Raw genomic sequence first — 57,604 nt, 5'->3', positions numbered from 1 at the left:
CGGAGGCCGTGACGGTGATGTCGTGGCTGGTGGCGGTCTCGAAGTCGAGCAGCGCGGCATCGGCGACGGTGACGACGCCGGTCGCGGCATCGATGGCGAAGCGGCCGCCGGCGTCGTCGCTGAGCGCAAAGGTGACGGTGCCACCATGAATGTCGCTGGCGGTCGCGGTGATGCCGACCGGGGCGCCATTGGCGGCGGCTTCCGAGACCGTGTTGGCGGCGGCATTGGCGTCGACCGGCTGGCTCGGCGCCACGTCGGTGACCGCGATGCTGAAGGTCTGGCTGGTGAAGGCGCCGCTGGGATCGGCCGCAGTGACGGTGATGCTGTGGCTGGTGGCGGTCTCGAAGTCGAGCAGCGCGGCATTGGCGACGGTGACGACGCCGGTCGCGGCATCGATGGCGAAGCGGCCGCCGGCGTCGTCGCTCAGCGCAAAGGTGACGGTGCCGCCATGGACGTCGGTCGCAGATGCGGTGATGCCGACCAGGTCGCCGTTGGCGGCGCCCTCCGAGACCGTGTTGGCGGCGGCATTGCCGTCGACAGGCGTCGAGGGCGCGACGTCGGTGACGGCAATGCTGAAGCTCTGCGAGCTCGTCAGCGTGCCGTCGGAGGCCGTGACGGTGATGCTGTGGCTGGTCGCGGTCTCGAAGTCGAGCAGCGAGGCATCGGCGACGCTCACGACGCCGGTCGCGGCATCGATGGCGAAGCGGCCGCCGGCGTCGTCGCTCAGCGCAAAGGTGACGGTGCCACCATGAATGTCGCTGGCGGTCGCGGTGATCCCGACCAGATCGCCATTGGCGGCGGCTTCCGAGACCGTGTTGGCGGCGGCGTTGCCATCGACCGGGGTCGAGGGCGCCACGTCAGTGACGGCAATGGTGAAGCTCTGCGAGCTCGTCAGCGTGCCGTCGGAGGCCGTGACGGTGATGTCGTGGCTGGTGGCGGTCTCGAAGTCGAGCAGCGCGGCATCGGCGACGGTGACGACGCCGGTCGCGGCATCGATGGCGAAGCGGCCGCCGGCGTCGTCGCTGAGCGCGAAGGTGACGGCGCCGCCGTGAACGTCGCTGGCGGTCGCGGTGATCCCGACCAGGTCGCCATTGGCGGCGGCTTCCGACACCGTGTTGGCGGCGGCGTTGCCATCCACCGGGGTCGAGGGCGCCACGTCGGTGACCGCGATGCTGAAGCTCTGGCTGGTGAAGGCACCGCTGGGATCGGCGGCGGTGACGGTGATGTCGTGGCTGGTGGCGGTCTCGAAGTCGAGCTTGCTGGAATCGGCCACGGTCACGACGCCGGTCGCGGCATCGATGGCGAAGCGCCCGCCGGCGTCGTCGCTCAGCGCAAAGGTGACGGTGCCACCATGAATGTCGCTGGCGGTCGCGGTGATGCCGACCGGGGCGCCATTGGCGGCGCCCTCCGAGACCGTATTGGCGGCGGCATTGCCGTCGACCGGGGTCGAGGGCGCCACGTCGGTGACCGCGATGCTGAAGCTCTGGCTGGTGAAGGCGCCGCTGGGATCGGCCGCCGTGACGGTGATGTCGTGGCTGGTGGCGGTCTCGAAGTCGAGCTTGCTGGAATCGGCCACGGTCACGACGCCGGTCGCGGCATCGATGGCGAAGCGGCCGCCGGCATCGTCGCTCAGCGCAAAGGTGACGGTGCCGCCATGGACGTCGGTGGCAGATGCGGTGATGCCGACCAGGGCGCCGTTGGCGGCGCCTTCCGACACCGTGTTGGTCGCGGCATTGCCGTCCACCGGCTGGCTCGGCGCGACGTCGGTGACGGCGATGCTGAAGCTCTGGCTGGTGAAGGCGCCGCTGGCGTCGGCCGCGGTGACGGTGATGCTGTGGCTGGTCGCGGTCTCGAAGTCGAGCAGCGCAGCATCGGCGACGGTCACGACGCCGGTCGCGGCATCGATCGCGAAGCGGCCGCCGGCGTCGTCGCTGAGCGCGAAGGTGACGGTGCCGCCATGGACGTCGGTGGCGGTCGCGGTGATGCCGACCAGGTCGCCATTGGCGGCGCCCTCCGAGACCGTATTGGCGGCGGCATTGCCGTCGACCGGGGTCGAGGGCGCCACGTCGGCGACCGCGATGCTGAAGCTCTGCGAGCTCACAAGCGTGCCGTCGGAGGCCTGGGCCGTCACCGTGTAGGCGTGGCCTGGCGCGCTCTCGTAATCGATCTTGCTCGCATCGGCGACGGTGATTACGCCGGTGGTGGAATTGATAGTGAAGCCACCGCCCGAGGTGTCGCCAGTCAGTGAATACGTCACGCCCGGCCCGTCGACGTCGGTCGAGGACACCGTGATCCCGACCGTCGCGCCGTTGGCGGCGCCTTCCGACACCGTGTTGGTCGCCGCATTAATGTCTGTGGGCACCGAGGGCGCATCGTTGGCGCCGTTGATGGTGATGTTGATCTGGTGCGTCGTACCGTCGGCGGTCGTCACCGTGATCAGATCATGCAGCGACGTGCTCGACGTGTTGAGCGCCTGGACGGTGGCGTTGTCGTTGTCGAGCGTGTAGCTCCAGACACCGGCAGAGCTGATGGTAAAATGACCGTAAGACGTCGCCGCGTTGCTCTGCGCCGCGATCGCCGTCGAGCTGTCAACGTCGGCGACCACTAAAGTTCCCGATGCCGTCGGCGTGCCAGGTGTTGCGTTGTTCAGCCCGCCGGCCTCAACCACCGTGCCGGTATCCGCGCCAGTGAATGTCGCGGCGTCGTTGGCGCCGTTGATGGTGATATTCATCTGGTGCGTCGTACCGTCGGCGGTCGTCACCGTGATCAGATCATGCAGCGACGTGCTCGACGTGTTGAGCGCCTGGACGGTGGCGTTGTCGTTGTCGAGCGTGTAGCTCCAGACACCGGCAGAGCTGATGGTAAAATGACCGTAAGACGTCGCCGCGTTGCTCTGCGCCGCGATCGCCGTCGAGCTGTCAACGTCGGCGACCACTAAAGTTCCCGATGCCGTCGGCGTGCCAGGTGTTGCGTTGTTCAGCCCGCCGGCCTCAACCACCGTGCCGGTATCCGCGCCAGTGAATGTCGCGGCGTCGTTGGCGCCGTTGATGGTGATATTGATCTGGTGCGTCGTACCGTCGGCCGTCGTCACCGTGATCAGATCATGCAGCGGCGAGCTCGATGTATTGAGCGCCTGGACGGTGGCATTGTTATTGTCGAGCGTGTAGCTCCAGACTCCGGCCGAGCTGATGGTAAAATGACCGTAAGACGTCGCCGCGTTGCTCTGCGCCGCAATCGCCGTCGAGCTGTCAACGTCGGCGACCACTAAAGTTCCCGATGCCGTCGGCGTGCCAGGCGTTGCGTTGTTCACACCCCCGGCTTCCGTTACTGATCCGGTATCGGCGCCGGTAAAAGTCGCGGCGTCGTTGGCGCCGTTGATGGTGATATTGATCTGGTGCGTTGTACCGTCGGCGGTCGTCACCGTGATCAGATCATGCAGCGGCGTACTCGACGTGTTGAGCGCCTGGACGGTGGCATTGTTATTGTCGAGCGTGTAGCTCCAGACTCCGGCCGAACTAATGGTGAAATGACCGTAAGACGTCGCCGCGTTGCTCTGCGGCGCGATCGCCGTCGAGCTGTCAACGTCGGCGACCACCAAGGTTCCCGATGCCGTCGGCGTGCCAGGCGTTGCGTTGTTTACACCCCCGGCTTCCGTTACTGATCCGGTATCAGCGCCGGTAAATGTCGCGGCGTCGTTGGCTCCTGCGAACGTTATGGTCGCCGTCGCCCAGCTGAGGGTCCCATTTCCCATCTGGATGGCATAGGTGAACGTATCTGTCAGGGTCCCGCCTGCCTGCAGGGCATTGAGTTGCGCCTTGAACGCCAAGCTCAACGTGGTTGCGTCATAGCCGACCTTTCCGTCAGAAGTGATCCAGATTTTGGCACCGTTGAGGCTAAAATCGCCGCCCGTGCCGACGGCTTCGGTGCGCGAGGTATCCTGACTCAAGAGGTCCGTTGGACTGGTGCCACCCGCACTGACGCCATTGTCGATCGAGAACAGCGTCTTGGAATTACCGCCGAGATCGTTCGCCATAACGTTGAAATAGACGACCTGGAGGTTGTCCTCCGTTAGCGCGACGGATGCTGTTCCGTTCGAGGTCACCAGACCCGCGGTGAATACGTCGTCTTTCGCTTGTGGCGTATTGCCGAATGAAGTGGTGCTGCCGCCGCCGGTTGTCTGAGTAGCCATGTCTTCGACCTCGGAAATCGCAAAGTATGAATGCTACTTGGAAGCAAGCCGAACCCAGTTGAGCAACGTTTCGGATTCGGTCGACCTTGAAGCGGATGCCTTGCTGGCTATCCAGAATTGATCACCGGATCCGCCATAACCGGCGGACCCGTCGCGCGCGTCACGTCGATCGGAATATCCGATGGTCGAGCTGAGTTCGAAATTCTGAAGTGAGATTCAAATTCATACCGGCCGGGGGGCAATAAAGACTTCGGGTTCGAAAGAACGCGACTCACAGCTCACTCCTCAACTTTGCCGACGCAGAGCGGATGCGATCGCCCGGGAAGTGCAACTCACAAGCCAACGCCGACCATCAGCGCGCGATCAGCGCAAAGGTGCTGCCACTCACAATCCTTGGCCTTGTGTGAAAGAGACCCCACCTGCTTCAGTCCTGCCCGTGTCCTCCGCGCTCACTAACTTTTTCCTGCATTCTCTAGTGACGCTTGAAGCCAAGCTGTCCCCGGCCGATTGATGCGGATCCTGCTCGAGCCTTGATCTGCAATCTGCTGCAAACTCACGTCGGGCGCTCGCGCTCTTTGGGGGTAACTATGATTGGCGGAGAAAACCGCATCCTCCCCTTTCAGGGTAAGCGCTTTTTCCCGTAAGACTACGGACGCGCTTTCGGCCGGCGTCTTCGTTCACGCCTCATCTCCTCGCGACCAGTCCCGCCCAACCCAGATGCTGTGTAGTCGATCGGCCTTCGGCATCATTCGCGGTCGGACCGGGTCGTTTGCTCGGCCGGCCGGTACATTCGCAAACAAAGTCTGTCTTAACCGAGTGCTGAGGCAGATGACGGCAGCCGACCCAGCCGAACCAGCGCCGGACGAATGTGATTCTCATTTAGGCCGTTCATCACGACATGCAGCGAGCCGGCGCTCTCCTGGTCGGGATTCCATTCGTGGAGGAGATTGAAGACCCTGCCTAGTCAAGGTGGGCGATCCGCCGAGCGCTGCGCCGACGGGGTGCGTCCGACGAGCGACCAGCTCTAATCGCTACATAATGTATCGAGCCAGCACTGTCGGCGCGATGTTGCATTGAAGATGCGTCAGAACAAGCGATGTGCTGTCAGCGGCTGACGCGCCACCGCGCGATCCGGCACTGTTTCCGATAGTGCCGAGGGGGCATAAACCAATGATTGTGAGAAAACCGCTGAAGACGATCCGCGCGCTTCTTCGCCGTGCTTTGGCCCGCGCCGCAGCTTACGCTGGGCACACCCGCGCGTTTGTGGCAGAATCAGAGCTTGGGACAGTACCTCCTCGCCCAGCATTGGGTCACTTGGAGGCTTCCGGTTGAACCCATCGTTTTCGGTTCGACGCGCATGGACAACAGATTCCAAGTGCTGTGGGAGGACGATGCCTGCATCTTTTGCCGGGCTTTGTGTCCGGATTCCGATGCCAGCTGCAGAGCTGTATTGGCGGTTCTTCCCAAGGCGAAGCACGCTTCGTCCGGCATCCTCGATCGACTCGCTCACGAATTCGAGTTGAAGGACCAGCTGGATGGCGCGTGGGCAATGCGGCCGCTCCGGCTGGAGTACCACGGCGGTCACCCTGTTCTGCTGCTTGAGTATCCTGGCGGCCAGCCACTCGAGCAGTTGCTTGGTGCGCCCATGGACATCGAGCGTTTTTTGCGACTGGCAATCGACATCGCGAGAGCCTTGAACAAGGTGCATCAGCGCGGTCTCGTTCACAAGGACGTGAAACCGGCGCATATTCTGGTAAACTGCGGCGACGGACGAATCCGATTCACCGGCTTCGGTATCGCCTCGCGCCTGGTCCGGGAACGATCCGCGCCCGGGCCGCCCGAGTTCATCGTGGGTACGCTCCCCTACATGGCGCCCGAACAGACCGGGTGGATGAACCGCTCGATCGATTTCCGTAGTGACCTCTACTCGCTTGGTGTGACGCTCTATCAAATGCTGACTGGCTCGTGGCCATTCACCGCGGCACATTCGATGGAGTGGGTACATTGCCATATTGCGAGAAAGCCGGCACCGCCCAGCGAGCGCGTGAGCACTGTACCGACGGCAATCTCAGCCGTAGTACTCAAGCTGCTCGCCAAGTCCGCCGAGGAACGTTATCAGAGCGCGGCCGGCCTCGAGCATGATCTACGCCGCTGCCTGCGTGAATGGGAAGCCGGATGTCGGGTCGAAGACTTTGCACTCGGGCAATATGACAGGCCCGACCGACTGCTGATCCCCGAAAAGCTCTACGGAAGAGACCGCGAGATCGAAATCTTGCTGGGCGCGTTCGACCGCATGATGAAGAGCGGCACGCCGGAAGTGGTGCTGGTTTCCGGCTATTCCGGCGTCGGCAAGTCCTCAGTGGTCAATGAGCTCCATCATCGGCTTGTGCCGTCGCACGGACTGTTCGCATCGGGCAAGTTCGACCAGTACAAACGCGATATTCCGTATTCGATGCTGGTCGAGGCTTTTCAGAGGCTCGTGACGTCCCTTCTGAGCAAGAACGACGTCGAACTCGCGAACTGGCGCCAAGCCTTTCAGGATGCACTGGGCGCAAATGGGCGACTTGCAGTCGACCTGATTCCTGAATTGCGGCTGATCCTCGGAGAGCAGCCGCCCGTTCCTGATCTTCCGCCACCGCAGGCACAGAACCGCTTCCATCACGTACTCCGGCGCTTCATAGGGGTATTCGCGCGTTCCGAGCATCCGTTGGCACTTTTCCTCGACGATCTCCAGTGGGCCGACGCCGCCACGTTGGACCTGGTTGAGGATCTGTTGACCAGGGCTGATCTGCAATACCTAATGCTGATCGGCTCCTTTAGGGACAACGAGGTCACGGCCGCCCATCCGTTACGGCATAGGCTCGAGGCCATCAAGAACGCTGGTGCAAACGTACAGCAGATCATTCTGGCGCCGCTTGCCGGCGAACACATTTCGCACCTGATTTCTGATGCTCTAGGCTGCGATTTGCAGCGTGCCGCGCCGCTCGCGCATCTGATCCACGATAAAACGGCCGGCAATCCATTCTTCGTGAATCAGTTTCTCCAGGTACTCGCCGCAGAAGGCCTGGTCCGCTTTGATCATGACGCGGGGTGCTGGTGCTGGGATCTCGATCGCATTCACGCTAAGGGTCACACCGATAACGTCGTGGATTTGATGATCGCAAAGCTGGCCCAGCTGCCGGCTGACACACAGAACACACTGCAGCAGCTGGCCAGTCTTGGCAATTTCGTCGAAACCACGACACTCTCGATCGTCCTCGAGCGCTCCGAGCAGCAGGTTCATGCGGCGCTCTGGGAAGCGGTTCGCCAGGAATTGATCGAGCAACAGACCGGCGCCTACAGATTTGTCCACGACCGCGTGCTGGAGGCCAGCTATTCGCTCATCCCTGATCATCAACGTGCGGCGCTCCATCTGCGAATCGGGCGGCGGTTGCTGGCGCAGGTATTCGGGGAGAAACGGGAGAAGGCGATCTTCGCGATCGTCAATCAGCTCAACCGCGGCGCGGCCTTGATCACCTCGCGAGACGAACGCGTGCAGCTCGCGGAGCTCAATCTGACAGCCAGCCTGCGCGCGAGCGCGTCGGCGGCCTACGCGTCATCGCTCAATTACGCCGCATCCGGTGCGGCATTGTTACCGCACGACTGTTGGGAGCGCTTCCAGCCGCTTGCTTTTTCGCTCGAATTGCGGCGCGCCGAATGCGAGTTCGTGACCGGCGCTGTCGTCGAGGCGGAACAGCGCTTACAGGAGCTGACGAAACGAACCGCGAGTGCAATCGACCTTGCTGTCGTCGCACGCCGGCTGGTGGATTTGTATACGGCGCTCAGCAAGCCGGACCACGCGGTTGGCGCCGGTCTAAGCTGTCTGGAACAACTCGGGATTCGATGGCAGGCCCACCCAAGCGGTGATCACGTCCGACAGGAATACGAGCGCGTCCGATCTCGCCTCGAGGACCGAGCGATCGAGGAATTGTTGGATCTGCCGCTGATGACCGGCCCGCTTGCATTGGCCATCTTGGATCTTTTGACGGCCCTCATGCCGCCAGCATTCTTCACCGATGCGAACCTTCGCTCGCTAGTGGTCATCAAAGCGGTGGATTTCAGCCTCGAGTGGGGGAACAACGATGCTTCATGCGTTCCCTACGTCATGTTCGGCGCCATTGCCGGCGCGCGCTTCGGCGATTATGAGACGGGGCTTCGATTGAGCCGTATCGGCACTGAGCTGGTCGAGCGGCGCGGATTTTCGCTCGTTCAAGCGAGGACCTACCTGAACTATGGCAACCTTGTCCTTTCATGGACAAAGCCCCTCCACCGCGCGCGAGACGCGTTTCGACGCGCATTCGAGGCCGCGAGCAACAGTGGCGATATCACGTTCGCGGCCTTCAGTTGCGCCAGCCTGAATACGAATTTCCTCGCAACAGGCGATCCGCTTGCAGAAGCACAACGCGAAGCCGAGCACGGATTGCGATTGATCGAGAAGGCGAAATTTGCCCTGATCGGCGACATCATAACGCCGCAGCTTGGGTTGATCCGGATGCTGCGTGGGCTGACCCGGCGGTTCGGCGCTCTTCACGACAGTCAGTCCGACGAGCTTCGGTTCGAGCGGCGTTTGGCTGCCGATCCGGCACTCGCATTGCCTGAGAGCTGGTACTGGATCCGCAAGCTACAAGCATGCTTCTTTGCCGGCGACTATGTGTCGGCCGTTGCCGCCGCAACCAAGGCGCGGAGGCTGCCATGGTCACCACCTCAGCTGTTCGAAACGGCGGAATACGAGTTCTATGCAGCACTATCCCACGCTAAATGCTGGGATTTGGCGGCCCCCGAAGAACGGCAAGGGCACTTCGATGCGCTGACGGCCCACCAGAGACAGCTCGAACTGTGGTCGCAGAATTGCCCGGAGACTTTCGCGGATCGCGCTGTTCTCGCTGGCGCCGAAATCGCCCGTCTCCAAGGCAGAGAACTCGACGCGGAGCGTCTCTTTGAACAAGCTATCCGCTCCGCCCGCGACAACGGCTTCGTCCACCACGAGGCGCTCGCTTACGAATTGGCCGCGCGCTTTTACGGCACGCGTGGCTTCGAAGAGTTTGCTCGCGTCTATCTGCAAAGAGCGCGCGATTGCTATGTTCGTTGGGGGGCTGACGGCAAAGTACGGCAGCTTGAGGATATCCATCCGCACCTCAAGGAGGTGAGATCAGAGCCTGGCGCGATGAGCACCATCGGGGCGCCGGTCGAGCATCTCGACCTCGCCACCATCATCAAGGTGTCTGAAGCGGTATCAGGCGAGATGGTTTTGGAAAAGCTCATCGAAACGCTGATGCACACGGCCATTGAACAAGCAGGAGCTGAACGGGGTCTGTTGATCCTGTCGCACGAAAACGAACCGCGCATTGAGGCGGAAGCCACGATAACCGGCGAGAGAGTCTCTGTCGAACTGTGCGATGCAGCCGTGACCGAGGCTCTGCTTCCGGAATCCGTTCTCCATTACGTACTGCGGACCAGAGAGTGTGCTGTTCTCGAGGATGCCACGGTCCAGCCTCCTTTTGCCACGGACCCCTACGTTCATCAGCGCAAGGCTCGTTCCATCCTTTGCTTGCCCCTGATCAACCATGCGAAACTCATCGGCGTGCTCTACCTCGAGAATACACTGACGCCCCACGTTTTTGCAACGGCGCGAGTTGCGGTTCTGAAGTTGCTCGCCTCGCAGGCTGCAATCGCATTGGAAAATGCGACTCTGTATCGCGATCTCGGAGAACGCGAAGCGAAGATCCGCTGCCTTGTCGACGCCAACGTCATTGGGATCATCATCTGGGAGCTTGAAGGTCCAATTCTGGAGGCCAATGATGAGTTTCTGCGCATCGTGGGGTACGACCGCGAAGATCTCATCTCGGGCCGCCTGCGCTGGACTGACCTGACACCGCCCGAATGGCTCGACCGCCACGAGCGATTATGGATCCCGGAACTCAAGAAGATGGGTAGCGTTCAGCCGTTCGAGAAAGAGTATTTCCGTAAGGACGGAAGCCGCGTGCCGGTGTTGATCGGAATGGCCGCGTTCGACGATCAACGGGACCAAGGCGTCTCGTTTGTCGTCGACCTGACGGAGCGCAAACGGTCCGAGGAGGCTCTGCGAAAGAGCGAGGAGCGGTTTCGTACTCTCGTACAGTTCTCTTTCGACGTGTACTGGGAATCAGATGCGAACCATCGCTTCACCCGCCAGGAGTTCGCCGAGACCATTGTTGACGCGCCCGCGTCGGGCTCCGAACTTGGTAAGACGCGCTGGGAAGTGCCCTACTTGGAGCCCGACGACGAGTCTTGGCGCAAGCATCGGGAGACGCTCGATGCCCACCTACCGTTCCGTGATTTCGAGATCGCGCGCCCTACGCCCGACGGTCGCAAGCGCTACGTCTCCGTCTCCGGGATGCCGGTTTTCGACAAGTCCGGGCAGTTCATCGGTTATCGCGGCGTCGGTCGCCACATCACCGAACAGAAGCGGGCCACGGAGGCCCTGCGCGAGATGCAGAGGGAGTTGGCGCATGCCAACCGCCTCGCCACCATGGGCGAACTCACGGCCTCGATCGCCCACGAAGTGAGCCAGCCGATTGCCGCGGCATCCATGAATGCTGGTGCGGCCGCGCGGTTCCTTGACAGAGACCCGCCCGATCTCGAGAGGGTCAGGCAATCACTGGGCTGGGTCGTGAACGATACTGCTCTGGCCGGCGACATCATTCAGCGAATCCGCGATCTCATCAAAAAAGCACCGCCCCGTAAGGATAAGTTAGACATCAACGACGCCATCCGGGACGTGATTGAGCTTGCCCGCGGCGAAGCGATGAAGAACGGCGTTTCGGTGCAGACGGAACTTGCAGACAGCTTGCCGCTTGTCGAGGGCGATCGTGTCCAATTGCAGCAAGTGGTCCTTAATCTGATTGTCAATGCTGTCCAGGCGATGGGCACGGTCGCGGACGACGCCAGAAGGGTGCTCATCACGACCGGTCAGGCCGCGCCTGACCGTGTTCTTGTCGAAGTGCAGGACTCGGGACCGGGGTTGACGGTGGAAAATCCCGAATACGTCTTTACCCCCTTCTACACGACGAAGCCGGGCGGGCTCGGGGTGGGACTATCCATCTGCCGTTCGATTATCGAAGCTCATGCGGGGCGCTTGTGGGTGACCCCTAACCTGCCCCGGGGGGCGATTTTTCACTTCACGGTGCCGGCCCGCCCCGTGGACGCTGCGTGATTGATCGCCGGATTGCCGGTTCCAACTTCGTGCACCAGCTTTGTTCAAGATTCGGAGCCACCTTGCTCATCGAAAGCAGAAATTGGCCGATGTAGAGATCTTGGAGAGCAATCCCGGAGCTGTCGAAGACGGTGACATCGTCCCCCGCGGTCCTGCCCGAACAGCGGCCGTTAACCACCGCGCCGATTGCATTCAAAACGAGATCGCGGCTTTCGATCCTGTCGCGAATATGCTGGGATTCTCCGATCTCATTCTGCGGCGAGCGATGTCCGACGGCGGCGAGCAGAGCAAATTGTCCGTTTTGCTCGCCCTGATATCCTATTCTACGACGAGTTCGTGATTGGCCTGTGCCACCGGATCTACGCGCTGTATCGAATGGGTGAAGGTACGGAAACAAAGGAGAAGTCGCACAGCAATCTGCCCGCGAGGCCCTGGATTGAGAAAACGTCGCACGCGACCCATTTTGTTCTCGGCAACTCTTCCCAAAACCTGTTGAAGAAGAATGCTTTCGCGATGGTGGGCGCACCAGGGCTCGAACCTGGGACCCGCTGATTAAGAGTCAGCGACGGATAGAGAACAATCAATGACTTACTGGTCGCAGCACTGGGCTTATCCGACCGATAGTAGGCATTCGTCGCACGATCGCAACCTTGCCCGCGCGGCGAAACTCCGGAAGGCAGAGGCCAATGTTGCAGGATGAAGCCGGTTCTAAGCACATCGCGATGCGCTAATTGCACACCATAACGCGCCGGTATCGCCTGTAGACGTAGTAGCAGTCACTGCCCGAGGAATAGTCATAGCCCGAGCCGCCATAGGCGTAGCCGGCAGTGGCTCCGGCAGCATAGGCGCCTGCGGCATAGGCGGCGCGATGGCCGTAGCGGCCGTAGTCCCCGAAGCGGTTGTAGGTGACCGATGTGCCGCGAACCGCGCTCGCCACCGCCGGTCCGCCCCGCCCGGCCCCTGCGAGAGCACCGCGCGGTGCAGCTCCAGCACCGAGACGAGGCGCCGGGCCGCCGAGGCCGGCACGCGGCGCACCGCCAGGTTCCATCGGAGGACGAGCCGCGAAGGCCGGAGGACCTCCCGCTGCCAGCGGAGGCGGACCGGCGGCCGCCATCGGGGGAGGCCCGGCCATCGGGGGCGGCGGGGGGAACTGCGCGAACGCTGCATTGGAAGACAGGGTCATGATTGCGAGTGCTGCGGTAAGCGGCAGAATTGGAAGTATCTTGTGGGACATAGTCTTTTCTCCTGTTTAGATCTGTGTTTCGAGAACTGGCGCGGGCTTGGATACGGAGATCGCCTCCGTGGCTGGCGTGTCGTGCGCAGGCGCGGCGGGCTCGTGCGTGGATGAGTCGTCGTCGCGATCAGGGTGAATGCGGAACCAGGCCACATACAGTGCGGGCAGGAACAGCAGCGTCAGCAGGGTGCCGACGATGATGCCGCCCATCATCGCGTAGGCCATCGGCCCCCAGAATATCTCGCGCGCGATCGGAATCAGCGCGAGGCTTGCGGCGGCTGCCGTCAGCAGGATCGGCCGCATGCGATGCTCGGTCGCTTCCACCACCGCGTCCCAGGCCGGCCGCCCCTCCTTCCGGAGATCCTCGATCTGGACGATGAGGATCACGGAATTTCGAATCAGGATGCCGATCAGGGCGAGCACCCCGAGGATGGCGACGAAGCCAAGGGCGGCACCGCTCGGCAGCAGGGCCATGACGACGCCGATCACCGCGAGCGGCGCGACCGCGAACACCAGAAACAAGCGATGGAAACTCTGCAACTGGATCATCAGGACGGTGGCCATGACAAAGAGCATGAGCGGAACGACGGCAACGATCGGCGCCTGGCTCTTGGCGCTCTCCTCGACGGAGCCGCCGAGCTTCACCGAATAGCCGGCCGGGAGATCCTTGGAGAACTCCGCGACTTTCGGCGCGAGCTGGTCCACGATCGTCTTGGGCTGCACGTTGCCGACGATGCCTGCCTTCAACGTGATGGTGGGGATCCGCGCGCGCCGCCAGATCGTCGGCTGCTCGAGCTCGTAACGCAAATTAGCGACGGCACCGAGCGGCACCGATTGACCGCCGAGTCCGGTCAATTGCAGGTCGCGCAGCGTGTTGATGGAAGCACGTTCCGGCGCGGTTGCACGTCCGGTGACATTGACGAGATAGATGCTGTCGCGCACCTGGGTGATCGGCGTGCCCTCGAGCACGGAGTTCAAGGTGGTAGCGATGTCTTCCGAGGTGACGCCGAGCTGGCGCGCCTTGTCCTGGAGAACGTCGACCTTGACGACACGGGCCGGCTCCATCCAGTCGAACACGACATTGCCGAGATCGGGGTTGGTCCGCACGATGCCGGCGAGCTTCTGCGACAGATCTCGCACCTTCGCGGTGTCAGGCCCACTCAAGCGGTACTGCACAGGGCGCCCCACCGGGGGGCCGACCTCGAGCAGCTTGACGTAGGTATCGGTCCCGGGGAACGTCTTCTTCAGGTAGTCCTCGAACTGTGCCTTGACCTCATCGCGCGCCTTGATTCCGCCCTTGGTCACGATCACCTGCTGACCGAACCAGGTGTTGGCGGTTTGCACGTCGAAGGACAGGACGAAGCGCGGCGAGCCAGTGCCGACATAGGTCGACCAGTGATCGACCGAACCATTGCCCAGAAGCTGTTCTTGCTCGAACCGCGCCATCTGCGCATTGGTATCGGCAATGGAAGCGTTCTGCGGCAAATTCCAGTCGATCACGAGCTCAGCGCGATCCGAGGACGGAAAGAACTGCTGCTGCACGAACTGCAGGCCGAACAAGGCGAGCAGGAAGGCCGCAGCTGTCACCGATATGGTCATCCAGCGGTGATGCATGCAGAACAGAAGCAGACGCGCGAACAACTGCGCGACGCGCCCCTTCTGGTCATGATGGCCCTTGATTTTGGCGGGCAGGATGGCGACGCCGAGCAACGGCGTGAACAACACCGCCACGATCCAGGAGACGATCAGCGAGACGGCGATGACAACGAACAGCGTGAAGGTGAATTCGCCCGCACTGCTGCTATTGAGCCCGATGGGAATGAAGCCGGCGACGGTCACCAGCGTGCCCGTCAGCATGGGAAAGGCGGTCGAGGTGTAGACGTGGGTTGCCGCCTTTTCCAGGGGATCGCCGACCTCGAGCCGCGCCACCATCATTTCCACGGCGATCATGGCGTCATCGACCAGGAGCCCCAGCGCGATGATCAGGGCGCCAAGCGAAATTCGCTGCAGCGAAATGCCGGCATATGCCATCACGACGAACGTGATGGCGAGAACCAGGGGAATCGCGATTGCGACGACAAGTCCGGCGCGCATGCCAAGGCTGAGAAAGCTGATGCCGAGAACGATGATCACGGCCTCAAACAGCGCCTCGGTGAAGCCAGACACGGCGTGCTCGACAACGATGGGCTGATCGGCGACGAGGTGAACGCCGACGCCGATCGGCAAGTCGGCCATAATTCTCGACATCTCCTCCTTCAGCGCCTCGCCGAAGTGCAGCAGGTTGGCACCCGACTTCATGCCGATGGCGAGCGCAATCGCCGGCTCCCCGTTGTACCTGAACAAGGTCTTGGCCGGATCAGCATAGCCGCGCGTGATGGTCGCGACGTCGGTCAGAGGGAAGAAGCGATCGTTGATGCGCAGATTGACTGCCTTCAGGCTTGCTTCTGACGTAAATTGTCCATTCACCCGTACGCTGATCCGCTCGGGCCCCTCCTGAAATACGCCGGACGGGGCGACCGCATTCTGCCCCTGCAGCGAAGTCATGATGGAGTGGACGTCGAGACCGAGCGCCGCGATCTTGCGGGTGGAGAATTCGAGATAAATGACCTCGTCCTGTGCGCCCAGGATGTCGACCTTGCCGACATCGGGCACGGTCAGGACCTTTGCACGAATGTCCTCGACCTCATCACGCAGCTGACGTTGGCTCAAGCCGTCGCTGGTGAACGCATAGATGTTGCCGAACACGTCGCCGAAGCGATCGTTGAAGCCGGGCCCGACTACGCCTTGCGGGAAGTCGCCCTTGATATCCGCGATCATGTTGCGGACCCGGATCCAGGTCGGCTTGACGTCGGCAGCCTTGGTGCTGTCGCGCAGATAAACGAAGACAGTGGTCTGACCAGCAACCGTCACGCTCTTCGTGTAATCGAGCGATTCCAGCTCCTCGAGCTTCTTCTCGATCCGGTCGGTGACCTGACGTGTCATCTCTTCAGGCGAGGCGCCCGGCCACTGCGCCTGAATCACCATCGTTTTGATGGTGAAGTCGGGGTCTTCCTGCCGTCCCAGCTGAAGGTAGGCAAAAAGTCCTGCCGCCATGAAGGCGATCATGAAATACCAGACGAGCGAACGATGACTGAGCGCCCAGTCGGAAAGGTTGAACGACTTCATGGCCTATTATCCTGTTCGATGCGGACTTGCTGTCCTTGCTTGAGGCTGTGGATCCCGGCGGTTACGACGCGCGCGCCGGCAGCAAGTCCGCCGGTAACGTGCGCGCCGGTTGGGTCGGCGACGACATCGACCTTTTGCAGCGACACCGTGTTGGCGGGCTGATCGATGATCCAGACGAAGTTCGCGCCGTCCTTCGCGAGCACCGCCGAGGCGGGCAGGCGCAAATTCGGAGCTCGAGCCTTGTCAAGTTTCGCGGTGACGGTCGCGCCGAGGCGGAAGCCTTCAGGCGGATTGCTGAGCGCGATGCGGACGCGCCGCAAGCGCGTCATCGGATCGGCTTGCGGCGCGATCTCGCGAATGCTGCCTTGCACCTGAACGGCGGGCACGAGCTGTAGGCTAACCGTAAATGGCAGGCCGACCTCCAGCGCCAGCGGAAAGTCCTGTCCGATATCGACGACGGCTTCGCGAATATCGGGTCTGGCGATCGTCACCACGCTTTGGCCGGGAGATACCACCTGGCCGACTTCCGCCCCGACTGCGGTGACCACACCGGCGAAGTCAGCCTTGATCTGCGAATAGCCGAACTGCTCGATCGCCTTGGTCAGGTTTGCCTGTGCGTGCGCCACATTTGCTTCGGCGCCGGCCCGCGCCTGCTCGGCGTTGTCCAGCGTCTGCTTTGTGGTCGCCTCGGTGGTGATGAGCGTTCGCTGCCGCTCCTCCGTGGCTCTGACGGTCGCGAACTGGGCCTCGGCTTTGGCAAGCTCCCCTTTGGCCGAGCGAACCGCGAGCTCAAGGGCCGTCTGGTCAATGATGCCGACCGTCTGTCCTTCATTCACGAGATCGCCGACATAGACCGGGCGCGTGGTCAGGCGTCCCAGCACACGGAATCCGAGATTGGTTTTGTAGCGCGGCTCGACAACGCCCACCGCAACTGTATCGTCGGCGTGGTCCGTTTCGAGAAGCACCGATTGGACGGGCCGCGCGGGCTCCGGCGCCTTTGTTTCCTGCTGACATCCGGCAAGTGCGAGTGCGCATGCAAGCGGGGCAGCCACAATCATTGCGCGGTTGGTCATGAGCGGTCTCCTTCATAAGTCACGGGCTGGCCCACGCTCAAAAGTTTGCCGCCGTCGACGACGACGCGCTCGCCCGGCTCGAGACCTGCCTTGATCAACACTTCTCCGGCCTCGTAGCCACCGACAGTCACGGGCTTCAGCGAAGCTGTCCGCGTTGCCGGATCGACGGTCCAGACCGCGGGCTTGGTGCCCGCCGCCATCAATGCACGCCAGGGCAATGCGATTTGCCGCTGGGCCTTTACTTTCACGGATCCTGCGACCGGGCTTCCAAGCGTCATTGCGGCAGGCGGGTCCTTGATCGCTACTTTGACCCGGATGGTTGAACTCTTGGGGTCGACGGCCGGCGAAACCTCCCGCACGTGACCGCTTGCGGTCACGCCCGCATCGGAGACCAGCGCCAACGAAACGCTGCGGTCGTCGGCATTGCCGAGGAAAATGGATTCATAGATGTCAAAGACGGCGTCCCGCTCCCCATCCTGCGCCAGCGAAAATACCGGCTGCGCAGCCTGTACGACTTGACCGGTTTCAAGATTGCGTGCGGTGACGACGCCGTCCGCTTCCGCGCGCAGCGCGGTGTAGCCAAGAACGTCCTTTGCCGTTCCGAGCAGCGCTCCTGCCGCTTCGAGCGCGCCTTCCGCGGTCCGCAATCCTTCCTGCGCCTGGTCGTAGGCCGTGCGCGTGGTGAAGCCGCTTGCGATCAGCGACTTCTGCCGCTCGAAAGTCGCCTTCGCCACGCGCCGCTGGGATTCTGCGGCGAGGACGGCAGCGGTCGCAGCATCGACATCGGCCTCCTGCTCGGCGGGGTCGAGAAGGGCCAGCACTTCGCCCGCCTTGACGTGGGTCCCGACATCGATATAGCGCGCGATCACGCGTCCGCTGACACGGAACGAGAGATCGGCGCGGAAGCGGGGTTGCACCTCGCCAGTCAGGGTGATCGAAGCTTGCCGGTCCTTCGGCTGAACGACCTCCGTGCGCACGAACGCGGCGTGTGCGGCTGGAGCACCGGTGCGATCGTTGCAGCCGCCGAGCGCGGCTGCGACAAGCGCAAGCGCCAAGCCGGCGAGAGGTCTCAGCAAGCGCTCGGTTCGATCGATTTTGGCGGGGTTCGAATAGCGCGGTTTCATAACGCGTCCATGCGGTGAGAGGGTGACAGCAGCTCGCCCAAAACGTCCGGGCGTTTGCCAGGCGGGGCCTGTTCGTTCGGATGCGCTCGCAACAAGTCTGGATCCGTTACGATCGCGGCCGGTCGCCCGACCTGTTCCGGGAGGCCGGAGCCCGAGCCAGGCGTCACGGACGACCTCGCCCTCAGCGGGCGCGGCGACCTGATGCGGCGCGTCGCCATCGACCAGCTCGCCCGTTGCTCCCGCTCGCTCAAGTGAAACGAGAGAACGACGGATGTGAACTCGGCGGCGAAGCCGTGCTCGATCCGTCCCCCGAGCCCCTTGGCAAGGTCACTGCTGATCTGGAGCTCCCGATCCGGGGTCGCCCGCGCCGACCGCGAGCCGTTGTCCAGCACGACGCAGTTCGCCACCGCGCCGATGCGCGCCAGCTTGACTTTGATCTCGCCGGCTCGCCCATCGAAACACGCATGCTTCGCTGCGTTGACGATGAGGCCGTGGACGATCAGGCCAAGGCGCCAGCAACGCTCTGTTTGAAGCGGGAGAGAGTCGGTGGTGAGTGTCAGCCGGATCCCCATCCGATCCAGCAGGGACTGGCGCATGGCGCAGCCCAGTCTGCGAATGTAGGTTGCGGCATCGTTGAGGGCTTCGCCCTGGGGCATTGTGAGCGCCCGATGCAGCTCGGCATGTCCGTGCAATAGCTCGACCACACCGCTCAAGGCAGCCTTGGCTTCCGCCCCATCGGCCCGGAGGATCGCAACCGAGACCAGATCGATCGCCGAGGCGATCCCTTTATCGACCCTATGATGCAGTTCACGCAGCAGGACGCCGGCTTCTGGGTGGTGCGGGTCCGGGCTCAACATAGTCACTGTGATCTCCTGAAGTGGACCTGATGATCGGGGCCAACGTGCACTTTTGCGGGCCTCGACCATCCGGAAGGCCGTCGCAGGCCCTAAGAGGGTCCAGGCGACGGATAAATTAAACTATACCGTATATTTTCTTTTTATTGCCTTTTCTCACCGGGCATGTCAAGTGCGATCTGCGCGGGCACAGGCTCGTGATTGGGAGACCGACGGATGACGAAGAAAAACGCCCCGAAACGGGGCAGACCGCCCAAAGACCTCGCCGGTGACGTGCAGGTCCGTATCCTTGATGCAGCCCAGCAGCTCTTTCTCGAGAAGGGCTACCGTAGTGCCAGTATCGACGACATCGCCGAGCTGGCGCCGGCGAGCAAGCCAACCATCTATGCTCATTTCCCCGGGAAGGAGGCACTGTTCGCGGCGGTCGTGGCTCGCACCATCAGCGGGCTGACGGATTTCGATGGCTTCGAGCCCGAGGGCCGCAGCCTTCAGGACAAGCTCTCGAGCCTCGGCACCGCCGTCGTCGAGAAGGTCATCGAAGAATCGATGGGCATGGTCCGCGCCACGATCGCCGAAGCGCAGCGTTTCCCCGAGTTGAGCCGCAACGTCCACGATGCCGCGCGCGATCGCTCTGTGAACGCCGTTTCCCAACTCCTGAATGAAACGACGCAGAAGCTCGCACGCGCGCCAAAAGGTCCCTTCACCGGCAAGCGAAGCCTTGCCACCGCTCAGATCTTCCTGGATCTGATCCTGCTGCCGATGCTGTTTCGCTCGTTGGTGGGAGAAACACCCAAGGAGCTGAGACGGGAGCTGCCCTCTTTCGTGCGCGAACGGGTTGGCTTTTTCCTTGCGGCCTGCGAGGCAGACTGGACGCCGTGAGCCGGCAATCCGTCGAGCGCTAGGTTCGACAGGCGGACTTGTAACGCAAATCGGCCCCGATGCTGGTCACTTGAAACGACGCAGCGCTAATGGACGCTGCGTTGCTGAGCGCTCCCGCGCAAAACCTCATCATCTCGTTGAAGGTAGGCCGAAGGGCGGCCGCCTTGATGCGGGACGGATTGAGGTATGCGTCCATCGCATCGAGCAGGCAGCAGGCCAGCGCCATTGAACTCCCGGCTCGAAATTCGCCACCGGCCGGCCCGGCCGCGATGACCGACTGCACGACGCCACGAAGCCGATCCGCATGGGACAGGCTGGCCGGCCAGCTTGCTTGTCCTGCGGCGACCACCAGTTCGTGCAATCGGACATTGTTTGCCAGCCTGTCTTCATGGATCCGGGAGATCGCCCTGAAGACCGCATTCAGCCGCTCAAGGCCCGAGCGCCCGGTTCGAGCCGCACTTGCCGCCGCCGCCGACACCTCCTCGAGCAGCTCGGTCACGACGGCCTCTTCGAGCGCGCGGCGGGAGGGATAAAACCGATAGAGATTTGCAGGCGACATTGATGCGTCGCGAGCGACGTCGGCAACCGTGGTCTTCCGGTACCCGATCTCGCGGTACAAGCGGATTGCAGCCTGCACAATTCGTTCACGCGTGCACGCCGATCCAACCTGACGGGGAGTCTGCGCCTGCGGCATGTTCGGCCTCAACGCGAATGAATCGTGTGCATTTCACGCCGGCAGGCCTCGCCGAATTCACGCAACGGATCCATCTCCTCCAGGAAATCCGGCAGGTCGACGAACGACGTGTTCGGTGCAAGGTAGGTTTCGATGATCAGTCGGCCTGCCCGCTCCGCGGCGTGGACCACCTCATCGTCGGACAGAATCCGCATACGCCCGATAAGCGCATACAAATTCACCAACGCCGGGATCTCGGATTTGTCGCTGGTCAGCGCGTCCGCGTAAAGCCGGGACGCCTCCTCGATGAAGCATCGATACAGCTTTTCACGCTTGGAGACCGTGTGGGCATGATGACGCTCACGGACCCTGCGACGACGGGTCACCCATCCCGTCACGATTGTGGAAATGGCTCCGAAGGCCGAGCCCCCGAACGCAGCGAAGGCGGGGGCATAGATCGTGTTCATGCGGTCATTCCCCATCTTTTGCGCCGCGATAGCGGTGCGATCCGATGGTTCTCACCGAAGCAGCGGCCGCGGCGTTCTCGAACACGGCTCTGCAAGCATCGCTCAGGTCCGACTTTCTTTGCCTGAGACAGGCTTCCACATTGGTGGGGTCAGGGATGTAGCCCGCGCACAGACGAAATGCATCGGGCGCGCATGCCGCCCTCTGCTCTGCCGTGCCGCGGTCCTCCTGGGCGAGGGCAACCCCGCCGCCCAACGAAACGAACACCAAGATTGCGAGTATCAGCCGATTCTTGAACATGACGGATCCTTTCTGAAGTTGAGGCATCTGCATTCGAAAGGGGTTCCTGACCTCATTCGGAAGTCCCCCGTCGTCCGACCAGTACGAACACGCGCTTGTGAGTCTCTGCTCTTGACATGCTTCGCACTGTATATGAAATATACGGTGTAGTTTATTTCGGAGGACAAAGATGTCAAGCCTGTTCTTTGCGCTCACCCGCGAAAATCCCTGGCCGGGAATTGCCGTCGCGTCGCTCAATCTGGCCGTGGCCTTATCGCTCGTGGGCGTGAGCCTGCTGCTGGGTTTCGCGATTTCGGTGCTCGCTTGGGTGCATGCGCTCGCCAATCGCGCGCCGGCACCGATGCGGCATGCGGCCAACCGACGGGGCCGCGCATGACCCCGGCACTGCTGCTCGCTCGCGATTGCATCATCTATTGGGTCAACGTCTGGGTCGCGCCAGTCGAATGCGTGTTCGACATGATCGAATCGGAGCTGGTCCGCAGAGGCGTCGCGCTTGAGGGGCCGAGCCCCCTTCCCCGCCCGCCGTCTGAGGATCCCGGAATTCCGACATGCTCAACTTCATCGAAGTGTTCGACGTCATGCAGGTGGAACCGACCACCGGTGCTTCACTGTGGACCGGACTAACCGGCACGCGAACAGCCCTCAAGCGAGACGGCCACGCGATCGACCCGACGGCGATGGCCTATTGCCCGATCGAATGGCTCGACGAGCGCGGGTATCTCGATGTCGAACGCGCGCGCCGGCATCCGCGGCCCTGGGGCATCTGACAATGAGACGAGAACATTCCATGTCGCGGAGCCGAGTGTCGTGAGCAGGAAATCTGCGTTGTCGCGACACGCGAGCAGCATTGTCGAACCCGAGCTTCCCCTGGGGGCCTATTTTCTGTCGGTTGGAGGAGCCTTGCTCTTGCTGCTTCTGGCGGCCGATTGGGTGCTGCCCGCACCTGTGACGAGCCGGCTCACGGATTCGCATTCCGCGCTGCCGCCGATCCGCATCCATTCTGAGATGAGAGGGCCGGACGCGGTTGTCATCGATACCAATGTGTCGCTGGTCAATCCGGCGCCCGCGGAAAACGAGAGCGGTGCGGCTACATCGCCGATGCCACCTCCTGAGGTCGCCGATTCTGCTGCCGATGTCAGTGAGACCGGCTCAGCTTCATCCACGGACGCACGCCTGCGCGAAAGCCTGGCGCAGTTGCAGTCCGCCGTTCCTGATCGAGCAGACCCAGGCCGCAGGCCGCCAGAGATCACGGCCCGACGGCGCCTGCACGCTCAGAGACGGACCGCAAGGGGGCTGCGATCTGCCCGTCACCCGCATGTCGAAACATTGCGGGGAGATCCGCTCGATTGAGCGGAGCGCCCCGTCCCAGCTGCCGCCTCGGACGAGCGGCACCACCAGACAACTTTAGACAAGACGCCACAGGATCCACTCAATGCCGAAGAACCAGTTGCTTGCCCTTATCGTTTGGTCCGCCACACTCGCCGCCACCGGAGCCATGGCTGATGTCACCCGGACGCCTGCTGACATCGAAAGCCGCAGCCCAGCCGCGCAGGCAGACGTCGACGAAGCAGCGATGCACCGTGTGCTCGACCAATTCCGCACCACGCGGGTCCCACTCGGCCAGGCAATGGCGATTGCAGAGCGTCTGCATGACGGCTCGAGGACCGCAGACATCAGCTTCGAGATATCGGGTCAGCCGGTCTATCGCGTGCGTACGGTCAAGAATGAGCGGGTCTTTGAAAATGTCATTGATGCGCACACCGGAAGCATATCGCATGCGGAAATCGCATCGTCGCTCAAGGAGCTCGATCGAGTAGATCTCGCCAACATCATCGCCTTGAAGTGGGTCAAGCAGGAGCTGTCGGATGCGGTTCGGGTCGCCGAGCAAGCCGCAGCAGGACGCGCGCTCGCCGGTGGGCTGATCAAGCAGGACGGCAAGCTCAACTTCGTGGTCGTCGTCGCCACTGGCGACCGCTTGAAGGAAGTGATGCTCGAACCGCCCAAGGTCGGACAGCGGTCAACTCAGCACTGAGCGCGAGCGTGCTGATCCGGCGCTGAAGCACGATCTCGTGAGTTGCGTGACCGGCGCGTCGCATATATACACTAAACCGTATAGTTTCTTTTCTGGCTGCACGTATCCACCCCCTTCGCACAACGTCAGCCTCGATCATCACACACCCGAGAGCGAGCCAAGTCATGAACTTCCAGCCCCGAGCCCACCTGCCGGCCACCCAACGGCGGCTCCCCTTCGACTGCATCGCCCTGCTCTTGCAAGGCGGCGGCGCTCTGGGGGCCTACCAGGCGGGCGTCTATGAGGCGCTCGCCGAAGCCGGCATCCATCCTGATTGGGTTGCCGGCATTTCGATCGGCGCAATCAACGCCGCGATCATTGCGGGCAACCCGCCGGAGTCCCGTGTTGACCGGCTCCGCGATTTCTGGACGCAAGTGACTTCCACTGCGCCCTGGGATTGGTCTGGAAATCCACTTCTCGACAGGCGCAACGACAATGCGCGCAATGTCCTCAACCAGATGAGCGCCGGCCTTGCCGCGGCATGCGGCGCAAACGGATTTTTCTCGGCGCGCCCCCTCATGCCCTGGTTGCATTCCGGCGGAACGACCGAGGCGACCAGCTTTTACGACACAAGTGCGCTGAAGAGCACGCTCGAGCGTCTGGTCGACTTCGATCGCCTCAACGCGGGAACGACGCGCTTCAGTGCAGGTGCGGTCAACGTAAGAACGGGCAATTTCGTCTATTTCGACAACAGCACCCATACAATCCTGCCGGAGCACATCATGGCGAGCGGCGCGCTGCCGCCGGGCTTTCCCGCGGTGGAGATCGAGGGCGAGCACTACTGGGACGGCGGCCTGGTATCCAATACGCCGCTGCAATGGGTGATCGATTGGGGTGCGCCGCAGGACATGCTGGCGTTTCAGGTCGACCTCTGGAACGCGAAGGGTCAGCTTCCGGGCAATCTGCCCGAGGTCGTCACGCGTCAAAAGGAAATACAATATTCGAGCCGCACGCGCGCAAGCACCGACCAATTCAAGCGCGTGCAGCGCCTCCGCCGTGCGCTCACCGCCCTGTTGGGCCGGCTTCCGGAAGATCTGCAGGAACATGACGACGTGAAGCTCCTCAGCACCGCTGTCTCTCACAACGTCTACAACATCGTCCACCTGATCTATCGCGCACGCACTCACGAAGGGCACTCCAAGGACTACGAGTTCTCCCGGCTTTCGATGCAGGACCACTGGCGCGCCGGTTACCACGATGCACTCCGCACGCTGCGACATCCCGAGGTGCTCACGCGCCCCGCCAGCGCGGACGGCGTCTTCACATTCGACCTCGAGAACGATGGTCGCGAATAGGTCCGGCCGTCATCGGCCGCAGGGAGAACCAAATGCGTGAGAATGAAGTACGAAAGCGGGCCTTTGCAATGCCGCTGACCAGTCCGGCCTATCCGCCAGGACCGTATCGGTTTGTGGACCGCGAATATTTGATCATCACCTATCGCACCGATCCGGCAAAGCTGCGCGCCGTGGTGCCCGAGCCGCTGGAGCTCGATGCACGCGAAGCGCTCGTCAAATATGAATTCATCCGCATGCCGGATTCGAATGGCTTTGGCGACTACACGGAAAGCGGCCAGGTCATCCCGGTCTCCTTCCGCGGGCGCAGAGGCGGCTACAGCCATTGCATGTTCCTCAACGACGAAGGGCCGATTGCAGGCGGACGCGAGCTCTGGGGTTTTCCGAAAAAGCTGGCCCAGCCGACATTGCGAACCGAGATCGACACCCTGATCGGAACGCTGGACTACGGTCCCTTGCGGGTTGCGACGGGTACGATGGGCTACAAGCACCACGAAGCCGATCTTGGCCAGGTCAAGGCAGCGCTCAGCGAGCCTAACTTCCTGCTCAAGATCATCCCGCATGTCGACGGCAGCCCGCGCATCTGCGAGCTCGTCGAATACCACCTCGAGCAGATTGCGCTGAAGGGCGCCTGGACCGGGCCCGCGGCTCTCTCCCTGATGCCGCATGCCTTGGCGCCGGTGGCCGATCTCCCCGTCCTGGAGATCGTCTCGGCGATCCACATCCGTGCAGATCTCACGCTGGGTCTTGGCAGAGTGGCCCACGATTATCTGCAAGAACCAATCCGACGTGTGTTCCGGCCCTCAGAACGAAGTCTGGCCACCTGACGCAACCCCACGCAGCCGAGGCGCTCGCCAGCCGCGAAGCTTCAGCTATTGACGCAACACACAGAGCTAAGTGAATAAGATGAGTATTCTGAAGGGTAAGACAGCTGTCATAACCGGCTCGACCAGCGGCATCGGCCTCGCGTGCGCACGTGCTTTCGCAGAAGCCGGCGCCAACATCGTGCTCAACGGCATGGGTGCACCTGCTGATGTCGAGAAGGAGCGCTCCGCGATCGAGAGCGAATTTGGGGTCAAGACGATCTATTCGCCCGCGGACATGGCCAAACCGATCGAAATCGCCGAGCTGATCGCACTCGGCGCAGCAACCTTCGACAGTGTCGACGTCCTCGTCAACAATGCCGGCATCCAGCACGTCTCTCCCATTGAGGAGTTTCAACCCGAGAAGTGGGATGCGATCATCGCGATCAACCTGTCCGCCGCATTCCATGCCATCCGTGCAGTGGTGCCGGGCATGAAGAAGCGCGGCTGGGGCCGCATCATCACCACGGCCTCGGCCCACTCGCTGGTCGCCTCCCCCTTCAAGTCGGGCTATGTCGCTGCCAAGCACGGGATCGCGGGTCTCACCAAGACGGTGGCGCTGGAGCTCGCGCGGTCGAAGATCACCTGCAACTGCATCAGCCCCGGCTACGTCTGGACACCACTCGTCGAGAAGCAAATCCCCAACACGATGAAAGCGCGCAACTTGAGGAGGGATGAGGTCATCAGTGACATCCTACTCGCAGCGCAGCCCACGAAGGAGTTCGTCACGGCCGAGCAAGTGGCCTCGCTCGCGCTGTTCCTGTGCAGTGACGACGCCGCGCAGATCACCGGTGCCAATCTCGCGATCGATGGCGGCTGGACGGCCGCGTAGGGCCGCCCGTCGGGCATCGGAGGCCGCCAAACAATCGCCCCCGCGCACGCACCACGGAGTGAAAGATGCCTTCTGACAATGATCACATTGAGGAATCCGGTGGCCAGCCCGTCATCCGCTTCGGCGAGCGCGATAACGCTCTGCTCGAAGGTACGAGAAATGGCACACCGCTTGATCTTGCCGAAACTGAGAACCTGACGGACGCTCTGCGCTGGTGCGAGCACGCGTTCAACGAGGACGTGTTGCCGCCCCGTGCCAGGGTGGAGGAGCCGCGCGAATTCTACGCTGCGGCCAACATGGGTTGTCTGCCCCGCAGCCGGGAGCAAGCGCCGCGCAAGCAGTCGCCGCTCCCCGTAGAACGTCAACTCCGCTTCCGCATGCAACTGCTCGAGGCGTCTCGCTTCAGGAAGCTTGACGCAGGTCAAGTCAAGAGAAGCTGAGCTAAGTGGCCGAGGCCCGGACGACCGATATCGATGCCGCGCTCAAGCAACTGAAATCCGACGCGTCTGAAGCAGAAGCACGTCTTCAAGAATTCAAGGAGAGAGGGAACGAGTCCTGGTCGGTGCTAAGCGCCGCGTTGGAAGAATCCCGCAAGTCCTTCGATCAAGCAAGTCGGGCCGCATGGGACGCTCTGAGGGGCTCTGGCGCGAAGAGCTGAACCGCTTGACCACAACGAATGTCGAGCAATTTGTCCGGAACTGCGAGGTACTGCAGTCCGCCGGATTGGGATGCGGAGGCCGCACGCAAGGCTAAGCTCTCGCGTTCGGACCAGCTTGACGCAGATTTCCGAGATTGAATTGACGGACCTATGAAGCCTGCCGGCTGAACAATGAGAACGGCCGCGCGACGTCTACTGTGCGCCAAAGGCCGTCATTCCCGCATGCCTAGCGTGAAATCCAAAGCAGCTTATTAGTCAGAGAAGTTAGCTCTCAGAAGCAACGGAGAGCGACCACCTTTTGCAGCCAACGCAATTCGCACCGGCGGCTCCAACCGCATCGGGAGTACAAAATCGCGGAAGATCGTAGATTGACGTAAAAAATCGTAGCCTCGGTACCGGGGGAGGGAATCGAACCCCCGACCCGAACGATCCGGTTCTGGTTCTGGTTCTGCAGCAAGCAGTACCCGGCGACGGGCAGAGCAGACTGTCCGTTTTGCTCGCCCCTATCCGACTGAAAGCCGGCATTCGTCGCACGATCCTAGTGATTGCATTACCTGATATCCGGATACGCGCTACTCGGACCTTACCGGGTCAACTGCGACTACCATGCCATCGATCGATATGTTCAAATCGGGGAGGCGCAACCACCGATACCGACATTCCGTTCAGGTAGCGATCTCACCGAGGGCGCTCTCTGCGTCCCGAACGCAGTGAACATCTTCTAAGTTATTGATTTTCTTGCTACGGCGAGCGCTCCCGTCCCGTTTTGTTCACGCTCGTTTCACCTAATTCGTTGCGATTTCGTTGCGGCGTTCCTGAAGAAGAACGGCTCAGTGAGACAGAGATGATCTTAGGGGCGCGTGACGGGACTGGGGCGAGGTTCACTGACCAAGGGTCGAAGACAACCGGTCCCGTCCGCGCGTGTATTGCTCGCAAAACTCCGGACGATGGAGGTCTGCTTTGCCATTGGAAGCGGCAGTTGCCCGAGGATGTGGCGGAGCCGCTAAGGGCCACTTCCGGACATGAGGGATTGCGAAGAAGGCGGCTTTGTAGCGGAATCGGGCCCGTTTCAAATCAGCTAACAACTGGTGAACTCGAATTAAGCAGATTTCAGTAGATGTTGAGCACTCGCGCAATCTCTGTTTGGTAATTTCATTTCGGAATTATTGAAACCCGGAAACATGAGGGGCCGTTATCTGAGGACAGCGGTCCTTTGCTTTTCAGGCGCATTTCCGCTTTGCTTCAGAAAGCAGACATCGATTGTTTATCCTTAGTGTCGCCAGCCATCCTTGTCGATCTCGACGCGGAAGCCTTCTGGCATCGGCGCCGCCTCACCCTCGGCTGGCACGTTGCAAGCGGGACAGGGTGCGCCGGCGCCGCCGCAGCTGCAGGCGCGCGGGCCGTCCCAAGGGCGGTCGAGATGGTTCTCGCAGACCCAGCCAGTGTCGTCGCAGGTGGTGCAACTGATGGTCATTGCAGCGGACTCGGGATAGTGCGTGACAGCCGCATTCGCAAGCCATTGGACGGCGTCAACGAAGGTTCGCACCCGGGTCTCCGCTACGAATCCGTGCAGGTCGTCGCCCAACAGGACCCTGAATCCCGCGTCCCAGAAACTAGCGATCGTACAGTTGATCTCGCTATTATAGAGATCCTGGCGCACGCGAGCAGTTTGGTCCATTTGAAGCTCCGCAAAGCGGGTCGGAGCGGAGAGCCGGCCCCGGCTTCAGGGGGGCTTTTGGGGTTAGGCCGGGGCCGCTCCGCCAGCTCGGTTGGCGAGCTAGCGAGACTCATAATTTGGTCGGGAGATCTTCGTTCCTGCTGCTTCCTTCTGCCGTGAAGTGGCCGGTTTCAATCGAAAGCCGCGCGTCGACGTTTCGGATTGTCGCGCCGGTGAAATGGGCAGGATGGCTGTCTTTTATCTTTGGCAGACATCGGGCAACCTAGTCCGCACCGGGATTTTGCTAGTTCCTCCCGGGACTTGGAGCTCTTATTCGAAGGAAATTTCCATGCCATCTTCTGTTGAGCATATTGTTTTTGCCTACGTTCGGTTGGGGAATAGGACTGCGTTGGAGGACATGCGCATGCACCGGCGCCGGCTGCTAGCTGATGTCCAAACCAGGACGGGTGTCGACCCAAGGGAATCGGTTCTGGCTCTGCAGCAGGACATCGAGCTGATCGAAGCAGGGCTGACGCAGTTCGATCAAGATGGATCGACGACGGACCGAGCGCTCGAACCTCCGGTTCACGCTGGCCAGCCAGCGGTTAGGCCAGCATAGCTTATTGCGCCCCATGGATGCGCGTGCACGATAGGCCCGCGGTCGGCGGCAGCGTTGACGCTCGGTCCCCGTGCCTCGGATTCAGGTGCGGACCTCCAAGGCACGGGGGCCGATTTCGCTGGGGCACAAGTCTTGGCACCATTACAAGAAAAGGCCCCAGCCGAGGGGCTTCCCGCTGGGGCCGTCAGTATTCCGGCACAACCATTTGGATAGAAGTGCCAGCCGCCTCAAGATTGAACATTGCTAGTTTGGGCACGGTATGGCGATAGTTTGCGGAAAGATAATCTAGGTCGTGGCGCGCAAGGCGATTGTGGGATCTCCGCCACTCAGCCGCCGCATATAGGTCCCGCCCGCGTGGCGCTTGCTCATGGAAAATTCAACGGCCACCGAGAATAGCTCCCCTAGGACAGAACCTCGGCATAGTGCTTATCGAGCCAATGATTGCAGCGGCACGACCGGTTCTGAAGAGCTGCTCGGTCGCGGATCCGGATCTCTCCTCGCGCGGTGTCCAGAATGCCCTCGCTCTTCAAAATTTGGATGATGCGAGTGAGATAGCTTCGGCCGATTCCGAGCAGGCCAGCCAGCTCCTCGTGCGTGAGCGCCACGTGTTCGACGCCTGTATGCTCGATGATTTGCAAAATCCACTTCGCCGCGCGCTGCTCGTTCGAGTGGGCCGCGTTACATCCCACTGACTGGCTCTGATGCGCGACAAAGAAATCGGCATATCGCTCGAAAAGGCGGCGTAGCTCAGCTGATTGATGCTTCGCTTCGTTGAGCCTGCGGATGGGCAATCTGGCCAGCGGACCGCCGACCCTGACAACAAAGCGAGTATAGGCGGGCAGTAGCCCGCCGCTGATCACTCCGCCGACCGCTCCTTCGCAGCCCACCAGACCCGTTGCAACCTCTCGATCCTCTTCGACCGCAACGGCGAGTGAAACCAGCGTAGGTCCGCAAGGAAAGTAGACGAGGTCGATAAGGTCGCCGGGATGATAGAGCGTCTCGCCTGCCATGCTCTCTACCACCACCAATGAGGGGGCGAGGAGTTCGTAGTCCGCCTGCTTGAGGTACCGAAGAAGACCGTTAAAAGGACGCGTAATCAGATCCGCCATAGGGGTCCCGTGCGAGGTGGACCGCACCCATAGCGTTCCGTTGCAGGAACCGACTGTATGAATGTGCACACAGGTCGGGATTTATTTGCCCTCAGTGTGGGGAACTAGGTTTTGTTTCCGCGCATTTTCAGGGGATGCCGAGGTACTTCTTTCACATCACGCACGAGCGCACCGAGATCGACCGTGAGGGGGAGGACCTCCCCGACAAGCACGCAGCCTGGAAGGAGGCAACAGTCACCGCCGGCCAAATGCTGCAGGGCCTTGATGGCAAGCTGACGCCGGCGCGCGATTGGCGCATGGAAGTGGCCGACGAATTCCAGAACACGCTCTTCGTTCTGAAGATTCAGGCAGAGAAACCCAAATAAGAGCGCTGACCTTAGCACCGAACGGTGCCACGGCCGCCACGTAGCTGCCGGCGTCGAGCAGCGTCAACGAGCTTCCCACCGTCGGGCAGCGCGATCCTAAATCGGGGGGCTGATGTCGTCGGCCTTTCAAATCTGTTCGGCTCTCAAATGGATCAGGTCTGGCGAAGCCTGATCGCGATGGCGGGTGAGATTTTTCCCGACCTGCCTCTGGTCGGCTACGAGCACGGACCTGATCTGGCAGCCCCCAAATTGGCGGGGTTCGAGACCATGGGTCCTTTGCGGATCTGGAGACTCCCTGCCACGGAGTGCTGATAACAGCTTCGGGTCAATCACGTCGTTCCCACCCCATGCAGGCGGCTTCCGGTTTGCCCCAAGGGACGGACATAACACGGCACCGCCTCAACCGAAGCGATCGGCCAAAGTCGGACTTGCGTCAAATGGCGAAGGTCCTGCAGGGTGGAAAGCGATCATGGCGCTCGCGACCACGACGTGGACGGGTTCTCTTTTGCCCGCCGACAGTGTTTGCTCATCGCGGAGGGAGAACGGGCGGATGCGGGGATCACTCGGGGAGAAGATCGGCGAAGGCACCTCTGCGGACATTCATGCCTGGGCGCCCGGTCAGGTCGTGAAGCTGTTCAAGGCCGGCGTCCCGGAGCGACTGAGCCGGTGGGAAGCGCGCATGACCCGCGCGGTCTTCGCAGCCGGCGGCCCGGCGCAAGAGGTGCTCGACGAGGTCGCACTCGGGGGACGCTTCGGCATCGTGCTGCCGCGCCTCGACGGGCCGACCCTGCTGCAGCTCACGCGCAGCGGTGCCGTGACGTTCGGGCAAGCGGGCGCAATCCTCGCGTCCCTCTTACTGGCCGTTCACAAGACGCCGCCGCCGCCGGAGGTCATCTCCCTGCGCGACCGGATGGACGCCGCCTTAAGTCGCTCCGGTAACGTTGTTCCGAAGCACATCGCCACTGGCATCCTCGCCCTGATCGATCGCCTTCGGCCGGGGGACGAGCTGTGCCATTGCGACCTCCACACCGAGAACGTGATCATGACGGCGGATGGCCCACGTCTCATCGACTGGACCCTTGCGGTCCGCGCGCCCGCTGCTTACGACCTTGCGTGCTGCCACGTCTCGTTGTCTGAGATCGCCCCTGAACGCGTCGACAATCCGCAGCGACCGCGCGCGATCAATGCGGCCGCGCAGTCTGAGTACGGGCGGCTGGCCGGCATGTCGCAAGTGACGCTGACGGCGGCGATGGAGCCTTACTTGCCAATTGCCCGCGCCCGCATTCTCCTCGGGGAGATATTTCCTGCCCTACGGGAGTGGCTGATCCAGCGCATCGAAGTGGCCCTACGCCCGGAGGTTTGAGCCGCACGCGAACCGGAGCGGACTTTCGATGCGGCTCGTATGTCCGCTGGGGGTCATTCGCGTCGGTTTGCCCGGCAAATGCCGGGTCCGGTTTGGCGCTCATCGCCGACATCGCCGTGCTCTGGGCTGAGGTCAGCCACGGGCCGATATTGTTGCAAAAGTCTTTTTGGTGTGTCGAACAAAAATTCTTAGAACCACTGATGCGTTTTGCGCGCGACGACGTGAGGGACCATATCGCCTGATCCAAAATCGATCCCCGATCTCCATAATGGCACTGACAACCGATGCAGCAGCGGAGAGGCCTAGAGATTAGCTTTTGCGAGATTTTTACAGTTGTTCGATTTTCGACTTTTGCAACAAAATCGGCCAATAGCGGAAGCCCGACCGAAGTCGTTATTCGCCCTCCGGAGCTCAGAAAATAGCTAGGGAATGAAGCTAGTAATTATGGCGGTTTGGCTGTTGCTTAGAGGGCCTTCCTGGCCTTACCTGTTGGCTAGGTTTCCACAGTCTCAAGGCCGTTAAGAGTGAGGTCTTTCTTGGCTCAGGACCGATTGGAGAGGCGATTAGCGGCGGTTTTGGCGGCAGATGTGGCCGGTTATAGCCTGCTGATGGGCCGGGACGAGGAAGGAACGCTTACGCAGCTGAAGGCCTTCCGGAAGACGCTGGTGGATCCCACAATCGCGGCACATCGGGGCCGGATCGTCAAGACGACCGGCGACGGTATGCTGGTCGAGTTCGCCAGCGCCGTGGAAGCCGCTCGCTGCGCGGTGGAGGTGCAGCGAGGGGTCGCGCTCGGAAACGTCGATGTGCCCCAGCAGGCCAGGATCGAGTTTCGTATCGGCATTCACGTCGGCGACATCATCTTCGACGACAACGACATCTTCGGCGACGGAGTGAACATTGCGGCCCGGCTGGAAGGAATCGCTCAGCCCGGTGGCATCTGCATTTCCGATGACGCGCAACGCCAAATTCGCGGGAAGCTCGACAGCCCCTTCGAGGATATGGGGCCGCAAAATCTAAAGAATATCACCGAGCCGATGCGCGCCTGGCGATTGAGCGTGGACGCAAAGGCGGCCGAGTATCTTTCGGCGGAGCGGTCTGCGGGGATAGCCCAGCCGCTTGCTCTTCCGGACAAGCCATCGATTGCCGTGCTGCCGTTTCAGAACATGAGCAGCGACCCCGAGCAGGATTATTTTGCCGACGGCATGGTGGAAGACATCATCACGGCGTTGTCGCGGTACCACGGTCTGTTCGTCATCGCGCGCAACTCCAGCTTCGCCTACAAGGGCCAAGCCGTTGATATCAAGCGGGTGGGCCGGGAACTCGGCGTCCGATACGTGCTCGAGGGAAGCGTGCGCAAGATCCCCGGCCGGGTTCGGGTGACGGCGCAATTGATCGACGCCGCGACCGGAGCGCATCTCTGGGCCGACCGCTTCGACGGGGCGATGGAAGACATCTTCGATCTGCAGGACGACATCACGCTGAAGGTCGTCGGCGCAATTGCTCCCAAGCTCGAGCACGCCGAAATCGATCGGGCGATGCGAAAGCCGACCGACAGCCTCGACGGATACGACTATTACCTGCGGGCGATGGCCAGTTTTCACAAAGCCGGCAGGGATGACATCAAGGAAGCGGTTCGCCTGTTCCACAAGGCGATCGAATTAGACGACGGCTACTCGTCCGCCTACGGAATGGCCGCATGGTGCTATGCCCGGCGCAAGTTGAACGGTTGGACGGACGACCAGTCCGCCGAGACCTCGGATGCCGAACGGCTCGCCAAGCGGGCCATCGAATGCGGCAAGGAGGACGCCGTTGCACTCGCAAGCAGCGGTATCGCAATCGGCTACATGTTCGACGATTTCGAGCGCGCCGTGTCGTTGATGGACCGGGCCCAAGAATTGAATCCCAACCTGGCCATGGCGTTCCATCTCAGCGGTTGGATCAGATGCTTCATGGGTCAGCCGGATTTGGCCATCGAGCACCTCGAGCGGGCCGTTCGCCTCAGTCCTCTCGATCCGCAGCGCCCAGGGATGCTGGCGGCAATCGCCGCGGCCCATTTTGCGGCCGGCCGGTTTGAAGTCGCGGCGTCCCTTGCGACCAAGGCCATGCTGGAGCAATCGAATAACTTCATCGCTGCCCTCGTTGCGGCTGCCTCGAATGCGCTTGCCGGCAATGCGGAAGCGGCCAAGACGGCGACCGAGTTAGTACGCTCAAGCGACCCGAATTTTCGGATCAAGAACGTCAAGTACCGCTTGCCGCACAGACAGCCCGAGGTGCTGACCCGATGGGAAGATGCTCTGCGGAAAGCAGGTATGCCGGAATAATCGCAAGGCATGTCGGCGTAATGTCCCCTTAGGGTCAAACTGAGAAGTCTGGCCTGCAACTTGTAGGTCGGCTTTACCCCCCAGCTCCGGACATGACGTTGCACCGTGCAAACTGACGTTTGGCCCATTGCCAGACATCCACCGCGCAAACGCGTGATAAACGACGCAATTTTAATTGCGCCGCACTACCAGCACTCAAATCAGACTGATTTTGCAGATCTCAGCTACGTTGTTGGCAGCAGCGTTAAACACACACTCAATGTCCGCTCAACACCAGCGTCTTGATCGGCAGCACCAAGGCCTGAATCCGCAACAGCAATGCGTGGACAAATCCGGTCGCATCGACGACATGCAACGCGAAGCTCTTGAACGAACCGAGTTTTCCTGACGAGATCAGTTCGTGATTACTGGTGTAGGCATTGGCAATACAACTGCTGCCGGGCGTCACGCCTTCCAGGCCGCCCTTATAGAGCGGCTCCATGAAAACGAGAATGGTGCCCGGACGCACATTGTTCTGCGCCTCAATCAGTTGTTCGCCGCCCCTGAACTGGCCCGCCGCGATGTAGTCCTGCACGTTGGTAACCACCATCGGAATAACGACCCACGGCTTGGAAATACATGTGGCCTCGGCCACCATTCCGACCTTCATGACCTGAGCCTCGATCTGTCCAAACCCTGCCATGAGAGCCCGCCGTCCGGCGCCCTCCGGAATCAGGACGCCGGCCGTCCGCATATTCGGAGTGACGATATCACCCGGCCGCAGCCCGAATTGCTCGACCCGTCCGTCAACGCCGGCGCGAATAAATGTCTTATCCAGATCCACCTGCGCCTCGGCCAAAGCTGCCTCAGCGCTTGCCTTCTCCGCCGGCAGCAGAGCACTCAGCCGCGTCGTCGCGGATTGCTTGGAAGCGGTCGCGGCGTCGAGAGCGCCCTGGCGACCCGCCACGGCCACACCGAGCTTTTCAATATCGCGCTGCGGGACGATTCCGGGGTTGCGCTTCTGCAACTCGCTTTTGGTATCGAGTTCGTCCTGCGCCTGCTGCAGCGAACCCTTTGCCTCCTGAAGCTGGCCTTCCGCCTTCATGACATCTGCCTGCGCCGCCAGCATGGCGGCATCGACTTCAGCGACCTTACGCTTGGCGGTTAGGAGCGAGGCTTCCTGTTTGGCGCTATCGAGCCTGAAGATCACCTCACCTTGCTTGACGTCCGCGCTGACATCGACGTGAACTTCAGCAACTCGGCCGTTGACCTCGGTCATGATAGGGACGGTCCGGTAGTACAACGTCGCCGACGTAGTCGACGGATGAAAGTAGAAGATCATCGTGATCAGCGAGACCGTGAGCATCAGGCAAGCGACGATGCCAAATCGCAGCTCGTACCAGACGGAATAGAGCGTGATCTCGTGGCCGATCCGCTTGCCCTGCCGATAGCGGCGGTAGAGGTAGTCCGGAAGGATCGTGAGGGTGGCGCAAAGGAGAAGTTCAAGCATGGCCGGGTCCCCCTCGCTTAAGATCGCGCTGGATCTTGCTCTTGATCTCGTCCACGGCAGCGGTGGTCTTCAGTGTACTGTTGGCGGCGCCCGGCTTTGTCGCGTCAGGCACGCCGGTACCAGCGTGAGCAGCGGTCTCACTTGGCGGCTCAGTCGGGTCTTCCTCAGGCGAAACGCCCGCCATCTTTTCGACCGATCCCGCAATCCTGCGCAGCGGCGAGCTGAAATCCGGCAGGTCAACCATGGCAAGAAAAAGCCCGATCACCCAAAAAAGGTGGTTGTGCGTAAACAGCGCCAGCAGGCACAGCACAGCCACGATCTCAAATTGGAACTTCTGCGACTTGTGGGCCATCCGCTCCGGCAGCGAGTGCAGGTGCAAATAGAAGATACCGACCATGAGAACGGCGAAGATCAGAAAAATGCCGACGCCCACCATAAGGGGATCTGTGTCGCTCGGAGCAGTGATGAAGCCGGGTAGGTGATGGGGTCCGGCCGGATGCAGGTCGCTCACGTACTCCTCCTCCTCCCGAACACCGGGCTTGGTTCCCTGCATCCTTACACAATGAAGGAACTTGGCAAGCCCGGCTTGCACCGAGGGCCAACGACCTTGCCGGAGGTTCGCTAGGACTAGCGGGCTTCGAACCGCCGTGAGTTGACAGTGTGGCCTTCGCCGCCTCTTTATCCTGGTTCGGTCTGTCTTGGGACGATGCTTTGCCCTGACGGTGGGTGTGAACCAAGAGGACGCCTTTGAGGTAAGTCAATAAAAGAAGATCCGATCTGGATGGGTCGGAAGAGGCAGTACTGGCCGAAACAATCTCGCGGCCATTAGGCGAGGCCGTTTGAACGGAGGTCCGCTATGGGTCATAACCGCCCTTCGGAGTGCCGGCCGGCTGCGTCTAGTCTACCCCTATGAGCCGACCACCCGGGACGCTGCCAGACTTCGCGTTCGGGCCAACTGCAGACTCGTGCAGCGCAGAAGATCGTTATTCAATCACCGTTGGCGTGGCCGAGCAGCGTCGCAGGGAGATCGATGCCGAGCGCCCCGACCTTCGAGAACATCGGAATGCTCCCGGTCCTCAACCCGGAGGTCTGCAATGGGTGGTCATTAGCGGACATCGCTGAGCGCTTAGCGCACGTCCGCTTTAATCAACTCGTCAGCCCTCGCGACCAAATGCTGAGGAACAGATAGGCCCATATCTTTGGCAGCTTTGAGGTTGATCGCAAGATGGAATTCGCTCGGCCCTTCGACGGGCAAATCACTTGGCTTTGCCCCGTTGAGGATCTTCTCGACGAAATATGCGCCCCGACGCCATATGCCATCAATTGTCGGACCAAAGGCAAGCAGTCCGCCGCTCTGCACCCATTCTCGATATTCATGGGCGTTCGGAATTTTGTTTTGTATTCCGAAGTCGACAATCCTCTTGCGATCAAAGACGAACATCGGATCGGTGACGGTAGTCATCGCATCAATCATCGTATCCTGCCTTTTGCGCAGGATTGAAGCAAACGCGACCTCAAATTCCGGCGGTGAACGAACTTCAAACGGCTGCGCTTCAATTTCCAATTTTTCAAATCCCGAAGAAATACTGTTGAGATGATTGCTGGCGTAGGAGGGAAGCGGATTGTAAAGAACTGCCAACCGCGAAAGTTTTGGAACAATTTCTTTCAAGAACTCGACACGTTTGACATCGCGAGCAGGCGAGAGATTGTCGATACCCGTAAGGTTCCCGCCAGGATGTGAAAGAGACGAGTATAATTTGGTTTCAACGCCGCCGCGGCTCGAGAGCACGACAATGGGAATTGTCGCAGTAATCTTCTGCACCAAAAGTCCGGGGTAATTTCCCACAGCCACGATCACGTCGACATTCTGCCGGACGAGATCGGCAGCCATCCCGGGCAGAAGTTCCGAATGTCCTTTTGCCTCCCGCCATTCGATGGTGAGATTGTTGCCCTCTGAATAGCCGCGATCACTTAATTCGCGAACGAAGCCGTTTACCCAAGGATAGCTGCTCAGATTAGCCGTCAGATATCCAATGCGGTAAATCTTTTTAGATTGCTGCGCTTGAGCCGCCAGCGGCCACACCGCAGCGCCGCCGAGTGCCGTTATGAACTCGCGCCGCTTCATGTCTGATGCCTCCGCAAAGCCTAGAGACAACCTATCACTCGCCCCAAACTAACACATTGGGGCCGGCCGGCCATGACCTCTGCCACAGAATCTCGAGTACGCCTGCCAGCCGCGCGATGTGCGGTGCGGGTTCAAAGGTGAAAAACACAACGCGAGCATATTCAGTCCGCTAGAACGGACCTCAATGAGACGTGCTGCCACTTCGTGCATGGGCCACTTGCAGACATCGCGCGAGCGGTGTGCATTTCGAGCAACGTATTTCGCTTTCGGACCGACGTGCAGCAAGATCAAACGCCCACCCTCAAAGAGGATGGGCGCGTGGTGACCTACGACATGATGACGTCCTACTTCTTCTCGGCGCTGGCTTCCTTAGCTGGAGGCGGCTTCATGCCGACGGTCAACTGGCGGATTTTTAAGGCGCCGCCTTCACGTATGTCGATGGCGCCCCAGAACACTGTGACCTTGGTGGCGTCGCCGCTCTTAGGGTCCTTACCGAAGATGTCGGTCTCGCCGTTGGCAACGACCAGATCGTTGTTGATGACCGACATGTTGCCGACTCTGATCTCTATATGATCGGTGCCGTTCTTGAAGTTGTTTTCGTATACGGTCTTGAGATCGGAAAACACACCGCCCGGGTTGATCTGGACCCCGTCCTTTGTATAGAGCGCAGCAACACAGGCCGCGTCTTTCTTGGCGACGCAGTCGGTGTAGGCGACGGCTAATTTTTCGGCCTCCTGCTTGACCTCATCGGCCAGTGCCGGTGCAGAGATGAAGGCGGAAGAACACAATGCCAAGAGCAATGAACGTCGCTTCATAGCAACTTCCCCTCTGGTTGTGATGCACAATTGCATCGCGACGTCCTCCTGACGTAGGACGTCGCGTTGCATTTGTTCCGAGGGGCATTCTTTCGTTAGGCTGTAATACTACCGGCTTGTGAGTATATGCCATTTTGCACGGCTTGGCGCGCGCCAACCTTGATCATCGACGACGGGGCGGGCGGCGAATGCGGTCGGGAAAGACAGGCAAGTTGACGCATGTGGAGATGAAAGTGTCTTGCTCGACGCGCGATGGCCGACCTTGTTATCCAGATTGTTTACCAAAGCGGTCGGCAAACGGCCCAAGCAATTGCTGGACCGCTATCAAGCGGCCGGAGGCACGCACATCCCGATCCAGCTACTTGTGCGCGACCGCACCGCTCGATAGGCCCGCTAGTGAGAGGGAGTCTCGGAACTCGGCCTCCGGGACGCATAATACGTTGCACTATCACTGATCTTGTCGGGTACCCATTCCTCCGCGGTTGCGTCCCAATGATGAGTGTCGTCGAAGTGTTTCCAGAGTGGCCGCTTCGGCTTGCTTTCACCCTTCTGTCGGTTTGCATTCAGTGCGCGGAGTTGGACGACGAGCACCCCAGCCATCATCACCCATTCGCGAGCGCTATATCGGGAGTTCCATTTGATTGCGGCGAGCATTGGATGCCTCCTTCAAAGTAAGAAGCCTCTGCCACATTAGCGTGGGCCAAGAATGCAGGGATATAAACTACCTCACAGTTTGCCGACATCTTCGACATAGCCGCGGGCGATCTCACTGCGCGGCGACCGTAACCTACGTTCGTTCGGTACTCGGGCGTCATTTTGCCGCGCCATCAAAACGCCCGCGACGATGTGTAGGATTGTTTTTTGGTCGCAAAGGCACGTCTCTCTTAGAGAGTGGATTTTATCGATCGTAGGTGCGCTCTCCATAGAGGTCAGCGCATGCTCCGTCCAATGACCGCTTCGGGTCAAAAGCGTCGGTCTCGCGCTCGGCTGCAAACTTCCGGTCTACCCCTCTGAACCGACATGTCGCCGCCGGTCAGCGGTAGCGAAGGGCCACAAGCCGACATCGGCGCGATGTTTGCTTTACGGCTTCACAGTGACGAACCCTTCGCTCCATGCATCCTTGTCGACTTCCATCTTGCTGACTTGGAAACAGTCGGGGTAGTCGCGAAAGCCCTCAAACTCAAGCTTGCGCATTCTTGCTGCTTCCGCGTTGGCAGCGCACCGAGTACCCAGTTCTGGGTCGGCTTAGCGATGGGCCAACAGGCGACATCGCAGGCTTAGCGCTGACATCGAGGGGCGTTTGCCGGAACACCTCACCGCTCCCGAGGTTATAAATAATCGTGAGTAAAGTAGGTAGACTGCCCGCGGTCGGCCCCAACCCAGCGGGGGGTCTTTTGCCACAAGGAGGAGCAGATGCCAGCGAAGAAGACAGCACTTGGACGCAAACAGGACCGCGCCCGCGTGGCTAAAGGTCAGGACTACGAAGTGCGATACGAAGCCAAGAAGACCGGCCGCTCGGCCTCGGCGGTGAAGAAGGCCGTGAAGAAGGTCGGCAATAGCCGCAAGCGCATCGAGAAGCGTCTCGCTCGCTAACCAGAGCGGCCGAGTAGAATTTTCAGGCACGGCTGAAAACAGGTGAATGCGGTCAGCGTGCGCAGGCGCGGTTCGATGTCCGCAGGTTGATCTCCGCCTTCCGGAACGCGAGCTCGTCTCGACGGTATACTCAGCGACATCGACGTACCAAGCGTTGGACCGGCCGTCCGCGCCGCCGTCCCAGCGGTAGCCGCAGTCAGTCTCCATCTCAACGGGAGCAATCGCCGCGCGCCCTACTGGACGTCAGCCACGTAGGTTCCCAGAAGAACCGCACGGCTTCGACCTGCGCCTCGTGCACGCCGATGCCGATATCCTCCAGAAAATCGGGCCTCTCCCTGAGATCGGCAAGCAACTCCGCCCTAAAAGCAGCTCGTTGCCGCCAAAGCCAAGGCAACGCCAGAAATGCCAGTGCATTCCGCAGGGAAGCAGCAACGCGTGCTCGATGTTCCCGGACGATTCCTCCGCCGCTGGACCAATCTGCTCGCGAGCCGGAAGGTATTGCTTTGATATCCAGTTGCAGCCGCATTCGGAGATCTCCTAAGTCGATTGAGCGGGACCCTGATGAACCAATTGGACTCGCGTGTCGCCCGTTCACTGGAGGAGCGATCTCGACGAGATGCCGCGCCTCGGGGCGCAGCGCCTGCGAGATTGCGTCCAAGCAGTCGGCCGTCGGCAAACGAAAAGTCATTCCTGTTGCGGCTCCGCGAATCCGGCAATCAGCTTCACGAGCTCTCTTTGACCGCTGGTGTGGGTTTTTCGAAACACGTTGTGAAGGTGCGTCTTGACCGTCGCCTGCGTCAGGCCGAGGAACTGCGCGAGCGCCTTCATGCCATCGACTTTCATCACGGCATCGATGACGCGGACTTCGCCGGGAGTGCACTCGTACAGCCTGGCCAGCGCTTCCAGCGCCAGCGGATCTGCCGGCGATATCTTGCGGACGTACACGGCGACCTTTGCGGAACGGAGCGCGTTCGTCGCTTGCCCCTCGCCTGCCATCAGGGGCAGCGCACGAACGGAGTAGCGGAGCGGCGGCGAGGCGAGAAGCGAAAGCGGACCCGCCTCATTGCCATCCTCGGCCACAGCAAGTGCGCCACGCAGCGCGCGTTGCAACTTCGGCGTTGTCGCGGTCAAAAGCCCCATCCGTTCGACAAGCAGCGCACCCTCCTCCAGCATGGCGCGTCCGGGCGCATTGGCGAAGTCGAGGCGCGCGTTCGGGCCGAGCAGGAACACGCCGACCCTCACATTGTCGAGTACCTGGGTCAGGATTCTTCGCTCCGCTCCGTGCCGATCGAACAGCCGCCCGAGTGCGAGCGCGCGCTGCGGGGTTGCATCATAGGCGTACTTGCCGCTGCTCATGATGCCGCTGTCCGGATGATCGACTCATCGATTGTCCGCGTGCAATCGGGGGATGGCGGTCGCGGCGCATGCCGCGGTGGCGAGGCAGATGTCGCGTACATACTAGGCCGCGCACGCCAACGCTTTAAGCGTTTTAGGAGGGGTGAACGAGCAACTCGTAAACGCGCGGAATCGGAAGCCCGCTCCGTCTGCCCAATCAAACGAGCAACGTTAATCGGGAGAAGGATGATGTGAAGGAGCAGCACCGGATGTATATGCGCCAATGCCCCAAAGCAGATGAAAAGGATGTTGCTCCCAATTGCCAGCAGCCGGAGATGATACATCGTTGTCATGCAAAACGTTGCCAATACCGTGAACGACGCGGTATAGCCGATCACATCGACCCAGATCATTCTCGGCTCCCGACCTTATCAGGTCCAGGAACCCCGCACGGCGGCGGCGATGTGCAGTCGACGAAGGATTTAGCGGCAATGCTCACTTTGTTGGCTGTCGACGAACTGCCTGCCGCGAGCACTCCTCCGACGATAAGAAGCGCGATGGTCGAATAGAGGCACGAGATCGCAACGGACCATCGAATGGCGAGCTTCCGATCTTCGAGAGAAAGTTCCGAACTCAACGGGCGTCTCATATCGAATCCTCCAAAATCGAGGTTTGTTCAGTCGGGATCTGATCGGTGGCGCTCCGTCACAAATCCTCCACAACTATTACGTGCGTTAACGTGGGGCCACGACCAAGATGCGTCCCATAGAAGTGTGTGGGTTGGGCTCACCTGGGGCGCGACAGGTGCGCCGCGATGGCCAATCCGCTAAGATGTTTTCGTTGCGATGCTCCTTCCTAAGTTCGCCCAGAAGCCCTGACACAACGGTGACCTCGCAAGCGGCCGGATCGCCTCGATTTAACGGTAAGACCCAAGAACCTTTGCCGGCGCCCGGCTCAAATGTGAGTTCCACACTTGCGGCCCATGCAGTCCGGCGTAAAAATCGAGGGCAAAGCCCGACAATCGATGCCGTGGTCTCGGTTGTTCTATGCAGATGCTCCTCCCGGCAATGTGGGCCCCGACGTCATGACTTTCGCCCAACATGGTCTTGCTGCAGCCAGAAGTCGCAAAATCGTTTTGAAAGAATTCGAAAATGTTCCTTAAACGGCCCTAAGCATGGCGACGATCTATTCGTTTGGACCGTTCCGACTGGACGACGAGAGCGAAATACTGTTTCTCGGCGATGAGCCGACGACTATCGGTAGGCGAGCCGTCGCCTTGCTGCGCCTCCTAATCGAACAACCCGGCAGCCCCGTCTCCAAGGACGCACTGATGCAGGCAGCGTGGCCGGGACTCGCGGTCGAGGAAAGCAACCTGCCGGTACAGATTGGGGCGCTGCGCAAAACGCTTAGTCAGGAGCCTGGTGGCGAAGGTTGGATCGAAACGCTGCCTCGTCGTGGTTATCGGTTCGTTGGTCCCGCACCAACAAAAGCGGCGCAAAGTCGCCGCGTCGTGCAGCCGGCGCCGGCCTTTCGAGACCATGCCAAGCCGTCGCAGATCAGGGATGTCTGCCCGCGGCGCGCCATCCCTGAGCGCCGCCAGGTTACGATCCTGTCATCCGATTTGATTAGCGGCCGGCTCGAACTCGAAGAGATGCGCGAGGCAGTCAGAGCCTATCAAGGCCGCGTCACCGAGGTGATCCAGGCATTCCACGGCACTGTCGCCGAAACCGTCGGCAACACAGTCGTCGCGTATTTCGGCCATCCTGTCGCACACGAAGACGATCCCGAGCACGCTGTTCATGCGGGGCTTGCGCTGTCTGCCGCAGTCGAGGCACTCGAGATGCCCGCAAGCGGTTCTTTGCGTTGCCGGATAGGCATCGCCACCGGCGCTGCCATTGTCGACGAGAGATCACACGGAATAGTCGGGGACGTCGCCGGCTTTGCGCTCCGGCTGCAGGCGTCAGTGGAGGACGGCGTCGCTATCGACGAGACGACCCAACGGCTGGTCGGCAGCCTCTTCGAATACCGGAGCATCGGGACGATCGATGTCGGCGGCGGTCGGGCGAGTGCCTGGCGCATCTTGGGGGCGAGCTCGGCCAAAACCCGATTCGAATCACTGCGCGGCGCCACCCTAACACCCTTTGTCGGCCGCGGCCGGGAACTCGACACACTCGCGCATTGGCGAAGCGAAGCGGCGACACGTCTGTGCGTAGTCGATATTGCGGGAGAGCCAGGAATCGGCAAGTCGCGGCTGTTGCACGAATACCGTAGCAAGCTCATCGCGGATGGTGTGCTGGTGCTCAGCGGCAATTGCTGGCCGGACAGCCAACAAGCATCATTTCGGCCCTTCATCGAGGTCGTGCGGCGGGTCTTTCGCGTGGAACGCGACGAGAGTGCAACGGGCACAGCGCGCAAGCTCGACATGGGACTAGCGTCGGTCGGCCTTGCGACGCGAGAGAACGTTGCCCTGCTGATGAACCTGCTTGGCCTCGCGCCGCTACCCGGCAGCCTCGACGGACTTGACGGCGTGCTGATCGGATTGCGCACCCGCAGTCTGCTGCTCGATCTGCTGCGCGAGCGTTGCAAGCTATCCCCTGTCGTTGTCCTGCTGGAAGACCTGCACTGGATCGACCAAGCCTCGCAGGAACTGCTTGGTCGCCTGATCAATGCCGCGGATGCGCCGCCGCTCTTGATCGTCAACACCTATCGCGAAGGCTACCAGCCCTCCTGGCTTGGCCACGTCGACACGACGGTGCATCGCCTCGAGCCGTTGTCGCAGGACGACACTGCCCGGATCGCTACAGTGCGGCTTGGCTCCGCCGCTGAGGATGCTGCGCTGGTGCGCCTGATCGTCGACAAGGCAGAAGGCAATCCGCTGTTTGCCGAAGAGATCGCGAACTTCTTGATAGAACTGCAATCGGAGCAGGCCAGCGGCGTGCACAATGCACATCGCGGCACCGTGACGCCATTGCCCGCGAGTGTGCAGTCGCTGCTGATGGCCCGTGTTGACCGCCTCACGCCGGCCGACAAGGAAGTGCTACAAGCCGCCTCGGTGATGGGCCGGCGGTTCGGCGCCGATACTCTGGCCAGGGCAACTGAAATCCGGGATATCGGCGAGCGGCTTTCCGCCGTGGAGGCGCTCGACCTCATTCATCCCGACGGCGCGACGGGCAACTTCGTCTTCAAGCATGCCTTGATTTGCGACGCGCTCTATTCGGGGCTTTTGAGCGCCCAGCGCGCGGCCTTGCATCTAAAGATCGCGCGAGAGATCGAGCGGCGCAACGCAGATCGACTGATCGAGATCGCCGAGACGCTCGCCCATCACTTCTCGCGGACCGATCAGACCGAGAAGAGCGCTGAATATCTGGCGCTGTCCGGCCGCAAGAGTTTTGGGGTGTATTCGCTGGACGAAGCCGAGCACTTCCTGAAGCGCGCCATCGCGCTCGCCCGCGCAGAGGACAAGACCCGGCTCGATGTACGCGTGGCCACGGCCATGATGGACCTCGTGAAGGTCTTGTATCTGCAATCCCGCTCGCTAGAGACGATCGCGCTGGTCGAGCCGGAATTGGGACGCCTCGATACGCTCGGCGACATCGAGCCCGTCGTGGTCCTGCTCGACCTCTATGCGATGGCCTTGGGGACGCAATGTCGCTTCCAGGAAGGGCGGCGCGTCGGTGAGCGCGCGTTTGAAATTGCGCAGCGGCTTGGCGATCAGCGCGTGCAGACGCACGTCCGGGCCAGCATTATGATGCTATCTCTGATGACTGACCCGGAGCCGGTCGCCGACTTCAACCGTATGGCCGAACAGGCCTATGAGAAGGCGAAACTCCACGGTGACGCGTACATCATTGGCCGCACGCTCATGATCATCGTTTGGAACAATGTCAATTTTGGTCTTCTTCTCGAAGGCCGTCAGTGGGCCGATCGGTTGATGGCGTTCGGCCGCGAGCGGGAGGATCCCCGCGCTCTCGGCACGGCCCTATGGCTGCTGGGCTGGCTCGCCATCATCGCGCAGGATTATGAGGCGGCGTTGGCTTACGGGGAGGAATGCCTGCGCATTGCGCTAACGCCGTTAGACCGGCAGTTCGGCGAGACGGTGGTGGGTAACAGCCAGCTGCTGCTGGGCCGTGTGAGCGAGGGAGTGGAAACTGTTCTCCGCCACCGACGGCAGGCCGAACTAAACGGCTGGCGACTCAGCGCGATGACGGGAGAAGTTGCGCTTGCGCTTTCCATGTTGATGCGCGGCGAGCTTGCCAAGGGTGTGCGCTCACTGGAATCCGTGATCGAGCGAGCGGAAAACGAATACGGCTACCGAAGCTACGCAAACTGGGGACGCATCTATCTGGCGGAATTCTATATAGCTGTGCTAACCGGGACCGGGAAACCCTCGCTGCGGGTTCTGCTGAAGAACTTGCTCTTCCTCATGCGCACCAAGCCGACGGCCGCCGCGAAGGCGAACGCGTTGCTGCGTGAGGCGATGGCCGACGCCTGGTTTAGCGAACGCGGGGTGACCCGCGCCAGGATCGAATTCGATCTCGGTCAGATCTGCAGGGCGACGGGTCGGACCGATCTTGCCCGGGGTCATTTCGAAGCCGCGCGGGCGATCGCGATCGCTCAGAATGCCCCGAACTGGCTCACCAAGATCGATGCGGCCACCGTCCATCTTGAAAACGGGAGATAGGCATGGCGACGATCTATTGGTTTGGATCGTTCCAACTGGATGACGGGAGCGAAATCTCGTTTCGCGGCGAAGAGCCCACGACAGTCGGTCAATGCGCGCTGACCGGCCGCAACGGCGACGCATCGCACTTCTTGACCGGATGCGCGGACAAGGAATGGGGCGGATCGGGCGGGGCATCGCCGGACGGCTAGACAGCCCCGGCGTATGGTGCCCACACCGGATTGCTACGGTCCCACTGGTGCGTGATCGTTTACGATCTGCAGCTATATTTGTATCTATGGATCTCGAGTACGACCCCAAGCACGGGCCGGCCGCCCTGAGCGATCGGTCCAGGCGGCCGGTACGCTATGCCAATCAGCTCCCGGAGCAAATCGAGGGCCTGATTGTCCGCCTCAAAGCCGAGAAACCGCGCTGGGGCGCGCGCAAGATCCGGGAACTGCTGGTCCGGCGGCTCGATGGCGATGTTAGGATTCCCGCCAAAAGCACCATCCCTGCGGTGCTCGATCGCCATGGCCTGGTCAAGCGTGGCGGCGGGCCGCGCCACCGCGCGCGCGGCACGCCGCTGTCCACGGGTACCGGCCCCAATGATTTATGGTGCACCGACTTCAAGGGCGAGTTCAAGCTCAGCAATGGCCGCTACTGCTATCCGCTCACCGTCACCGATCATGCCTCGCGCTTCCTGTTGTTGTGCGAAGCGCTCGATTCAACGCGTGAAGACCCTGTAATTACTGCCTTCGAGCGTTTGTTCCTCGAGCGCGGCCTGCCGCTCGCCATTCGCTCCGACAATGGCGTGCCCTTCGCCAGTCCCAACGCCTTGTTCAACCTCTCCAAGCTCTCGGTGTGGTGGCTCCGACTGGTATTGCAATCGAACGCATCAAGCCGGGTCACCCGCAACAGAACGGACGTCATGAGCGCATGCACCTCACCCTCAAAAAGGAAACCACCCGGCCGCCGGACGGCAATAGCTTGCAGCAGCAGGAACGCTTCGATGCCTTCGTCCGCGAGTTCAACTCCGAACGCCCGCACGAGGCCCTCGACATGAAATGTCCTGCCGAGCTCTACGTCGCCTCAGCGCGTTCCTATGCCGGCCTGCCGGAGCTGACCTATCCGTTCCACGATCGCGAGGTCCTTGTAACCGCGTGCGGCCGCCTTTGCCTGCACCGCAAGCGGATCAACATCTCAACCGTGCTGGCGGGCCAGAAGCTCGGCATCAAGGAGGTCGACGAGAGCATTTGGCTCGTCAGCTTCATGCACTATGATCTGGGATACTTCAACCTGGAGCAGAAAACCCTGCAACCTCTCGACAACCCGTTCGGCACGAGGCTGTCACCCATGTCTTAGGTACGTTCCGTTACCCATGTCTTCGGGCCGGACATGGGGAAAGGTGGTAGCGGGAGAGCGCTACCTACGTTCCCCCCGACCCATTTTCGCGGAGTTTTTGATATCCGTGGCTTAAAGCCGAGCATCCGGATCGCGGACCGGCTCCCGGCCCGAAAGGAAAAGAAGGGGGCCGGGACCAGGGGGCCAAGGTTTAGGTTTAAAGGGGCTCCCCTACCGCGGGAGGCCGGTTTGATTGGCTAGTTTCCAAGGCAGAGACAGCCGGCGACTAACGAAAGGGGTTGGGATCGATAGCCCGCCAGCACGGCAACCGGGCCGGACATCCGGACGCGGGGGCCGCGATGGGACTATCCTATCGATATTCATGCACGCGACAGTCCCGCGCGAATTCGCACCGGCGTCCGGATGTCCTGAAGATCGACCCGCGTATTGACCAGATGGCGCCTAAGCTCCTGAAACACGGGTGCCTGCTGGTCGCTATCCTCAATCGAGAGAATAATCGAAAACGGCACGCCCTCAGCCGGAAACTGCGCTTCGGCTCGAACGTTGCTTTCGACCTCTAAACGCCACTCGGTGCTATGGCCCACACCATCGCCGAAATCGTCCTCGTAACGCTTCGTCGGCCACCACTTTAAACCATGATCGATTAACGCACGTTCCGGAGGTGTTATTCCATTAGTTTTGGGTAGGAAGACCTGTTTGATTTGATTTCGCCAACTTGGTTTGCCGTCTTTCCGATCGACTGGTTGCCTTTGCTGCAATAGTGCATCCAAATTCACGCGAACGAATTCGGTCCCGAATGCCGGATCGACTGGAGGCTCATAAACCAAAGTCATCTTCACGCGTCCGCGGCAGGACCGCATTGCCGCATCTACAAGTGAAGTGGGCCAGGAGAATGGGAACTGCAAAATGGCAGGACGTCGCTCACCAATGGTTAGGCGGCTCTCAAAGACCAAGGTGATGCCGTGGTCGTCGGTCTCCAGCATCATGCCTGCCGCAGAGGGTTGCCCAAATCCGATAAACTGACGGGCAATGTCCCGCAATGATCGCGCTCCAAGCGCGTCAGGCGTTGTCGCATTGTGGATTAGGAATGCGCGAAGTGTGCGAGGAGCCAGACGTTCACCCGTTATGACGTCAAGCGAAGCCAGCGTCTTGGCAACAAGAGGTGCGGCAAAACTCGTTCCACGCACTTGTTGGCTAGACCCGTCGGCCGAACATGAAGAGAACCCGGTATGTTCTGCGACCGCCTGATCACCGGCCCCACCGTAATGCGAAAGGTCAGGCTTCACGCCAACCCTCATTCCGGGACCCCGTCGAGTGTAGGTGGCGGGTGCCCCTGCGAGGTGTTTGCAGCCGGGAGGATTGAGCGCGCCTACGGCGAGCGCTCGAACGCTTTCGCAGGGGATGGATATCGCATCCGAAATGGATCGCGCAGCCAACGCTGCCAAGACTTGACCCGGCTTTTTCTGCCAAGGCTGTCGCCACTCGAAACTATCTAGATTGCCTGCAGAATTCACTATCGTGATACCAAGGCGATCTTGGATTTCATCTAAGCGCGCCGCGTAGACGCTATAGTAATCCTGCTCAACAGGGGAATTCAAATTGAGCGACATGTTGAAGATGCGGACGCCGTGCTGATCCCGCGCTTCCGTTAGGGCGGCTTCAAGCTCTTCGAGAAACGCTTCAAATCCACGTGTCCCGTAAACGTCAAGAAAGGGCTTGGTAGACAGGAGTGGAATATCTACTAAATCACAGCCGTCCGCCTCGCGTCCGATTTCCGGTCCATTTGCACTTCGCGCGGCGACCAACACGCCGCCGACACAGGTTCCGTGGCCGGCATCTATCTCAGTCGCATCCAAAAAATCATGACGATGTACGATCCACTGATCGAAACAGGGCGCGATGCCGGTATCTATTACGCCGACTTTCGGATAAATTCCCGCCTCTACACGCAATGGGACACTAAAAGGTTGCTTAGCCGGCGGGGCAGAGGCAGCTTCAGCGGGTTGAAAAATAATAGGCGGCCTGATCATCCGCACAAGTGAGTGTTGCGCAATCCGATTGAGTACTTCCTCATGTCGATCAACGCTCTGATCAATTCCACCCGGATCGCTTACTTCAACTGCCTCTCCCCGAACCTCCCGACGATCCTCGATCATCGGCGGAGAACGCCCGTTGGTGAGTAGCAACTCAATTCCTTGAATTCCCCCGCTGCTTGGAAGAAGGGCTGCATGGGTACCTCGTCCAACCGAGAGTATGAGGCGTTGAAAAGCATCGAAGGATCGCCACAAGCCCAACACATCGTCATTGCCGCCTGACGCTAACGGCGCCTGCTCAAACAACTCAATAATATAGCCACTCGCCGCGTTCGGATGAACCGATGCACTTACGCCGGCCGCCGCGGCAAACGTCCGTTTCCGATCGGGACGGGCAATCTCGATAGTCTCGATCGCCCCCAATTCAGACCGGGCGCGACTAACGTAAATGTACGTCTTTCCTTCTGACGTTATTCGTTCCTCGAACTGCATATCGGCCTGCGCGATCCGAGACAGCAACCGTCTCAGGTATAGCCGGGGCATTCGAAAGAAAAGTTCGCCGGGCGCGGCTGCACCCACGCAAGGAAATTGTTCCGGAAGAAGCGGCGCGATTTGCGTAGACCGAGCACTTGGGGCGCTCCACGTTTGGTGCAGTTACTCTTGGGGCGCTCCATATTTCGGAGCATTTTTGCGCGCCGGGCGCGGCAAATGAGAAATGTCTGCTTTGCTCTCAAGAGCGGCCATTGCAGCTACATGCGAGCAATTCCGCTAAGGGCCGCTTTTGTTGCAGAAGTCGGCAGTGACCGGTGATGTGGTTCGGCCATTTCACTTGGGGTAGCGGGGCCCGCAACCCCGATGCTCTCTACGCAACTTTTACGCTACGCAGTACACAGAGCCTGAGCGGGTGGCGGTCGCGCGACCAGCGATGCGAGCCGCCGTAGGTTCTGAGCAATGGCGGCCAGAACAAACTCGTCCTGAGCGCCTCGTGGACCACGCAGTCGGAGCCGACCAAGCTTCAGGATGCGCTTCAAGTGTGCGAACCTCATCTCGATCTTCTTGCGCTCATGCCGCGACCGTTCGAAGCCCTTGGTGCCAGCCAACGACCGGGCAACGTCTCGGGCATGCTCATGGATATCGCGCGGGATCTTGCGTGATGGCTCCTTTGGGCAGCACTGCGGTTTGAGCAGGCATGCATTGCAGTCGAGCTTGCTTGCGCGATACAGAAGGGTCTTGCCCTCGTGCACGGTACCGCTCGTCCCAAGCCGCTTTCCGCCCGGGCAGTGGTAGACGTCGCTGGTCGGGTCATATCGAAAGTCGCTGCGCGAGAAGGTGCCATCATCCCGCTGCGACTTGTCGAACACGGGGATATGTGGCGCGATGCCCTTCTCTTCGACCAGCCAGTTCAGCATTGGAGCGGCCCCGTAAGCGGTATCCCCGATAAGCCGCTCCGGCTTGAGACCAAAGCGTTCCTCCGTTCGCTCAATCATGGTCCTCGCTGCTCCGACCTCGGCCTGGCGAATGGAGCGGGAGGCCTCGACATCAACGATGACGCCGAACTTCACGTCGATGAGATAATTGTCGGAGTACGCGAAGAATGCCGGTCCCTTGTGAGCTCCGGTCCACTGCGCCGCGGGATCGGATGGGGAGACGAACTTCGGCACAACGTCGCTGGCGGCGCCCCACGCTGTATCGTCGAGGGTCTCCAGATACTCCTTCACCGCGCGGCTGTTCGTGGAAACCGGACCTCGGCCTATTCCTGCATGCGGCGCAAACGATGGGCGTTCACCCTTCACGTTGCATCGTCGTTGAAGACTCGGTGTCCGGGATTCACGCAGCAAAGGCCGCAGGTATGCGGGTCTTAGGTTTTACCGGGGGCGATCCGGGGGTTGAACAGGAGTTGGCAGCAATCTGCGAAGACCTTTTCCATCGAATGGGTGATCTTCCGGCTTTGCTCCAAGATCGTATTGAATGATCGCCCATCGAAAAGCGAGAGTTCCGATAAGGGTCAATCGCGTCGGTTTGCCGCTGAGGCGGTGACGTCTGGTCTGACCTCACAAGCGGGAATCGTCCGATCGAACAGGCATGTCTCGAACGGGCCGCTTCCGGACGCACGCATTGCAACAAGAAAGCCTATGCGGTCCTTACCGGTGCGGGGAGCGCCAGCGCTGCCACGGCATCTGCTATTCCCGGCGTATCTGCATAGGTAACCATGTGACCGGCATCCTCGACGAGATGTAGCAGGGAGCGGGGCAACGCCTCGTGCAGGCGACGCGACTGGTCGGCCTCGATGAGCCGGTCAGCCTTTCCATGCACGATCCTAACCGGACACCGGATGCCCCGATATTGAAGCTGCAACTGCGCAGCAGCTGGAATAAGGAACGCGCTCTCCTCGGCGGCCGCCCTCAACTGCTTGGGCCGGAGAGCCAACGAGATCGGAAATTCGTTCTTGAATTCCGGCGGAATGGCACGCGGCGCGAACAAAGTGCGCATCAGCTTCGGCATAATGGCCCACGATATGAACGGCGAGATAGTGTACCGCATCAGATCACCGAGCAGCGGCATTGCCGGAGCTGACATGAGCCAAAAGTCCACCCGATAGGTTGGAAAATAGTAGCCGGACACAAGCACGAGCCCACTCACGGCATAACCGCTTCGCAGCGCCAGCGCGATCGCCACCAGCGTTCCCCAGGAGTGGCCCAGCACCACGGGATTGCGCACCCCAAGCTGATCAAGAGCCTTCGCGAACAAGGCAGCTTGCGTTGTGGCTGTCCAGATGCGCGTGCGCGGACGGTCGCTGTAGCCAAACCCTGGCCGGTCGAAGCAAACGACGCGATAGTTCTGGGCCAGGCGGTCGACCAAACCGCTTAGGACGAGATCCTGAATCATGGTGCCGTTCCCGTGAAACAGGACCACGCAAGGCGCGGCAGCATCGCCCCGTTCGATATAGTGAAGGCGCACACCGTCGCACACGGTGAAGACGCCGACCGGCGGATTCTTTCGCTCGGCTGCCACCTGAAAGGCGATGTTGCCGAGTATCAGAACGACGAGTCCGACCAAAATGATCAGCAGGACGGTTTCAGTTATGGACATCGGGTCAACCTAATATTCCGCGCTGGCGGACTCCCAATCGGCGGCCCTGAGCCCGCTAAGGGCCAATGCCGATGCTGATTCCTCTCCCTTGTTGTGAGCCGCGGTCTCCAGCCGAAAGCAACCGTGGTCGGCTCGTGCATGACCCGCATTGCGTCCATCTATTTGCCGCAGCGGGTACGGCTTGCAGTTATCGTCCTCTCAGAGCCGTGAGCCCCCGGGACGGCTCGATGCGCCAGAACGGATATGCCGCCAATTCTTTCGAATGCTGCCCGAACATATCGACCCGTCTCCTTGTAAACTCGGTAATGACGGCGAAAAATTCAGTTGGTGACCTGATCGTCGCAAGTCTCAGGCCGAAATCAAAAGCAAATTGCACGTTGGCCTGGGCCATCTCAAGAAGCTTTGCTTGGTACGCCTGCGTGTTTGCCGTGGCTAAACCAAAGCCCTTCATTGGATCGCTAACAATCATTCTCTGGCTGAGGTCATCTGGCAAGGCATCCACCCGAGGCTCAACCATAGGAACCTCGTGTTTAGGATCATCCTGAAACCTAAGAGGTGGTTCAATCGAGGCTGCTGCAACAGAGCGAAGTAGATTCTCTTTCGGGCTTCTAACGGTGGCCTGCTTGTTCCGTTGGGCCCGCGCGGCCATTTTCGGTTTGCGAGCGCGCTTTGACGCTGGTGCCGGTTTGCGTTTGCTCATCTGACGCTCCAAGAATATGGGGTGCGACCACACGGTCATTTCTGAACGGACAACAGGCTTCGTGATGTAGCGTTCCAAACCCGCGCATTGTTGGAGTCCCGCATGAACTGAGATCAATCGCACGTTCTGCGATGTGGACGATGATTTCAGGTAGCAACTCTAACCAACAAACGTCTAGCTGGCGATCTTCCAGACCTATGCTCAACGGGCCGTCGGCCTGAGAACAATTCGCTCTCCGCTCGTTGTGCTTTGCGGCGAATACGCAAGCATTCATGACTTGATCGCGAGCGAATGCTCGAGGAAGAAGCGCAGCATTTCCCTCGTCGCATCCGGCCCCTGCGGATACTTCCAAGCGCCCTTCAAGGCGTGGCGAGGACGGCTTTGGCTGAAAAGCGGCGGTCGGGGCAAGTGAGGCCGCGTCCGGTCTACTACCAACCAACAGCAGACACTCAAATCGGCTCAGCCTTATTCAGCTAAGGGCCACAACCGGACGTGGGAGAATGCGACCGCAGCGGACTGAGACACATTCAGGACCGAGAGGGCGGGCGCGTCCCAAGATCTTCAGCAAAGCGAATTAGATAACCATCTGGGTCTTGAACAAGGAATTCACGCTGTCCGAGCTCCTGGTCACCAACTCGATACCAAGCGCTACCCGGCTGCTCATAGAGCGGCCAATCAGCGGCGTGTAGCGCTTTCAGGATAGGATCGATGTCGCCAACCGTCATCTGAAGATTGATGCCTCGTCCAAATGGGTGTTGCATCTCACTCGGCTCCCGACGTCCGTTCCGTTCGCAGAGCATTGCCTGCAAAGGTCCTCTAACAAGATATGCAAATCGTGCTTCTGGACGGTCATAAGAGACTTCAAAGCCGAGCAGATCACACCAGAATGACAAGCTCGCTTGAATGTCCGAAACGGCGAGTTCGGGAACAACGGCCGGCCCAGCCGTCTCTCGGCGCCCTGCCTCTACTATAAGAGGCGGCGCGAGCGACCGGATCTGACACCAAAGGCTTCGACATCTGGGGCGCTCTGTTTGATTATCCTCGCCGCTAGATACCATGGCGGCGCACAGCCCGACAGAGTGCTGTAAAGGCATGGCTTCCGTTTCGGGTCAAAAGTGGCGGTCCGTCGCTCGCATACGCTGGTCCGATCTACCCTTAATAGCGGACCTCCGTACGCCAACGACGCAGGTCCGATCCCCCATAGAGTTCGCGCGATAATCGGGACGGCCGCGCGCGCCAATCTCGCGGTGGCCAAAACCGCCGCACCGCTGAGCCTCGTGGTGGCAGGCACCACTCGTAAAGTTCCCAAGTGTGGACTACCGGGGTCGCTGGTTAACTTGGCCGGGTTGAGCGCCGCACCAAGAAAACACCGAAGCCAAAACAATGGGACGAGCAGGAAGTCCGACAATTGGTCAGGCCGGCCCGCGCACGCGCTGGCTGGTGAGGTAATCGGAAAACATCCAAGGATCAGGAGACACGGCGGAGGTAACCGGCCCGATTATCTTAGTACGCGAACTATATTTAGTTAAGTTTCCGGGAGGTTCGCGTGCGGACTATCCTCCTAGTTCTTGGGCTATGGCTACTGATCAACATTTTGTTTGTCGTGATCACGTTGCCTCCTCGCAGGCCACGGTTGCCGCCTCGACCAGCTCGTGGCACCGTTGATCGAAGCATTGGATGCGATCAAAGCGATTTCTGAAGACACAGCGCGATTGAAAAGTCAGACGATTGCGCTGTCATTTAAACCAGTCAAACACCGGACTATCACCCGTCATTTTGATCTGCGAGACTTTCAATCCGAGACAAACAATGGCTTGCGAAAAACAAGCCCGAAGGAGGTTCGCAGTGGAGAAGGTGCGACGCTTGCGCGCGATGGGTTCGCTGTGCCGTCAACAGGCCGCGTACAACAGCATGAACAAATGGAAACTCCTCGCGGACGCGGAATGCTGGGAGTACCTAGCCGAGCTTGAGCTCTCGTCCCACTTCCGGGAATGCAACCTCGGGTACCTCGACCAGCTCACTTGATCTAGCCGGGTAGAAAACTCCTGCAGACGGGTCACCAAGGTAGACGCGGGAGACGCGTAAGGCGTTGAGGATGGGCCAGACTTTCGCATCCATCAAAGTAGCCAGCCGAACTTTACGCGTTCGGCGGCACAGCCGTTGGGCGGCACGGCCGATCAGCCCTCAATGTGCTTTACCGTCGAAATCCGCCAGCGACCTTCATGTCCCGCGACCGAGATGCGAAGCCCGTGCTCATCATCGAGGAAGACGCGATCAATTGTGCCAGCCTTGCCGTTAGTCAAAACGACGGTCTTGCCGACTAACTCTGTCTCGGCCTCGTGCAGTTCGCGCAAGATGTTCATCGCTCGCGCGTCGCCGGTACTTGCAGCACTCACGATGCACCCTGTTTGGTGCGAATTCTTTCGGTGTATTCTATTTGACGCGAGCGCGCAATCGGTGGGTTCAGCGTCGTCTCGGACGCAGCGTAAAGCAACTTTTGAAAGCGATAGACATCAAGCGTGAATTCCCGAACCCAAATTTCCGTGGTTTCCCTTACATCACTGGATCTCTCGGCCCGGGAGAGTGGGGATGGCGCACTACCGAGCTTACCTTTTGGATCAGTACCGGCACGTTATAAGCGTGGCCAACTTGCAGTGTGCCGACGAGCAGGACGCAAGAGAACGCGCTCAGCAGCTAGTTGATGTCAATGACATCGAGCTATGGCAACTCGATCGGCGTATCGCCGTGTTTGAAGCGGCCGCAAACCGAACCTCGCAGACGGCGGCACATGGCACGCCGCAGCGCCCTACGGACAAATGAAGCGTATGAAACTTCAGGGTCTTCTCGGTCCCCGGCATCTGTGCTGCGATCAGGGGCGCGGGATAGTACGGAAGACGCAGGGCATCGGCTGTAGGTTACCTCGTGCTCTTCCGCGTGGTCAACCAATGGCGATTGCAAATGGAGAACACCGACCCACAACTTACTCGACCTTGATCATTCGCTCCTTGGTGCCCCGCAGACTACGAACGTAATACCCTTGTCTCTGAACAGCTGACTTGATTTCGTCGCTAACTTTGCGAACTCGTTTTCTGCTCGTGCTCCACTTATTTGCAGAGTAAGTCACGGGTATCACAGAGCCTGTGCTTAGAACGAGCAAGTCGCGTTTCCCATTGCGATAGACATCAAACACTTTTCGCCCCCCGCTGATCATACCGAACTAAATAGGAAATATGTTTCGATCGTCTCTCACCTAGTTTAGTGTCTGGAAAGGTTTTGCGGGTTGTAAATCTGCCACGTCCGGACTTCTTCAGTGTGTTCCGGATTAGGAAATAACTGGCGCAAAGCGCGGCATGTGTTTGATCACACTCTTGCTTGGAGCCAAGCTGAAGAGCCTACCGAATTCCGCTACAGCTGCATGAGCAACTGCGCGGATAACCGCCAGGAGCGCGCCGGTGACGGCACTAGCGGCATCTCATCGGCGAGTTCCTTCGGTGCGACCCATTTGGCAGGATCGGCCTTACGATTTCAGCCCGGTCCTCGCCAACTTCACAGGGACGCACCGAAACGGCTACATCGCCCGTTGCATTCACCGCTTCGGCAGAACCAAAAGCCGAGAAAGGGCTGCATTCCCCGAAAAGATCCCCTCGACTTCGAGACGCATGGTGTCGCGACATTCGCAGGCCACCGCTGCGAGCCGCGATGGGTCGATCTCGATTTCGCCTCGCCGTTCAGATCGGATCGCCCCGGAAGCGCGCAGATTGCGCATCAGGAGCGTCACCGTCGTTCTTCGCACCCCCAATATTTGCGAAAGCGCCTCCTGGGTGACCGGGAGGACGTCGTGGTCGACGCGGTCGCGAAGATGGAGCAGCCAGCGTGCCATGCGGGCTTGGACCGGATGCAGCGCATTGCAGGCTCCGCCGATTTGTAGCTGTATCGTAAGCGTCGTTCCGCTCCCGCCTTCTCGCGGCACATGGGATAGGCGAGTTTCACGATCTCTTTGAAGGGATCGGCTTGTGTCTATGCTTGACCATACGCTTAAATCGGACGTGACGGCGCGCCGGC

The 57,604-nt window shown here is 60.6% G+C and carries 47 protein-coding genes and 2 pseudogenes; 22 read left to right on the top strand and 27 right to left on the bottom strand.

Annotated features, from left to right (window positions below):
- The coding region (locus tag B5V03_RS24385) for a beta strand repeat-containing protein (RefSeq protein WP_206736185.1) at positions 1 to 4,189 on the bottom strand (4,189 nt) is incomplete at its 3' end.
- A gap of 1,357 nt (positions 4,190 to 5,546) precedes the next feature.
- On the opposite strand from B5V03_RS24385, the gene B5V03_RS24380 reads away from it, so the two are divergent.
- Entirely contained in the window at positions 5,547 to 11,420 is a 5,874-nt protein-coding gene (locus B5V03_RS24380) for an AAA family ATPase (RefSeq protein ID WP_129272919.1), read from the top strand.
- Here B5V03_RS24380 and B5V03_RS43060 read toward each other — a convergent pair.
- Entirely contained in the window at positions 11,386 to 11,607 is a 222-nt protein-coding gene (locus B5V03_RS43060; protein WP_433995347.1) for a hypothetical protein, read from the bottom strand. The genes B5V03_RS24380 and B5V03_RS43060 overlap by 35 nt on opposite strands.
- Between B5V03_RS43060 and B5V03_RS42475 the strand changes: the two genes are divergently transcribed.
- On the top strand, positions 11,503 to 11,760 hold the full coding sequence (locus B5V03_RS42475; RefSeq protein WP_245502329.1) for a hypothetical protein: 258 nt from the start codon (positions 11,503 to 11,505) through the stop codon (positions 11,758 to 11,760). The two genes, B5V03_RS43060 and B5V03_RS42475, sit on opposite strands and share 105 nt — an antisense overlap.
- Positions 11,761 to 12,147: 387 nt before the next feature.
- Here the strand turns inward: B5V03_RS42475 and B5V03_RS42470 are convergent, their stop codons facing one another.
- From B5V03_RS42470 to B5V03_RS24350, 5 genes are all read right to left on the bottom strand, one after another.
- The gene (locus tag B5V03_RS42470) at positions 12,148 to 12,357 is read right to left on the bottom strand and encodes a hypothetical protein (RefSeq protein ID WP_245502328.1); all 210 of its coding nucleotides are present in this window, start codon (positions 12,355 to 12,357) and stop codon (positions 12,148 to 12,150) included.
- 312 nt (positions 12,358 to 12,669) lie between these two features.
- Complete coding sequence (locus B5V03_RS24365; RefSeq protein ID WP_129272917.1) at positions 12,670 to 15,819, bottom strand: efflux RND transporter permease subunit; 3,150 nt, start codon at positions 15,817 to 15,819, stop codon at positions 12,670 to 12,672.
- Positions 15,816 to 16,892, bottom strand: coding sequence for an efflux RND transporter periplasmic adaptor subunit (locus B5V03_RS24360; RefSeq protein WP_129272916.1), 1,077 nt, complete (start codon positions 16,890 to 16,892; stop codon positions 15,816 to 15,818). The genes B5V03_RS24365 and B5V03_RS24360 overlap by 4 nt, the downstream gene beginning before the upstream one ends.
- Positions 16,889 to 18,016 carry an efflux RND transporter periplasmic adaptor subunit gene (locus B5V03_RS24355; protein WP_129272915.1) on the bottom strand — a complete coding sequence of 376 codons (1,128 nt, stop codon included), beginning with the start codon at positions 18,014 to 18,016 and terminating at the stop codon, positions 16,889 to 16,891. The genes B5V03_RS24360 and B5V03_RS24355 overlap by 4 nt, the downstream gene beginning before the upstream one ends.
- Entirely contained in the window at positions 18,013 to 18,873 is an 861-nt protein-coding gene (locus B5V03_RS24350) for a sensor histidine kinase (RefSeq protein WP_129272914.1), read from the bottom strand. The genes B5V03_RS24355 and B5V03_RS24350 overlap by 4 nt, the downstream gene beginning before the upstream one ends.
- A gap of 213 nt (positions 18,874 to 19,086) precedes the next feature.
- Here B5V03_RS24350 and B5V03_RS24345 point away from each other — a divergent pair, with 213 nt between their 5' ends.
- The gene (locus B5V03_RS24345; protein WP_129272913.1) at positions 19,087 to 19,749 is read left to right on the top strand and encodes a TetR/AcrR family transcriptional regulator; all 663 of its coding nucleotides are present in this window, start codon (positions 19,087 to 19,089) and stop codon (positions 19,747 to 19,749) included.
- 19 nt (positions 19,750 to 19,768) lie between these two features.
- On the opposite strand, the gene B5V03_RS24340 is transcribed toward B5V03_RS24345, so the two are convergent.
- The 3 genes from B5V03_RS24340 to B5V03_RS24330 are packed head-to-tail and all read right to left on the bottom strand — an operon-like array spanning position 19,769 to position 21,187.
- The gene (locus B5V03_RS24340) at positions 19,769 to 20,443 is read right to left on the bottom strand and encodes a TetR/AcrR family transcriptional regulator (protein ID WP_129272912.1); all 675 of its coding nucleotides are present in this window, start codon (positions 20,441 to 20,443) and stop codon (positions 19,769 to 19,771) included.
- A gap of 8 nt (positions 20,444 to 20,451) precedes the next feature.
- Positions 20,452 to 20,889: a hypothetical protein gene (locus B5V03_RS24335; RefSeq protein WP_164988245.1), complete on the bottom strand. Its 438-nt coding sequence runs from the start codon at positions 20,887 to 20,889 to the stop codon at positions 20,452 to 20,454.
- 4 nt (positions 20,890 to 20,893) lie between these two features.
- A complete protein-coding gene (locus B5V03_RS24330; RefSeq protein ID WP_129272910.1) occupies positions 20,894 to 21,187 on the bottom strand; it encodes a hypothetical protein in 294 nt (97 codons plus the stop codon).
- Positions 21,188 to 21,356: 169 nt separating this feature from the next.
- On the opposite strand from B5V03_RS24330, the gene B5V03_RS24325 reads away from it, so the two are divergent.
- The 8 genes from B5V03_RS24325 to B5V03_RS24285 all read left to right on the top strand — a co-directional run bounded on the left by B5V03_RS24325 (position 21,357) and on the right by B5V03_RS24285 (position 26,685).
- Entirely contained in the window at positions 21,357 to 21,563 is a 207-nt protein-coding gene (locus B5V03_RS24325; protein ID WP_129272909.1) for a hypothetical protein, read from the top strand.
- Positions 21,564 to 21,735: 172 nt separating this feature from the next.
- Entirely contained in the window at positions 21,736 to 21,954 is a 219-nt protein-coding gene (locus B5V03_RS24315; protein ID WP_129272907.1) for a hypothetical protein, read from the top strand.
- Between the two features lie 40 nt (positions 21,955 to 21,994).
- Positions 21,995 to 22,537 carry a hypothetical protein gene (locus B5V03_RS24310; RefSeq protein WP_129272906.1) on the top strand — a complete coding sequence of 181 codons (543 nt, stop codon included), beginning with the start codon at positions 21,995 to 21,997 and terminating at the stop codon, positions 22,535 to 22,537.
- An 82-nt stretch (positions 22,538 to 22,619) separates the two neighbouring features.
- Positions 22,620 to 23,219, top strand: a complete 600-nt coding sequence (locus B5V03_RS24305; protein WP_129272905.1) for a PepSY domain-containing protein — start codon at positions 22,620 to 22,622, stop codon at positions 23,217 to 23,219.
- Between the two features lie 164 nt (positions 23,220 to 23,383).
- Positions 23,384 to 24,553: a patatin-like phospholipase family protein gene (locus B5V03_RS24300; RefSeq protein ID WP_129272904.1), complete on the top strand. Its 1,170-nt coding sequence runs from the start codon at positions 23,384 to 23,386 to the stop codon at positions 24,551 to 24,553.
- A 32-nt stretch (positions 24,554 to 24,585) separates the two neighbouring features.
- Positions 24,586 to 25,377, top strand: coding sequence for an acetoacetate decarboxylase (locus B5V03_RS24295; protein ID WP_129272903.1), 792 nt, complete (start codon positions 24,586 to 24,588; stop codon positions 25,375 to 25,377).
- A gap of 79 nt (positions 25,378 to 25,456) precedes the next feature.
- Positions 25,457 to 26,245 carry a 3-hydroxybutyrate dehydrogenase gene (locus B5V03_RS24290; RefSeq protein ID WP_129272902.1) on the top strand — a complete coding sequence of 263 codons (789 nt, stop codon included), beginning with the start codon at positions 25,457 to 25,459 and terminating at the stop codon, positions 26,243 to 26,245.
- Between the two features lie 65 nt (positions 26,246 to 26,310).
- The gene (locus B5V03_RS24285; protein ID WP_129272901.1) at positions 26,311 to 26,685 is read left to right on the top strand and encodes a hypothetical protein; all 375 of its coding nucleotides are present in this window, start codon (positions 26,311 to 26,313) and stop codon (positions 26,683 to 26,685) included.
- Positions 26,686 to 28,173: 1,488 nt separating this feature from the next.
- On the opposite strand, the gene B5V03_RS24275 is transcribed toward B5V03_RS24285, so the two are convergent.
- Positions 28,174 to 28,581 carry a hypothetical protein gene (locus tag B5V03_RS24275; protein WP_129272900.1) on the bottom strand — a complete coding sequence of 136 codons (408 nt, stop codon included), beginning with the start codon at positions 28,579 to 28,581 and terminating at the stop codon, positions 28,174 to 28,176.
- Positions 28,582 to 29,580: 999 nt separating this feature from the next.
- Positions 29,581 to 30,288 (bottom strand): Crp/Fnr family transcriptional regulator, encoded by a 708-nt coding sequence (locus B5V03_RS24265; protein ID WP_129272899.1) that lies wholly within the window; start codon positions 30,286 to 30,288, stop codon positions 29,581 to 29,583.
- A 134-nt stretch (positions 30,289 to 30,422) separates the two neighbouring features.
- Here B5V03_RS24265 and B5V03_RS24260 point away from each other — a divergent pair, with 134 nt between their 5' ends.
- The 3 genes from B5V03_RS24260 (at position 30,423) to B5V03_RS24250 (ending at position 34,340) form a co-directional block, all read left to right on the top strand.
- On the top strand, positions 30,423 to 30,653 hold the full coding sequence (locus B5V03_RS24260; RefSeq protein ID WP_129272898.1) for a DUF6894 family protein: 231 nt from the start codon (positions 30,423 to 30,425) through the stop codon (positions 30,651 to 30,653).
- A gap of 469 nt (positions 30,654 to 31,122) precedes the next feature.
- Complete coding sequence (locus tag B5V03_RS24255) at positions 31,123 to 32,016, top strand: aminoglycoside phosphotransferase family protein (protein WP_245502327.1); 894 nt, start codon at positions 31,123 to 31,125, stop codon at positions 32,014 to 32,016.
- Between the two features lie 536 nt (positions 32,017 to 32,552).
- The gene (locus B5V03_RS24250; protein WP_245502326.1) at positions 32,553 to 34,340 is read left to right on the top strand and encodes an adenylate/guanylate cyclase domain-containing protein; all 1,788 of its coding nucleotides are present in this window, start codon (positions 32,553 to 32,555) and stop codon (positions 34,338 to 34,340) included.
- Positions 34,341 to 34,596: 256 nt separating this feature from the next.
- Here the strand turns inward: B5V03_RS24250 and B5V03_RS24245 are convergent, their stop codons facing one another.
- The 5 genes from B5V03_RS24245 to B5V03_RS24230 form a co-directional block, all read right to left on the bottom strand.
- Positions 34,597 to 35,829 (bottom strand): HlyD family secretion protein, encoded by a 1,233-nt coding sequence (locus B5V03_RS24245; RefSeq protein ID WP_129272897.1) that lies wholly within the window; start codon positions 35,827 to 35,829, stop codon positions 34,597 to 34,599.
- Positions 35,822 to 36,382 carry a hypothetical protein gene (locus B5V03_RS24240; RefSeq protein ID WP_129272896.1) on the bottom strand — a complete coding sequence of 187 codons (561 nt, stop codon included), beginning with the start codon at positions 36,380 to 36,382 and terminating at the stop codon, positions 35,822 to 35,824. Before B5V03_RS24240 ends, B5V03_RS24245 begins: the two co-directional genes overlap by 8 nt.
- Positions 36,383 to 36,816: 434 nt before the next feature.
- Entirely contained in the window at positions 36,817 to 36,945 is a 129-nt protein-coding gene (locus B5V03_RS42775; protein ID WP_283811546.1) for a hypothetical protein, read from the bottom strand.
- A 10-nt stretch (positions 36,946 to 36,955) separates the two neighbouring features.
- On the bottom strand, positions 36,956 to 37,954 hold the full coding sequence (locus tag B5V03_RS24235; protein WP_129272895.1) for an ABC transporter substrate-binding protein: 999 nt from the start codon (positions 37,952 to 37,954) through the stop codon (positions 36,956 to 36,958).
- A 344-nt stretch (positions 37,955 to 38,298) separates the two neighbouring features.
- Positions 38,299 to 38,769, bottom strand: coding sequence for a nuclear transport factor 2 family protein (locus B5V03_RS24230; protein ID WP_018460466.1), 471 nt, complete (start codon positions 38,767 to 38,769; stop codon positions 38,299 to 38,301).
- Between the two features lie 1,413 nt (positions 38,770 to 40,182).
- Here B5V03_RS24230 and B5V03_RS24225 point away from each other — a divergent pair.
- Positions 40,183 to 40,362: a DUF3606 domain-containing protein gene (locus tag B5V03_RS24225; RefSeq protein WP_129272893.1), complete on the top strand. Its 180-nt coding sequence runs from the start codon at positions 40,183 to 40,185 to the stop codon at positions 40,360 to 40,362.
- A 208-nt stretch (positions 40,363 to 40,570) separates the two neighbouring features.
- Here B5V03_RS24225 and B5V03_RS24220 read toward each other — a convergent pair whose 3' ends face one another.
- Complete coding sequence (locus B5V03_RS24220) at positions 40,571 to 40,888, bottom strand: hypothetical protein (protein WP_129272892.1); 318 nt, start codon at positions 40,886 to 40,888, stop codon at positions 40,571 to 40,573.
- A gap of 158 nt (positions 40,889 to 41,046) precedes the next feature.
- Positions 41,047 to 41,592, bottom strand: coding sequence for a helix-turn-helix transcriptional regulator (locus B5V03_RS24215; protein WP_129272891.1), 546 nt, complete (start codon positions 41,590 to 41,592; stop codon positions 41,047 to 41,049).
- Between the two features lie 356 nt (positions 41,593 to 41,948).
- On the opposite strand from B5V03_RS24215, the gene B5V03_RS24210 reads away from it, so the two are divergent.
- The 4 genes and pseudogenes from B5V03_RS24210 to B5V03_RS24195 all read left to right on the top strand — a co-directional run.
- Positions 41,949 to 42,266 (top strand): hypothetical protein, encoded by a 318-nt coding sequence (locus B5V03_RS24210; RefSeq protein WP_129272890.1) that lies wholly within the window; start codon positions 41,949 to 41,951, stop codon positions 42,264 to 42,266.
- A 605-nt stretch (positions 42,267 to 42,871) separates the two neighbouring features.
- On the top strand, positions 42,872 to 46,378 hold the full coding sequence (locus B5V03_RS24205) for an AAA family ATPase (RefSeq protein ID WP_129272889.1): 3,507 nt from the start codon (positions 42,872 to 42,874) through the stop codon (positions 46,376 to 46,378).
- Positions 46,379 to 46,380: 2 nt separating this feature from the next.
- Positions 46,381 to 46,569, top strand: a complete 189-nt coding sequence (locus B5V03_RS24200) for a hypothetical protein (RefSeq protein WP_129272888.1) — start codon at positions 46,381 to 46,383, stop codon at positions 46,567 to 46,569.
- A 113-nt stretch (positions 46,570 to 46,682) separates the two neighbouring features.
- A pseudogene (locus tag B5V03_RS24195) lies at positions 46,683 to 47,719 on the top strand (integrase core domain-containing protein); the annotation flags it as partial.
- A 359-nt stretch (positions 47,720 to 48,078) separates the two neighbouring features.
- Here the strand turns inward: B5V03_RS24195 and B5V03_RS24190 are convergent.
- The gene (locus B5V03_RS24190; protein WP_164988244.1) at positions 48,079 to 50,244 is read right to left on the bottom strand and encodes a S8 family peptidase; all 2,166 of its coding nucleotides are present in this window, start codon (positions 50,242 to 50,244) and stop codon (positions 48,079 to 48,081) included.
- 386 nt (positions 50,245 to 50,630) lie between these two features.
- Positions 50,631 to 51,476 (bottom strand): annotated as a pseudogene (locus B5V03_RS24185) (transposase); the annotation flags it as partial.
- On the opposite strand from B5V03_RS24185, the gene B5V03_RS24180 reads away from it, so the two are divergent.
- Positions 51,392 to 51,724 carry an HAD-IA family hydrolase gene (locus B5V03_RS24180; RefSeq protein WP_349643399.1) on the top strand — a complete coding sequence of 111 codons (333 nt, stop codon included), beginning with the start codon at positions 51,392 to 51,394 and terminating at the stop codon, positions 51,722 to 51,724. The pseudogene B5V03_RS24185 and the gene B5V03_RS24180 overlap by 85 nt on opposite strands.
- Positions 51,725 to 51,882: 158 nt before the next feature.
- On the opposite strand, the gene B5V03_RS24175 is transcribed toward B5V03_RS24180, so the two are convergent.
- From B5V03_RS24175 to B5V03_RS24165, 3 genes are all read right to left on the bottom strand, one after another.
- Positions 51,883 to 52,842, bottom strand: coding sequence for an alpha/beta fold hydrolase (locus tag B5V03_RS24175; RefSeq protein WP_129272886.1), 960 nt, complete (start codon positions 52,840 to 52,842; stop codon positions 51,883 to 51,885).
- A 187-nt stretch (positions 52,843 to 53,029) separates the two neighbouring features.
- Entirely contained in the window at positions 53,030 to 53,542 is a 513-nt protein-coding gene (locus B5V03_RS24170) for a phasin family protein (RefSeq protein ID WP_129272885.1), read from the bottom strand.
- A 527-nt stretch (positions 53,543 to 54,069) separates the two neighbouring features.
- A complete protein-coding gene (locus B5V03_RS24165; protein WP_206736186.1) occupies positions 54,070 to 54,600 on the bottom strand; it encodes a bleomycin resistance protein in 531 nt (176 codons plus the stop codon).
- Positions 54,601 to 55,203: 603 nt separating this feature from the next.
- Here B5V03_RS24165 and B5V03_RS43055 point away from each other — a divergent pair.
- Positions 55,204 to 55,512 carry a hypothetical protein gene (locus B5V03_RS43055; protein ID WP_206736183.1) on the top strand — a complete coding sequence of 103 codons (309 nt, stop codon included), beginning with the start codon at positions 55,204 to 55,206 and terminating at the stop codon, positions 55,510 to 55,512.
- A gap of 207 nt (positions 55,513 to 55,719) precedes the next feature.
- Here B5V03_RS43055 and B5V03_RS24155 read toward each other — a convergent pair whose 3' ends face one another.
- Positions 55,720 to 55,905 (bottom strand): PRC-barrel domain containing protein, encoded by a 186-nt coding sequence (locus B5V03_RS24155; RefSeq protein WP_129272920.1) that lies wholly within the window; start codon positions 55,903 to 55,905, stop codon positions 55,720 to 55,722.
- A 226-nt stretch (positions 55,906 to 56,131) separates the two neighbouring features.
- Here B5V03_RS24155 and B5V03_RS24150 point away from each other — a divergent pair, with 226 nt between their 5' ends.
- Entirely contained in the window at positions 56,132 to 56,362 is a 231-nt protein-coding gene (locus B5V03_RS24150; RefSeq protein ID WP_129272883.1) for a hypothetical protein, read from the top strand.
- Positions 56,363 to 56,522: 160 nt separating this feature from the next.
- Here B5V03_RS24150 and B5V03_RS42460 read toward each other — a convergent pair whose 3' ends face one another.
- Positions 56,523 to 56,732, bottom strand: a complete 210-nt coding sequence (locus B5V03_RS42460) for a hypothetical protein (protein ID WP_129272882.1) — start codon at positions 56,730 to 56,732, stop codon at positions 56,523 to 56,525.
- Positions 56,733 to 57,128: 396 nt separating this feature from the next.
- A partial coding sequence (locus B5V03_RS24140; protein WP_245502324.1) for a Crp/Fnr family transcriptional regulator occupies positions 57,129 to 57,604 on the bottom strand: 476 nt, incomplete at its 5' end.

This window comes from Bradyrhizobium betae (assembly GCF_004123905.1).
Classification (GTDB): Bacteria; Pseudomonadota; Alphaproteobacteria; order Rhizobiales; family Xanthobacteraceae; genus Bradyrhizobium; species Bradyrhizobium betae_A.
The sequence above is the reverse complement of the archived record's forward strand: the minus strand, read 5'-3'. Positions and strand labels throughout refer to the sequence as shown.

Excerpts from the sequence above, each read along its gene's own strand:
- B5V03_RS24175 (WP_129272886.1), bottom strand. The coding sequence starts at position 52,842 with ATGTCCATAACTGAAACCGTCCTGCTGATCATTTTGGTCGGACTCGTC.
- B5V03_RS24190 (WP_164988244.1), bottom strand. The coding sequence starts at position 50,244 with ATGCAGTTCGAGGAACGAATAACGTCAGAAGGAAAGACGTACATTTAC.
- B5V03_RS24300 (WP_129272904.1), top strand. The coding sequence starts at position 23,384 with ATGAACTTCCAGCCCCGAGCCCACCTGCCGGCCACCCAACGGCGGCTC.
- B5V03_RS24335 (WP_164988245.1), bottom strand. The coding sequence starts at position 20,889 with ATGAACACGATCTATGCCCCCGCCTTCGCTGCGTTCGGGGGCTCGGCC.
- B5V03_RS24330 (WP_129272910.1), bottom strand. The coding sequence starts at position 21,187 with ATGTTCAAGAATCGGCTGATACTCGCAATCTTGGTGTTCGTTTCGTTG.
- B5V03_RS24355 (WP_129272915.1), bottom strand. The coding sequence starts at position 18,016 with ATGAAACCGCGCTATTCGAACCCCGCCAAAATCGATCGAACCGAGCGC.
- B5V03_RS24265 (WP_129272899.1), bottom strand. The coding sequence starts at position 30,288 with ATGGCGGATCTGATTACGCGTCCTTTTAACGGTCTTCTTCGGTACCTC.
- B5V03_RS24295 (WP_129272903.1), top strand. The coding sequence starts at position 24,586 with ATGCGTGAGAATGAAGTACGAAAGCGGGCCTTTGCAATGCCGCTGACC.
- B5V03_RS24240 (WP_129272896.1), bottom strand. The coding sequence starts at position 36,382 with ATGCAGGGAACCAAGCCCGGTGTTCGGGAGGAGGAGGAGTACGTGAGC.
- B5V03_RS24290 (WP_129272902.1), top strand. The coding sequence starts at position 25,457 with ATGAGTATTCTGAAGGGTAAGACAGCTGTCATAACCGGCTCGACCAGC.
- B5V03_RS24235 (WP_129272895.1), bottom strand. The coding sequence starts at position 37,954 with ATGAAGCGGCGCGAGTTCATAACGGCACTCGGCGGCGCTGCGGTGTGG.
- B5V03_RS42775 (WP_283811546.1), bottom strand. The coding sequence starts at position 36,945 with ATGTCCGCTAATGACCACCCATTGCAGACCTCCGGGTTGAGGACCGGG.
- B5V03_RS24315 (WP_129272907.1), top strand. The coding sequence starts at position 21,736 with ATGCTCAACTTCATCGAAGTGTTCGACGTCATGCAGGTGGAACCGACC.
- B5V03_RS24205 (WP_129272889.1), top strand. The coding sequence starts at position 42,872 with ATGGCGACGATCTATTCGTTTGGACCGTTCCGACTGGACGACGAGAGC.
- B5V03_RS24220 (WP_129272892.1), bottom strand. The coding sequence starts at position 40,888 with ATGCGGCTGCAACTGGATATCAAAGCAATACCTTCCGGCTCGCGAGCA.
- B5V03_RS24180 (WP_349643399.1), top strand. The coding sequence starts at position 51,392 with ATGGGGAGACGAACTTCGGCACAACGTCGCTGGCGGCGCCCCACGCTG.
- B5V03_RS24360 (WP_129272916.1), bottom strand. The coding sequence starts at position 16,892 with ATGACCAACCGCGCAATGATTGTGGCTGCCCCGCTTGCATGCGCACTC.
- B5V03_RS24345 (WP_129272913.1), top strand. The coding sequence starts at position 19,087 with ATGACGAAGAAAAACGCCCCGAAACGGGGCAGACCGCCCAAAGACCTC.
- B5V03_RS24155 (WP_129272920.1), bottom strand. The coding sequence starts at position 55,905 with ATGAACATCTTGCGCGAACTGCACGAGGCCGAGACAGAGTTAGTCGGC.
- B5V03_RS24365 (WP_129272917.1), bottom strand. The coding sequence starts at position 15,819 with ATGAAGTCGTTCAACCTTTCCGACTGGGCGCTCAGTCATCGTTCGCTC.
- B5V03_RS24170 (WP_129272885.1), bottom strand. The coding sequence starts at position 53,542 with ATGAGCAAACGCAAACCGGCACCAGCGTCAAAGCGCGCTCGCAAACCG.
- B5V03_RS24245 (WP_129272897.1), bottom strand. The coding sequence starts at position 35,829 with ATGCTTGAACTTCTCCTTTGCGCCACCCTCACGATCCTTCCGGACTAC.
- B5V03_RS24150 (WP_129272883.1), top strand. The coding sequence starts at position 56,132 with ATGGCGCACTACCGAGCTTACCTTTTGGATCAGTACCGGCACGTTATA.
- B5V03_RS24225 (WP_129272893.1), top strand. The coding sequence starts at position 40,183 with ATGCCAGCGAAGAAGACAGCACTTGGACGCAAACAGGACCGCGCCCGC.
- B5V03_RS24255 (WP_245502327.1), top strand. The coding sequence starts at position 31,123 with ATGGCGCTCGCGACCACGACGTGGACGGGTTCTCTTTTGCCCGCCGAC.
- B5V03_RS24380 (WP_129272919.1), top strand. The coding sequence starts at position 5,547 with ATGGACAACAGATTCCAAGTGCTGTGGGAGGACGATGCCTGCATCTTT.
- B5V03_RS24275 (WP_129272900.1), bottom strand. The coding sequence starts at position 28,581 with ATGGACCAAACTGCTCGCGTGCGCCAGGATCTCTATAATAGCGAGATC.
- B5V03_RS24325 (WP_129272909.1), top strand. The coding sequence starts at position 21,357 with ATGTCAAGCCTGTTCTTTGCGCTCACCCGCGAAAATCCCTGGCCGGGA.
- B5V03_RS24340 (WP_129272912.1), bottom strand. The coding sequence starts at position 20,443 with ATGCCGCAGGCGCAGACTCCCCGTCAGGTTGGATCGGCGTGCACGCGT.
- B5V03_RS24200 (WP_129272888.1), top strand. The coding sequence starts at position 46,381 with ATGGCGACGATCTATTGGTTTGGATCGTTCCAACTGGATGACGGGAGC.
- B5V03_RS24285 (WP_129272901.1), top strand. The coding sequence starts at position 26,311 with ATGCCTTCTGACAATGATCACATTGAGGAATCCGGTGGCCAGCCCGTC.
- B5V03_RS24305 (WP_129272905.1), top strand. The coding sequence starts at position 22,620 with ATGCCGAAGAACCAGTTGCTTGCCCTTATCGTTTGGTCCGCCACACTC.
- B5V03_RS24230 (WP_018460466.1), bottom strand. The coding sequence starts at position 38,769 with ATGAAGCGACGTTCATTGCTCTTGGCATTGTGTTCTTCCGCCTTCATC.
- B5V03_RS24165 (WP_206736186.1), bottom strand. The coding sequence starts at position 54,600 with ATGGTATCTAGCGGCGAGGATAATCAAACAGAGCGCCCCAGATGTCGA.
- B5V03_RS24350 (WP_129272914.1), bottom strand. The coding sequence starts at position 18,873 with ATGTTGAGCCCGGACCCGCACCACCCAGAAGCCGGCGTCCTGCTGCGT.
- B5V03_RS24260 (WP_129272898.1), top strand. The coding sequence starts at position 30,423 with ATGCCGAGGTACTTCTTTCACATCACGCACGAGCGCACCGAGATCGAC.